Origin of the sequence: Undibacterium pigrum, assembly GCF_003201815.1 — a bacterium.
Taxonomy (GTDB): Bacteria; Pseudomonadota; Gammaproteobacteria; order Burkholderiales; family Burkholderiaceae_D; genus Undibacterium; species Undibacterium pigrum.
Genome location: NZ_QJKB01000008.1, coordinates 57,672 through 115,342, shown reverse-complemented (window position 1 = coordinate 115,342; position 57,671 = coordinate 57,672). Strand labels below are relative to the sequence as shown.

Genomic DNA, 57,671 nt, shown 5'->3' with positions numbered 1-57,671 from the left:
CTATGCCGTGGTATTCAATGCCCAGTTCGGTCATGACCGTGGGCTCAAACAGGTTGCGGCCATCAAACACCACCGGTTGTTTCAGGCGTGCCTTGACCTCATCAAAGTCAGGGCTGCGGAAGGCCTTCCACTCAGTGACAATCGCCAGCGCGTCAGCTTCAAGCAGCGCATCCATGGGGTTGGCGGCATAGCGTATGGATGCCAGCAATTCTGGGGCATCATAGAAATCCAGTTCAAATACGCGCTTGGCTTCCTGCATGGAAACCGGGTCATACACCGCCACCGTCGCACCTGCGCGCAATAATTCGCCCAGCAAAACGCGGGATGACGCTGCACGCATATCATCGGTATTTGGTTTGAATGCCAGGCCCCAGATGGCAAAATGACGGCCACTGAGGTTTTCACCAAAGCGCTGCTGTATCTTCTTGCCGAGTACCTGTTTTTGCCGCGCATTGACCGCTTCCACAGCCTGCAGGATCAGGAGATTCAAACCATAGTCTTGCGCAGTACGCTCCAGCGCCTGTACATCTTTGGGGAAGCACGAGCCACCATAGCCACAACCGGCATACAAAAAGCTGTGGCCTATGCGTGGGTCAGAGCCTATGCCGTGACGCACAGCTTCAATATCCGCACCGACATGATCAGCCAGATTCGCCAGTTCATTCATGAAAGAGATGCGGGTCGCCAGCATGGCATTCGCCGCATATTTGGTGAACTCTGCCGAGCGTACATCCATCCAGTAAGTACGCTCGTGGTTGCGGTTGAAAGGCGCATACAGCTTCTTCATCTGGCTACGCGCTTTTTCTCCTTGCGGTGTCTGGTCGCAACCGATGACGATGCGGTCAGGGCGCATAAAGTCTTCTACCGCTGCGCCTTCTTTCAAGAATTCTGGATTGGAAACCACAGAGAATTCTGCTGTCACCGAACGTGCCGCCAATTCAGCAGCGATGGCCGCGCTGACACGGTCAGCCGTACCAACCGGCACGGTAGACTTATCAACGACGACCTTGAAGTTCGTCATGTACTTGCCTATGTTTTTTGCTGCCGCCACGACATACTGCAAGTCTGCGGAGCCATCTTCATCTGGCGGTGTGCCGACAGCAATGAACTGCACGTCGCCATGCTTGACGCTGGCTTCGACATCGGTAGAAAACTGTATGCGGCCCGCTGCGCGATTGCGCGCGACGATTTCTTCCAGGCCTGGTTCATGGATGGGGATGCCGCCATTATTGAGGATATCAATCTTGCGCTGATCGACGTCGAGGCAAAAAACATCATTACCTAATTCAGCCAGGCAGGCACCTGTAACCAGACCGACATAACCTGTACCAATAATTGTGATTTTCATTTTTTGATCACCATATAAAAATAAGTCATTCTGTGCATCCAAATATCTAGTCATCCACATAGAGTTTCAGATCACAGGCCTTATTCAAGATTCTTTAAAGCTCAATGCATATTCAGTGCATGCACTACCCTTATTGGAATAAGGAATAGGGATCACTAATTCATTACATTGAGTTCTTCTGTACGGCGCGGCGGGTAAGTTTCCCACTTGCTGCAACCAGGGCAATGCCAGTAAAACTGCCTGGCCTTGAAGCCGCAATGCGAGCACTGATAACGTGCCAGTTTTTGTGCATAGCCATGGACCAGGTTCTTGATGATAGCCAGTTCCGGCCTGACCTCAGGTGGCACGACCATGATGCGGCCATCCAGCAATTTATCCAGACCCAGCAGGGTGGGCGTGCGACGCAATTCTTCGCTGACCAGGCTATTGACGGCCTCTATGCCCTCCAGCTCCAGGGTAGCCTTGAAAGCAACTTCCAGCAAATCGATGGAGGGTGCGTCAGCCAGATAATTCTTTAGCAGATTCAAGCCTTCCTGCGGCTTGTCGAGCTTGCGGTAGGCGTCCATGAGGCGTTGTGCTACCAGCGCCACATGAGGCACGCTTTGCTGCTCTACCCTGCGCCATGTGGACAAGGCTATCTCAGTATCGCCATTGGCCATATACATATCACCCATGAGGATGATGGCGCGTACGTTATTACGGTCAGCTGCCAGTGCCTTTTCCAGGTTGGACAAAGCAGCAGCCGTATTGGTATGCACCAGCTCATCCTGGGCAATTTCACAGTAAAACTGGGCGATTTCTTTTTGACGGCCACCAGCACCACATTCCTGCAAGGCATTGGCGGCTTCAATAGCGCGCGCCCATTCTTTTTCACGCTGGTAAATTTCCAGCAAGGCACGTCGGGCCTGGGCTTCAAACGGGCTGTTGACGAGCAGGTTATAGGTTTCTTCGGCGCGGTCAAGCAAACCCGCCTTCAGGTAATCCTGGCCCAGCTCATACATGGCCTGGGTTTTTTGCTCGGTAGGCAGATCTGGCCTGGCCAGCAGGTTTTGATGGACACGAATGGCGCGTTCAGTCTCGCCACGGCGGCGGAACAGATTGCCGAGGGCGAAATGCAAATCGACCGCTTCAGGATCGAGCCTGACGATATCGATGAAGGCATCAATCGCCTTGTCCGGCTCGTCATTGAGCAGGAAGTTCAGGCCCTTGAAATAACCCCGCGGCAGGCTGCGGGATTCCGAGATCAACTGGCGTATATCTATGCGCGCAGCAGCCCAACCCAGGGTAAAGAATAAGGGGATACCGAGTAACCACCAGATTTCAAATTCCATGTGCGTTTTTTCTTATTGTGTTTTCAGGTATTGCGAATGCTATCAGGCTGAGGGGCTTGTGTGCTTGCCCTTTGCGCTGCTTCACGTTCTTTTTCAATTTCTGCCAGCGTCTTTTTATGCTTGTGCAAGTCGCGTCTGTGGCGAAATACCATAGGCACCATGGCCAGTGCGCCCAGCGTAGCACCACCCGCAAAAAAAGCCAGCAACATGATGACCAGCGGCGCAGACTGTTGATAGCCCCAAAAATATTGCAAGGTGACTATCTGATCGTTTTTCAAGGCAAAGCCAAAGAACAAGATAAACAGCACAATGGCGAACAATCTTGAAATATATTTCATGTATGCATCCTTGATGGATAAGCGGAAAAATCGTCAATGAAGCAATTTTCCCCGAAAAGAGCATTGTACTGAAAAAAAACGGCATATCGGAAAACCGATATGCCGTTTTTATCTTTGCGTCATCTAATAAGCTTACTAATCCGAGCGCAATGACCAGTCAGCCTGACTTAGTCATCGTGTATCGGTTGCCCCACCATGGCATCTACACGTTCGCGCAACTCCTTGCCTGGTTTGAAGTGAGGCACCCGTTTTTCAGGGACCATCACCTTGTCACCGGACTTAGGGTTACGACCTATCCGTGGTGGACGACTGTTCAGTGCAAAGCTGCCAAAACCGCGGATTTCTATGCGTTGCCCTGTTGCCAGGGCATCCGACATTGCATCCAGTATGGTTTTAACAGCGATATCCACATCCTTAGCTACCAGTTGCGGATATCGCTCTGCCAGACGAGCTATCAGCTCCGACTTAGTCATAGTAAAAACCTTATGACTTAAGCTTAGTTTTTATTGTCGAGCTTGGCTTTCAACAAAGCGCCCAGGCTGGTTGTGCCGGATGCTGCGTTGGAATCAGTAGTGGACATTTTTTGCATAGCTTCTTGTGTTTCAACGCTATCTTTAGCTTTGATAGACAATTGGATACCACGAGCTTTGCGGTCGATGTTCAATACCAGGGCTTCAACTGTGTCGCCGACTTTCAGGTGTGTACCAGCATCTTCCACGCGGTCGCGGGAGATTTCGGATGCACGCAGGTAGCCTTCAACGTCGTCTGCCAACTGGATTACTGCGCCTTTGGCTTCAACGGATTTAACTGTACCAGTAACAACTGCACCTTTGTCGTTCATTGCGCAGTAGTTATTGAATGGGTCGCCTTCCAGTTGCTTAACGCCCAGGGAAACGCGCTCACGCTCAACGTCGATTGCCAGAACGATGGCTTCCAGTTCGTCACCTTTCTTGAAGCGACGTACTGCTTCTTCGCCTGTTTCATTCCAGGACAGATCAGACAAATGTACCAGACCGTCGATGTTGCCAGACAAACCGATAAATACGCCGAAATCAGTGATGGACTTGATCGCGCCGCGAACTTTGTCACCTTTCTTGTGGTTGATCGCGAAATCATCCCAAGGATTGGCTTTGCACTGTTTCATGCCCAGGCTGATACGACGACGTTCTTCGTCGATTTCCAGAACCATGACTTCAACTTCGTCGCCCAATTGAACAACTTTATTTGGAGCAACGTTTTTGTTAGTCCAGTCCATTTCGGAAACGTGAACCAGACCTTCGATACCTTGCTCGACTTCAACGAACGCGCCGTAGTCGGTCAGGTTCGTTACTTTACCGAACAGACGTGTGTTCGCTGGGTAACGACGGGACAAACCTGTCCATGGGTCGTCGCCCAATTGTTTTACGCCCAGGGAAACACGGTTTTTCTCTTGGTCGAATTTCAATACTTTTGCAGTGATTTCCTGACCAACTGTCAACACCTCGGAAGGGTGACGTACACGACGCCATGCCAGGTCGGTGATGTGCAACAAGCCATCGATGCCACCCAGATCAACGAACGCGCCGTAGTCAGTGATGTTTTTAACAACACCAGTAACCACTGTGCCTTCTTTCAGGGTTTCCATCAGTTTTTGACGCTCTTCGCCCATGGACGCTTCAACAACAGCGCGACGGGACAGCACAACGTTGTTACGCTTGCGGTCGAGCTTGATCACTTTGAATTCCATGGTTTTGCCTTCGTAAGGAGTTGTATCCTTAACTGGGCGTGTATCAACCAAAGAACCTGGCAAGAAAGCGCGGATGCCGTTCGTCAGAACAGTCAGACCACCTTTGACTTTGCCATTTACTGTACCAGTAACGATCTCGCCAGACTCCAGCGCTTTTTCCAGCGCGAGCCAGGAGGCCAGACGTTTAGCTTTGTCACGGGACAAAATTGTGTCGCCGAAACCATTTTCCAGCGAATCAATCGCTACGGAAACGAAATCGCCGATATTAACTTCCAGGTCGCCCTGGTCGTTTTTGAATTCTTCAACAGGGATAAAGGCTTCAGACTTCAAGCCAGCGTTAACGATCACGAAGTTGTGGTCGATACGGACGACTTCAGCAGAAATCACTTCACCGGAACGCATATCCTGACGTGACAGGGATTCTTCGAACAAAGCTGCGAAGCTATCTGCACCGGTTGCGAAATCTTGGGACATGAAAACAGTAGACATAGTATTTACAAGTTAGCCGGAACGGTGCAAAAGACACTATTTACCGGGTTAGGTTGAACATCCCTTTATTAACCTTGCGTCAATAAAGGCACTTGAAACGACACCTGCAAACTTCACCAGATATTTACTACCTATATAGTGTTGTTTGCCTGTGTTTGCGCATACCAGACCAGGACTTTATTGACTGCTTCTTCAGCAGTTAATTCAGATGTATCCAGGATGATCGCGTCTGGCGCGGGCTTGAGTGGCGCTGTGCTGCGGGCACTATCTCTCGCATCACGTTCCATCAAATCTTTTACCAAGTTTTCCATATTAGCAGAAATTCCCTTTTCAATCAATTGCTTATATCGACGGCTTGCGCGCGCCTCAGCACTTGCTGTTAAGAAAACTTTTAAGCTGGCATCGGGAAAGATGACCGTTCCCATGTCACGCCCGTCAGCCACGAGGCCAGGCGTATAGCGAAAAGCCACCTGCAAATCCACCAGGGCCTGGCGTACTGCTGGTAAAACAGCAATACGTGAAGCGGCCACGCCGACTTCTTCTGCCCTTACAGCGTCGGTGACATCGGCATCTTCAAGAAACACATGGCCGTGAACAAAACGGCAAGGCAGAGTTCTTGCCATGCTGGCAATGGCAGTTTCATCTTCAAGCGCGATGCCATGGAGGGTAGCCATCAGGGCAGTCAGGCGGTACAGGGCACCAGAATCCAGGTAGTGAAAACCCAGATGTTTGGCCACCCTGTGTGCCACCGTACCCTTACCGGATGCGGTAGGGCCGTCTATCGTGATAACAGGACTAGGTACAGTCATAGATAACTATAGAAACCTTTAAAACAAATCTTGGTGATTAATCTTGGCAAAGACTTCAAAATAATCAGGGAAAGTCTTGGCCACGCATTTTGGATCATTGATGCGCATAGTAGCACCTCTGCGGGCACGACCATCGAGACTGGCCAAAGAGAAGCACATGGCCATGCGGTGATCGTCGTAGGTATCGATGGTCGCTGGCAGGATATGCTCAGGCGGCGTCACCGTCATATAGTCTGCGCCCTCTTCCACTATCGCACCCAGCTTGCGCAATTCTGTTGCCATGGCAGACAAACGGTCAGTTTCCTTGACGCGCCAGCTGGCAATATTGCGCAGCGTCGTAGTGCCATTCGCATACAACGCAGCTACCGCGATTGTCATGGCAGCATCGGGGATATGGTTGAAGTCCATATCTATGGCCTGCAAGACGCCATTCGACGTGGCTTCTATCCAGTTATCGCCACGGGTAATGGTTGCGCCCATTTTTTCCAGCGCCTCGGCAAAGCGCACATCGCCCTGTATACTGGACTTGCCTACACCTTCTACACGGATAGGGCCGCCAGCAATGGCACCCGCTGCCAGGAAATAGGATGCAGAAGAAGCATCGCCTTCGACGTGAATGACACCTGGCGACACATAATGCTGTCCCTTGGTGACTGTGAATGCCTGCCAGCCATCACGCTCTACCGTCACGCCAAATTTTTGCATGAGGTTCAGGGTGATTTCTATATAAGGCTTGGAGATCAGCTCACCTACTACCTCTATCGTCACATCATGCTCACGCGCCATCAAAGGTGCCGCCATCAGCAAGGCGGTCAGAAACTGGCTGGAGACATTACCCTTCACTTGCAAACGCTGGGCATGAATATGGCCACGGCGTATATGTAAAGGCGGGTAGCCGGGGTTGCCGGTATATTCTATCTGCGCACCGGCTTCATTCAGTGCATCAACTAGGTCGCCGATAGGACGTTCATGCATGCGGTGCACGCCGTGGATGGTATAGTCACCACCCAATACTGCCAAGGCACCGACCAGCGGGCGTATCGCAGTACCGGCATTGCCCATGAACAGATCAGCCTGGTGTTTGGGGAAATGACCCTTGACACCCTCTACCGTGTAATTCTGGCTATCGCCATCTTGCTCCCAGTGCACGCCCAACTGCGTCAGGGCGTTCAGCATGACCAGGGTGTCATCAGATGCCAGCAAATCCATGATCTGGGTCTTGCCTTCCGCCAGAGCCGCCAGCAAAAGAGTACGGTTGGAAATGCTTTTGGAGCCAGGCAATTTGACCGTGCCCTGCACCTGCGTCACAGGTTGCAGATCAAGGTAATGCGGATAATGTTTGCTTGCTTGTGTCATGGTCTTATTCAATCTTGAGTTTGTCGATGTAGAGAAGAGCAACAAGCCCTGTCAATCCCCACCTTCACGCTGCTGTTTCTCGGCTGCCTCAATCGCGCTGATCCAGTTATGGCGCGCACGCTGTGCATTGGCGTAAATACCTTCTATGCCTTCACTATCTGCATCCACCAGATGCTGCCGCAGGATGGACAGGCGGGCAGTATACGAATCCAGTTCCTGCAACATCGCAGCCCGGTTCGCCAGGCTGATGTCGCGCCACATTTCGGGTGACGAACCGGCAATACGGGTAAAGTCGCGGAAGCCGCTGGCAGCATATTGGAACAAGGTATCCGCATGAGGCTTGCGGGCGATATCATCGACCAGGGCATAGGCCAGCAAATGCGGCAAATGGCTGACTGCGGCAAATACAGCATCATGCGCAGCAGGTTCCAGATGATGAATGATGGCACCGCATTGCTGCCAGGCCCATGCCACCCTGGTCACGTCAGCATCGCTATTTTCTGGCAGGCGGGTGATGACGGCTTTTTTGCCGACATACAAATCCACCAGTGCTGCCTCAGGCCCGTTCAATTCGCGCCCGGCGATAGGATGTGCCGGTACAAATTGCGCGATCTTTTCGCCCAGGCTCTCGCGTGCAGCGGCAACCACATCGGCTTTGGTACTGCCTGCATCGGTGACTATGGTGCCCGGCTGCAAATGAGGATAAATCGCCTTCAATATCGCGCCGGTTTGTGCCACTGGCGCGGCTATCAGAACCAAATCACAGTTGCACAATGCCTGTTCGGCATTCAGGGCTATTTCATCAATGATGCCAAGTTGCTGCGCTTTTTCCAGCGAAGCCTGACTGCGCCCTACCCCGACTATCTGCTCAACTGCCCCTGCTTTTTTCAAAGCCAGGGCAAATGAACCACCTATCAGACCTACGCCAAAAATCGCTATGCGTTGAAAAGCTTTTTGCATCAGGCACTCACACTGTACAAGGGTAAGAACCCAGCACCTTGAAGAAGGCTGCCTTGTCATTGAGCTCGGCCATGGCAGCTGCCACCTTGGCATCCATGACATGGCCTTCTACGTCTACATAGAAATAATATTCCCAATTGCCGGTACGTGCAGGACGCGACTCAAAGCGAGTCATCGAGACGCCATGCTTTTCCAGCGGAGCCAGCAGGTTATAAACTGCACCCGCCTTGTTCGGCGTCGCCAGCACGATGGAAGTTTGGTCCTTGCCACTAGGCGTGGTATGCAGGCGGCCAATGACGGCAAAACGGGTGCGGTTATGCGGGTCATCCTGGATATGGGCAGAGACGATGCCCAGATTGTACTGGTGACCGGCAATTTCACTGGCTATCGCCGCCACGGTGTAATCACCACTGGCCATGCGTGCTGCTTCGGCATTCGATGCCACGGCATGTCTTTCCACATGCGGGAAATGCTGGTTCAACCAGGCCTGGCATTGCGCCAAAGCTTGCGAATGGGCACAGATGCGGCTGACGCCTTCCATATTGCCAGACTTGCTCATCAGGCTATGCTGTACAGGTATCGCCAGCTCACCACTGATGGCCAGGCTGGTTTGCAAGAGCAAATCAAGGGTACGGTTGATCGCACCTTCTGATGAGTTCTCGATAGGCACAACACCAAAATCTGCCGTACCTGCTTCAGTCGCACGAAAAACTTCATCAATAGATACGCAGGGCAAAGGCTGGATGGCATGGCCAAACTGCTTGTAGACTGCCTGCTCACTGAAGGTGCCGACAGGGCCCAGGAAAGCCACCACCACGCGGCGCTCCAGCGCACGGCAGGCCGACATGATTTCGCGGAAGATCAGTTGTATATCATCGCTCAGCAAGGGGCCAGGATTGCGCTCAGCCACGCCGCGCAAGACTTGGGCTTCGCGCTCTGGGCGAAACACTGGAGCATTGGTCTCTGCCTTGACATGACCAACTTCTTCAGCCACGCGGGCGCGCTGGTTCAGCAAATCCAGGATTTGTGCATCGATGGCATCAATCTTGATGCGAAGGGGGAGTAATTTATTGTCGCTCATAATGACCTAAAAACCGTGTTTGATAGGGTGTGGGCAGGCAGCAATACTGTAGCGCATGACTGCAATGCCGGATATGCTTTTTTCGCCGGGCTTTTGACCTGGTTCATCAGCGCCACGGTTTCCAGGTGATGGTGAGTACCATGCTCAGAAAGGGCTGATGATGAAAATAATGCTAACGGCGTCTGTCTATAGAGTAAGCAAAACAGACGCCAAATGTATTTAAGCCCAGGGCTTACGAATTTCTTTTGGCGAAATCCTGCATAAAACTGACCAAAGCCTGCACGCCTTCTATAGGCATGGCGTTATAAATCGAGGCACGCATGCCGCCTACTGATTTATGGCCTTTCAATTGCAACAGGCCATTTGCCTTGGCTTCTGCCAGGAATGCCGCATTCAGGTTTTCATCTTTCAGGTAAAAAGGCACATTCATGCGTGAACGGCTGCCTTTTTCCACCCGGTTTTCATAAAAATCTGTGGAATCCAGGTAGTCATACAGCAGGCTGGATTTGGCAATATTCTTTTGCTCCATCGCCGCCACACCGCCCTGCTGCTTGAGCCACTGGAACACCAGGCCCGCGATATAAATCGCATAGGTTGGCGGGGTGTTGTACATGGAATCATTGTCGGCAACGATTTTCCAGTCAAAGGCTGACGGGCAGATGGGCAAGGCATGGCCGAGCAAATCTTCACGCACGATGACAATGGTCAGACCTGCCGGGCCAATATTCTTTTGCGCACCGCCAAAGATAACGCCGTATCTGGAGACATCAATCACGCGCGACAAAATGTGCGAAGACATGTCAGCAACGATGGGCGCACCGCCTGTTTCTGACGCCACGTCGGGCGCGAACTGGTATTCAACACCATCGATGGTTTCATTGGTACACAGATGCACATAGGCGGCATCTGGTGTCAGCTTCCAGCTATCACGTGCAGGCACGCAGGTATAGCCACCAGCCTCGCCACTTGCTGCGATATTCACCTTACCGTATTTTTTTGCTTCCTTGATGGACTTGCCCGTCCAGGAACCGGTATGCACAAAATCTGCCGTTGCGGGCTGCGGCTTGCGCCCCATTAGATTCATGGGGACGATGGCGTTTTCGCCCAGGCCACCGCCTTGCAGGAACAGAATTTTATAATTGTCCGGCACCGCCAGCAGCTCGCGCAAATCGCTTTGCGCAGCAGCGAGGATGGACATGAACTCTGGCCCACGGTGGCTCATTTCCATGACGGACATGCCACTGCCATGCCAGTCCAGCATTTCGGCAGCGGCTTGCTGCAATACCTCTTTCGGCAATACTGCCGGGCCTGCAGAGAAATTGTAGATCGTCGTCATGTTGGCTTACTCCGCTGCGTCGGCTTCTGGTGCGCTGCCTTCTGCTTCATTTGCGCCAGTATCAGCATCAGCACCGCCAGCGTCCAGAGCTGCATCTACGTCCGCATCTGTCTCAACAATACGTTGCAGGCCAGACAGCTTGGTGCCGTCTTCCACCGCAATCAGGGTCACACCCTGGGTTGCGCGGCCCATTTCACGGATTTCAGAAACGCGGGTACGTATCAGGATGCCGCCGGTAGTGATCAACATGATTTCATCCGTTGTCTCAACCAGTGTTGCAGCCACCACCTTGCCATTACGCTCGGAAGTCTGGATCGCGATCATGCCCTTGGTGCCACGGCCATGACGGGTGTACTCAGTGATAGGGGTACGTTTGCCGTAGCCGTTTTCAGTCGCTGTCAGAACAGATTGCTGTTCATTTTCAGCCACCAGCAAGGCAATAACCTGCTGACCTTCATCGAGGTTCATACCACGTACGCCACGGGCTGTACGGCCCATAGGACGTACATCATTTTCATCAAAGCGCACTGCCTTGCCAGAATCAGAGAACAGCATGACATCATGCTTGCCATCAGTCAGTGCCGCGCCGATGAGGAAATCGCCTTCATCCAGGTCGACCGCGATAATGCCGGCTTTACGTGGGTTGCTGAAGTCAGTCAAAGGTGTTTTCTTGACCGTGCCCAGGCTGGTGGACATGAAGACATAATGGTCTTCAGGGAAAGTACGGTTATCACCAGACAAAGGCAGGATGACAGTGATTTTTTCACCGTCCTGCAATGGGAACATGTTCACGATAGGCTTGCCGCGTGAAGTACGCGAACCTTGTGGCACTTCCCATACTTTCAGCCAGTACATGCGGCCACGGTTACTGAAGCACAGGATGTAATCATGGGTATTGGCCACGAAGAGTTGCTCGATCCAGTCATCATCCTTGGTCGCTGTCGCCTGCTTGCCACGGCCACCGCGTTTTTGCGCACGGTATTCAGACAAAGGTTGCGACTTCATATAGCCAGTGTGCGACAGTGTCACGACCATGTCTTGCGGCGTGATCAGGTCTTCTGTGCCCAGGTCAGTGGCGTTATGGGTGATTTCTGAACGGCGTACGTCTTTATTGCCTTCGCCGTATTCATTGCGGGCCAGGGTCAGTTCATCTGTGATGATGACGGTGACGCGTTCTGGCTTGGACAGGATGTCCAGCAAATCGGCGATTTCTGCCATGACGTCTTTGTATTCATTGACGATCTTGTCTTGTTCCAGACCGGTCAGGCGTTGCAAACGCATTTGCAGGATTTCTTGTGCCTGGTCGTCAGACAATTTATACAGGCCATCAGGCTGTATGCCGTAGTGTTTAGGCAAATTCTCCGGGCGGAAAGAATCAATACCACCAGAATTGTCAGCCGCAGTACGTACCAGCATCTCGCGCACCATGGAACTATCCCAGGCACGTGTCATCAATTCCTGTTTCGCAATCGGTGGCGTAGGCGCAGCGCGGATGATGGCGATAAAGTCATCAATATTTGCCAGCGCAACAGCCAGACCTTCCAGCACATGACCGCGTTCACGCGCCTTGCGCAGTTCAAACAGGGTACGGCGTGTCACTACCTCACGGCGGTGTGACAGGAAGCAGGACAGCATTTCCTTCAGGTTCAGCAGTTTTGGCTGGCCATTCACCAGCGCCACCATGTTCATGCCGAAGGTATCTTGCAACTGTGTTTGCTTGTACAGATTATTCAGTACTACGTCAGGCACTTCGCCTCGCTTGAGCTCAATAACCACGCGCATACCCGATTTATCGGATTCATCGCGGATATCAGAAATACCATCGAGCTTTTTGTCACGTACCAGTTCAGCGATACGTTCCAGCAGGGATTTTTTATTGACCTGGTATGGCAGCTCATCAACGATAAGTGCAGTACGGCTGTCTTTGCCAAACTCTTCAAAGTGGGTCTTGGCACGCATGACCACACGGCCACGGCCAGTGCGATAGCCATCGCGTACACCAGACACGCCATAGATAATGCCGCCGGTAGGAAAGTCAGGCGCGGGGATGATCTCGATCAGTTCATCGATCGTGCAATCACTATTGCGCAAGACATGCAGGGCACCGTTGATGATCTCGGTAATATTGTGTGGCGGGATATTCGTCGCCATACCCACCGCAATACCGGATGCGCCATTGATCAGCAGATTCGGGATACGGGTAGGCAGAACCGAAGGCTCTTTCTCTTTACCATCATAGTTGGGGACGAAATCGACAGTTTCTTTTTCGATATCGGCCAGAATTTCATTGGCGATCTTGTCCAGACGGCACTCGGTGTAACGCATCGCCGCAGCATTGTCGCCGTCGATGGAACCGAAGTTACCCTGGCCATCAACCAGGGTATAACGCAGGGAAAAGTCTTGTGCCATACGCACCAGCGTGTCGTAAATGGAGGCATCGCCATGGGGATGGTACTTACCCATGACTTCACCCACCACACGCGCACATTTGACGAAGGGGCGGTTATAGACATTGTTCATTTCGTGCATCGCGAACAGTACGCGACGATGCACAGGCTTTAAGCCATCACGCACATCCGGCAAAGCGCGACCTACGATAACGCTCATCGCGTAATCGAGATAGCTTTTGCGCATTTCTTCTTCAAGGGAAATCGGGAGTGTTTCTTTTGCGAATTGATCCATTGGCGGCCGGCGAATTAGAGCTTGGTTAATTAATAACGTCTTTACTGTCGTCCTTAATGACATCTTATTAAGACTATTAAAGACTGACGTTTAACTCTTGATTCTAACATGCCTGTTATGCTGAATTCCATTTATAGCAATTAAGTCAGCCAAACTCGGCAAATAGTGGCAAAACAGGGCCGGAACACAGGCCAGGTGGACTGCAACACTGTCATTCAAATGACAGCCTGCTGGCAAATTTTTATGATTTAATCAAAAACATAATAAAAAATACCCCCTAGAATAATTAACCCGGAGACAACCATGTTAAAGAAAATTTGCGTGCTCGCAGCATTTGCCCTGCCTGCTACTATCGCCCTCGCTCAGGCCAGTGCACCCGCATCGTCTGCACAAAGCGCAGAAGCGTCTGCCCCAGTTGCTGCGCCAATGTCACCGCCAGCGCCAGCAGTGGCGCCTGTTCCACCAACGCCTCCAGCGCCACCCAAGCGCTGTGACTTTGCCCTTACCTTGCAAAGCGATGAAATTTTTGAACACAAGAAATCCGCGCAGTTATCTGTACTGAATAACAAGGGCAAAGAGCGCATAGACAATGAAGTCATCCCCAAGCTGGCCGCTTGCGCCAAAGTTGACCTGATTGTCGTCAGTGGTCATACCGACCTGATCGGCAACCATGCGCAAACCCAGAAATTATCTGAAAAGAATGCAGATGCCGTCGTCGCCTATCTGACCAGCAAGGGCCTGAATGCCCCTATGGATACCATGGGCATGGGTAAAACCCAGCAAATCAAGGCTTGCGATGACAAACTGCCAAAGGCAAAACTGGCAGAATGCCTGGCCCCTAACCGTCGCATCGTCATAGAAGGACGTGGCCTGGCAAAATAAGATTCAACATATATCCATAGAGAAACAACAGCATGCGGAAAGGACGGAAATAAACATTTCCCTCCTTGAAACTGGTATTAACTTGCCAAAGTGCATATTTCGTTGCCAAAATGCGACATATTTAACTAACTGTAACTTTGCCGATTTAACAATTTTCGTCGTAAACTTGCTAAATATGGCAAAATAGAACGAATGTTGATAAATGGCAGTGATGGTGTTTGACGAAATAGTAATGTCATCATCGCCGTGTTAATATCTGGTTTTATGCAGTAATTTCGCGCAGTTCATCTGCGGTAATAATCTCACCCGAGAGGAGAAATATGAAAAATTTAGTCAAGCTCGTTATCGCAGCGTCCGCAGTAGCATCCTTTTCTGCTTCCGCACAACAAATCACCGATATCATGGCTAACAAGCCACACAGCGCCTATGTACAAGATGGTCGCGGTGTAATTGCACGTGACCCATTTGGTCTGTGCTGGCGTACAGGCTACTGGACTCCTGCTGACGCAGTTCCAGGTTGCGACGCACCATTGGTACAACCACCAGCACCAGTTGTAGCAACACCTGCTCCAGCTGTAGCACCAGTTACACCACCAGCACCAGTTGCACCACCTGCACCTACTTCTGAAAAAGTAACGTTCGCAGCTGATGCATTCTTTGATTTTGACAAAGCAGTTCTGAAACCAGAAGCTAAAGTCAAACTCGACGACATGGCATCCAAATTGAAATCCATCAATCTGGAAGTTGTGATCGCTGTTGGTCACACTGACTCTGTAGGCTCCGAAGAATACAACCAAAAATTGTCTATCCGTCGCGCTGAAGCAGTCAAAGCTTACCTGGTAAGCAAAGGTATCGAAGCCAACCGTGTTTACACTGAAGGCAAAGGCAAAAAACAACCAGTAGCTGACAACAAAACAGCTGATGGTCGCGCTAAAAACCGTCGCGTTGAGATCGAAGTTGTTGGTACACGCAACGTTAAGTAATAGCAGCAATAGAAGCCTGACTTCTGAGAAACCCGCTTCGGCGGGTTTTTTTATTTGCGTCAGCGCTGACTTATTTCATCCACCTCATTTCACCCGGACTTAATCCCCACCTCTTCCTCTCGCCATCCTCTTCACAGCATCACACCAAAACCATTTCCATCCCGTGTTTGTTTTTCGCCAATGCGATATCAGCCTTAATCGCCTACAATAGCGGTTTCGCAGCTCATGCCCTGACCCGGCACTTCAAACCACATCATGTCGACCTTGAACGCTGATCCCGCAGAAATCCAGAAATTTAGTGAACTTGCCCATCGCTGGTGGGACCCCAGCTCCGAATTCAAACCACTGCATGAAATCAACCCCCTGCGCCTGGAATGGATCAACCAGCGCGCACCGCTGGCGGGCAAACAAGTCATAGACGTAGGTTGTGGCGGCGGCATCCTGGCAGAATCCATGGCGAAAAAAGGCGCAACTGTTACTGGCATAGACCTGTCGGACAAGGCACTCAAGGTGGCTGACCTGCACGGCCTCGAATCCGGCGTGAGTGTACGCTATAAAAAAATCGCGGCAGAAGACATGGCAGAGGCAGAAGCTGGCCAGTTTGATGTCGTCACCTGCATGGAAATGCTGGAACACGTGCCTGACCCGGCATCCATCATCAAAGCCTGTGCCAAGATGGTGAAACCCGGTGGCCATGTATTTTTTTCGACACTGAACCGCAATGCCAAGGCCTATTTGTTCGCCGTCATCGGTGCAGAATATCTGCTGCAAATGCTGCCCAAAGGCACGCATGACTATGCCAAGTTCATCACGCCTGCAGAATTGTCACAAGACATACGCAATGCAGGCCTAGAATTACATGCCATGAAGGGCTTGAGTTACAACCCCCTCACCCAAATCTATTCACTCAATGCCGATACCAGTGTCAACTACATGGTTGCCTGTACACGCCCGCTGTGAAACTAACAAATCGTCTTCATGCATCATGAAGGCGCGCTTTTGATTTTTTATTATGCAAACTCCACAAGCAATCCTGTTTGACCTCGACGGTACGCTGGCAGACACTGCCCCTGACCTGGCTGCTGCAGTCAATGTCATGCGTGAAAACCGCCAACTGGCACCAGTTCATTACCAAAGCCTGCGCCCCCACGCATCGGCCGGTGCACGTGGTTTGCTGGGCGCGGGTTTTGGCATCAAGCCAGAACACCCCGACTACGAAGCCATGCGTATTGAATTTTTGAATCAGTATGAATCTGCCATCGCCGTCCACAGCAAGCTGTTCAAGCAAGTGCCTGATCTGCTGCGCGGCCTGGATGTGATGGGCGTATCATGGGGCATAGTCACCAACAAGGCCATGCGCTTTACCCGCCCGCTGATACCGCTGCTGGATTTGCAAGAGGCACGCTGCGTCATCTCCGGCGACACCACCCCCCACTCAAAACCCCACCCTGCCCCCTTGCTGGAAGCGGCAAGGCAGTTGGGCATACGCTCAGAAAACTGCTGGTACGTAGGTGACGACCTGCGCGACATCCAGGCTGCCGAAGCCGCAGGCATGACCAGCGTCGCTGCCGCCTGGGGTTATTGTGGCGCCACTGAGCCCAAACACTGGAAAGCCGACGCCATCATCGACAGCCCGCTGGAACTACTGGAACTGGTACGCGCCAAACATTTACAGGTAGCAGGCTCTTGAATCTTCCGTAAGGGGCCACATATGGGATATACTAGCAATGCTTAGGGGTCGACCAGGTTTCGACAGGGGTTGCAAAGCAGCGCAGGGCATACCGAGGCCAGACTACCTCGTAAATACAATCTGAACTATATAACTGCAAACGATAACTCGTACGCATTAGCCGCTTAATACCGGCTAACCTTACACCACTTCGTCCATAGGGTGGGCTGGCAACAGCAGTAAGGACATTCATATGGAATCGTCTTGAGCCGGGTTACTTGACTCTCGATTAAATAATAGGTAACTCGTCCTGCCGCAGCGTGTGCGTCCGCGTCGTCAGGATTAAATCAAATGGCAGCACTAAGTATGTAGAACTGTCTGTAGAGTGCTTCTGGACGCGGGTTCGATTCCCGCCGACTCCACCAAAAATGTAAAACCACCCAGCTTCATCGGGTGGTTTTTTATTTTTGTTGATTTGATGGGAAACGAACCTGCGGGACGCGGGGATGAGTGCGGACAGATAACAGCACCTGCGTGCTGTTATCTGCCTCACGAATCTGAACAGCTTGCAAGCTGCGAAGTGGAGATCAGGGGTTTCGAGCCGCATGCGGCGAGCCCACGAGCGACATGGCGCATGCAAGCGCCATGGCTGGCCAGGATGGCCGATTCCCGCCGACTCCACCAGAATATCAAAAGCCATCCAATTTATTGGGTGGCTTTTTTTGTTTTGTGAAGCCACAGTCCTCATGGCCAAATTCACGCGTCACGTGTTGGCATTGGCTGCCACGCTAACTACACACTACTAAGCAAATTGAAGTCCTTTATCAAGTTTTTGAAGTTTGATAAAGTCGGCCTCGCTCATTGCTATCATTACTCCGCAGCTGATAGTTTCAGTCTCAAATGCTACGATATAATTGCATCCGAAAAAAATGCCTTGTGTTAGTCCAATTCGACAAAATTTATTCGCAGCAAAATGCTTGCGGATCATATTTTTCGTTTCTGCTAAATAGATGAACGCTTATCGAAAAATGAAGCGTAAAAATAAAGAAGAGAAAATTTAGATGAAAATGCCGCCAGTTTTATTTGGAATATTAGCATTCATAGTTTTAATCATGAAAGACACGATAGTAGCCATGGCACAACCCGTCGGCATTTTAATCGCTGTGATTTTTGGAGTACTCGTGCTTTATCAGGTCTATAGTTTTTCCTATTTTTCAGGTGAAAAATTTAAAAAACTTAAGAAGAGCATAGAAGAATATACAAAAAATTGTAATGAGCTAAACCATCACATACAAGAATTAAAAAATGCATATGTAGATGTAACCTCTCAGGACTACGGACATAGCACTCTGCAAGATGGCAGTAACTATAATTTTAAAAGAACAGAATGGAATAAAAGCATTAAAAACAATTATGTTCACAACTGCTCGTTAAGCGTTTGTAAGAACGCAAACGACCAACCATTTAAATATCTTTGCAAATACTTTGATATCAAGGCAAACGAAGAAGCATTATCAAATTTTGAAGCTGTATTAAATGATTTTGCAGCTGCTGAACAAGGTAAGTTGTTAGTGAAAGCGGAAAGAGATCTGATAATAACAAACCTCAAAACATCAATTCCTTCTTTAATATTCTCCTTTAGTAAAAAAAGATTGATTAAAGAGTTAGGTTTTGAAGAAATTGATTTAAGTGACTTGTATTTCCCCATCTATACTTTTCAATATGTTTCTGCAGGTGGAAATAGCTCTTCAAAATGCGACATAAAAATGGACGTCAATAATTTAGACCGATTTATTGACTATTTAAGCTCATTAATAAAATTCAGAAACAGCGTAGCGGGCCAAAGAGCTTTAATGACTTCTCGTTTAAGGGAAAGCATTAAAGAAAGAGACAATCATACGTGTCGGACTTGTGGAATTTCGGCTCACAATGAAAAACATCTCTTATTAGAAATAGACCACATAATACCTTTATCAAAAGGTGGTATAACATCTGAAAACAACCTGCAAACTTTGTGCTGGAAATGCAACCGCTCCAAAGGTTCTAAATTAGTGTGATTTGGAAAGGCATTAGAAGGAACACATCAAGTTCCCCTCAATCATTGATGCGCGGAGAACTATAATCAAACGTACAAGGATTACAAAAAACTTTGGCGTCACCTCAATTGAGAATCACACTATAGTCAGAGGCTAGAGAAAAATGAAGAGGATGCTTTTTCTTGTAATGCTCAAGTGCAATATTGCGCTCGCGCAGAATTTCTCAGCATCATTCAAATATCTGAAAAGCAACATTTTAACACTAGCAATGATTGTCTTTATGCTGCCTTTAGCTGGTTGCTATTCTGAAAAGCAAAACTCACCTTTCATTGTTCGAGTAAAGCAGACTCGTTGCCTCGATGGTTTTGAACCCAAAGTAATTGGAAAATGTAAAGGAGCGACCGCTGAGGCAGGTATTTATGAATTTCGCCTTTCACCCATGGAGAAGCGGGCGTTAATTCGAGTTGTTGAACAAGATCCACGCAGCCAATCTGTGCCATTGTTTGAATTAGACGGATGTAATGTTTGGGATAGTAAAAATTGGGAATGCTCGATTGGAGAAGCTAAAACTATAGTGATTTATTCCATGCACAATGGAATTTACAGCCATCAATTTATCTCAGGTATTGGCTTAAACGATTACTTCGTTGGATATATTCAGAATCCTGGATTCTTTAATTTTTGAAGTTAGAAGCCTCTTGCATAGGGCTCGACCATTCATTTGAAAATATTAAGATGCAGTAACTATCAATGGATTCTGCAAAATGAACAGCACTCAACTTGATATCTTGCGCCTCTAAGCCTACTGCCAGGTGCTATGGAACACAAGCTATTCTACATAACTCTGAACAGACTGAGTATCAAAAAGAATGTGTGGATCTGTGGCGTACTTTGCTACTTCCCTTGTTTCAGGCAGATGAAAGAAATGCTGCATAATTGCAGGAGCAATGTGTCTGTGACTCTTTTTGTATATCCCATACCTAATGCAAACAATTGATGAAGGCAACATCTGCCACGACTGTGGCGGCAGCCTCACTACGTTCGGCCTGGATTCAACAGCAGGTTTGCAATGCACGCGATGTGCCTGGTGTGTTGTGACTACAAACCACAATACTGCGTTACACGATAACAATCAGTACACTGTATGGATATACTCAGGCTCACTTGACCGGCTGCCGCTTATCTCAAGACTCGCAATAGCCTTATCAATAGGCACGCTAAAAGCCAGGGAGATTGTAGACTTCGGCATACCTGTTGCTGTATCGATTCGAGCTCAAGAAGTGCTGGCACTTCGCAGCACGCTGGAATCAAAGGATATTTCAATCAGAACAGAGCCCATATTTCTTTGGTGATCCTCACCCCGTCACAGAGTCCTGGTGAATAAATCCCGCATAAAAATCCATGTCGACAGAACTTGAATTTTATCTCTACACCTGGATCAGTTACTGCATCCTTTGCGTCTGGCTATACGCGTCTGACCGCAAGTCCTTTCCATTGCACGCCTATAAATCATTTCTGCTCGTGCCCTGGAAGCTGATCACTTTCAGCGTAGCGGCTATCGGCATTACAGTCGTTGCACCTTACACGGCTGATCCGACCTGGGATTATATTGATGCCGCGATGATGTCCGTGCTTACATTTCTGACTGCACCATGGGCCGTTGGAACGATCTATTTGGGGATACGGGGCAAATCCAGAGTCAGGCACGTGCTGGTAGCGATTGGTCTATGGATGCTTTCTGCGAGCTGGTGTTATGACTTGTATCTGCTAATCAGGGATGGCCAGTACCCTATGACCTGGGATGTCAATATTTATGCATCCTCAGTGCTTTATCTGAGCGCGGGTTTATTGTGGAATCTAGAGTACAGGACTGGCCGGGGCGTGACATTTTCTTTTCTTGAGCTCGGGTTTCCAGTCCGGCCACAGCAAACCGGTTTTGCAAAGTTAGCCTTGTTTGGCTTGCCGTTTATGCTGCTCGCTTTTTGCTGCATTGCTTACTTTCTTATCTAAAAGCTGTACGCAGTACATTTTTCTGGAAATTCCTCGTATCGCAATATAAGCATGCTGCTGAGAAACAGCATGCTTCCTTCCCGCACTGCGCCCTCATTTTCCGTTGCTAAAAATATACATCCAATACAAATGCACTGCAATTTATCAAAAAACACTTAAAATATAAGCATGCAAAAAATACAATCATAAATCTCCAATTCACCGGATTTCCCGCGACTTTCCATTCAGGGAGCTGTCATGAAACTTCCAAAAATAAAATTCAAGATATGGCATGGCTTCTTGCTGCTGGCTTTGCTGTTTATCATCCCGCCTCTGATCATCACTTTGGCCCAAAGATGGGAAGTGTCTGATAGCGATCCTGATCGCGGTGCGATGACAGTCAAGCAGGATGTGTTTGGTGACAGTGCGGGCAAGATTGTTTATCTGGAGCAGAACTGGAAGCCTGAGCAGAGTCTGTGGTTTTATACGACGACGCAGGGTTCGAATTTGCTGCCTTATGATTTTTTCCTGGTGCTGGAACAGGCTGACAAGCCGGTGTTGTTTCGCAGTGATGAGAACATCAATTCTTATCGTTATCTGCCGCAGAAAAAGACTTCCAGCAATCCTGATGCCCTGCCTGTGGGCTTTGTCAAAGACAATTATCTGGGCAAGGATTACATGGGCTTTACCTGTGCGGCTTGCCATACTGCGCAAGTCAATTTCAAGGGTACGGGCATGCGCATCGATGGTGGCCCGGCCAGTGCTGACATGCAGGGCTTTCTCAATGGCCTGACCGCAGCGATGACTGCCGTCAGGGACAAACCCGATGTGCAACAACGCTTTGTCAACGCCGTCATGAAGCTTGGTGCATATAGCAGTGAAGCAGATGTGATTGCCGATATTAAAACCTATACCCTGCGCCTGACCAGCTACAACATTATCAACCGTAGCGCTGTCGATTATGGCTATGCGCGGCTGGATGCTTTTGGCCGCATCTACAACCGCACGCTGGAACATTTGCTGAACCGCCAGCAGCTTAAAGAAGTACTGGAAAATGTCTTGAGCGAAGAAGAAGTAAAAGCAGCACTGGAGGGTATAGGCCAGGACATCAGTTCTGCTGACCGCGACAAGATCATAGAAAGAGTCGCGACTACGGAAAAGAATATCGCCAAACTCAGGCGCGAGTTATTCATCAAGGGGGATGCACCTGTCAGCTATCCTTTCTTATGGGATATTGCCCAGCATGATTATGTACAATGGAATGGACTGGGTGGCAATGGTGGGCTTGGGCCGCTGGGTCGGAATACTGGTGAAGTGATAGGTGTATTTGGCTCTCTGGACTGGCATGAGGGCAAGCGTTTTTCTCTTACCTCTTTACTCGCTGGACAAGGCTGGACCAAGAAGGTGGTTGAGTATGACAGCTCAGTCAACACCCAGAACTTGCGTCGCATAGAAAACCAGCTGACGGAACTGCAGTCACCCAAATGGCCGGAAGAGATCCTGGGCAAGCTGGACCAGACCCGCATTAAAAGTGGCAAGGTCTTGTTTGCCAAGTATTGCGTCAGCTGTCATGCTGAGATAGATAGCAGATCACCACAACGTCGCGTAGTGGCCAATATGATGCAACTGGAAAAAATCGGCACTGACCCAACCATGGCGAACAACAGTGTCGATTACCTGGGGTATTCGGGCATCTTGCGCAATCAGTATGTGGGCGCTGGCGTAGGCGATGTCTTGCTGGATAAAAAAGCGCCTATTGCTGCCTTGCTGACCAAAGCAACGCTGGGCGTCGTAACCACGCCAGATGCAGACAAGGGTTTTATACGTCGCTGGTCTGAGTGGCTGCACAATATTATCCAGGCCTTGTTCGGCAATGAAATCCATGATTCGAACAAGCATGGCGACTACAAGCCTGACACGACAATGACGCCCTACTCTTCACTGCAAGCCTATAAGGGGCGTTCATTAAATGGCATATGGGCAACCGGTCCTTATCTGCATAATGGTTCTGTGCCTACGCTGTATGATTTGCTGTTGCCATCAATTTGCCCCACTGATCCACAAGATGCTGAGTGCCGTCCCACAATATTCAAAGTGGGTTCACGTGAACTTGACGCAGAAAAAGTTGGCATGAAGAGTAGCGGTTATGAAGGCTATAACTTCGATACCAGGTTACATGGTAACAGTAACTGTGGGCATGACTATGGCACTCTGACGCCCAGAGGCCCCGGCGAGTTACCCAAGCCAACTTGTGTGCATGAAGCTGACACAAAACTACCCAAGGAATCCAGTGATTTGCCCAAGCTGACGAAACAGCAAAGACTGGACTTGCTGGAATACCTGAAGAGTTTATAAGTATCTGACTATCTGACTACCTGACTACTGAAGGCCAGTTGCCAGCAGATGAAGAGCTTTACATGGCATGTCGGAAATAATGCATGGTTTTCCGACATGCTGGTTTTGGAGCAGGGTATTTCCCTGCGCCGGTGCATCATTTATTTTTGCAGGCTTTTGAGTTTCAGCGTGGCTTCAGCCTCATATGCCTTGCGACCTTTATCGACTGCTTCTATCCAGGCGCTATCAGTGGCAACTTGTCTGGAGTCTTCGGTATGTACGCTCACTGTCGTTGAGCTGAAACCGGAAACATCGATCACCGTCTCTATATTGGCATTGAGTTTGATCGCCCAGAAACCTGGTTGAAACCATGCCCAGAATTGTTTGATATGCACATCCAGGACTAGCATGTCGGGACGGCTTGCATCTATTTCTTCGACACGATAGCCCGCTTTTACCAGTGCATTCCTCAGGTCACTTTTGACTACGCTGGTTACCGTCTGGCCTTCTCCCAGCAATACATCGCCCATGGCCTTGCCAAAGGTATTGCGTTTGCGCGCAATCGCTTTTGCCTTGATCAACTCTGGCGATCCTTTGCCGCCTTCATAACCCAATGAAGGTGTGCTTGGTTCTTTAGGTGCTTCTTCAAAAACACGTTCATCTCTGACGGAGCGAATGTAAACCGTACGCCCATTGCTGGCACTGATTGCTTCAGCCGACTGCGTTGTTGCGGTAGTTGTCGACAACTTGACTTCACTGCGACTGGTAGCACAGCCAGTCAGTATGGCAGATACCAACAATAAGGGGATGGCAAGATATTTTGTATTTAACATGGATGGCAGTAAAAAGTATTGAGGAAATATGAACATAGCGGCAGGCAAGGCTGACCTTATCTTCAATCACGTTCAAATTGATTAACTTGATCTCTCACAAATTGCATTCAATTATTGATAAAAATCGCCAGTATTATGACGATTTTCTTTGCTTTTGCGGCAAATAATTGATCATCCGGGGACGGTTGGGCAGCATCTGTATGCTGGCGCTTGATACAGAAATGCGGGCAATCGAGGGTTCATGATGCAGACCAAAGGTTTAGACACATGGTCCGGTCGTTGCGCCTTTCAGCAAGACAGGTTGCCACAAGACCTGCAAGTCTGCTGCGGGGGTGCCATTCATCAAGGCCAGCAGCATTTCACTCATTTTGGTGCCAGCGGCTCTTGGGTCGGGCTGATCTATGGTGGTGACCTGGTCACCGACCAGGGTGTCTTCCATATTGCCCCAGACGATGACGGAGATGTCGCGGCCTATGATAATGCCAGCATCCATCAGGGCGCGCATGGCACCGACGCCGGAGAGATGGTTATCGACGATGATGGCGCTGGGTCTGGGTGAACAATTCAATAGCTGCTGCACTGCCAGGTAACCGCTACGCCTGTCGAGGGCATCCTGTATCAGGTAGCGGGTATCAATATCGAGGCCTGCACTGCTCATGGCTTCGACAAAACTGGTGCGACGCTGGCGCGCAAAATTCAATTCCAGCGGTGCGCTGATAAGGCTGATGCGCTGGTGGCCAAGTTCCAGCAAATGCTGCACAGCCAGCCGTATGCCATTGGCATTGTCATAGTCAAACCAGGCATAGGGCTTATCGGTCTGGGTGCGGCCGTGGGCAATGAAGGGAAAGCCCTGCCTGGACAAATAAGCGATGCGTGGGTCTTGCACCATTGTGCGGCTGACGATGAGGCCATCGACACGGCGGCCTTTGACCATTTGCTCATACGAAGGCAATTCATTGCCGGGCGAGACAGGCGCGATCATCAGGTTCATCTTGCGCGCTTCCAGCGCTTCGGCCATGCCGCCGACAACACCCAGGAACATGGGGTCGCCCAGATCAGATGGCAGCAAGGGGTAGATCAGGCCAAACACATTGGTGCGGCCTACGGCCAGGCTGCGCGCCATGGGGTTGGCTTCATAACCGTGCTGCTCTGCTGCTGCCAATACTTTTTTGCGCGTCTGCTCACCGACCTCAGGGTAGCCGTTCAAGGCACGGCTGACCGTGGTCTTGGACATACCCAGGCTGGCAGCAAGCTCCTTTAAAGTAATCGACATAGGGCAAATGGTAAAGATGGATTAAGTTGGAAATAAGCTGGGATTATATACTTGTGCACGCGCACTCGGTTCGCCCATGATCAGTCCACCCGCTCTATGGCTCGCTTAAAGAAAAACAGGGTCAGCAAGATGATACTCAAGGGCAGCAAGGACAGGTAAAACGCCGTTTGCCCATTCATCGCACCAAACACATAACCAGTAATCATGGACCCGCTAGTGCCACCCAAAGCAGAAAACAAGACCAGCAAACCCGTCATGGCAGCATGCTGGTTAGTTGGCAAAGAGCTCAGCATGACAGAATTAATGCCAGGATAAATCGGCGCCATGAACAAGCCTATCAAGGGGAAGATGAAGGCCGCCAGCGGCGCATTGCTCCAGCGCAGATCAGGGTTGGCGACGATATTATGCGTCAAGGGCAGCGTCAGCAAGACCAGCGCCGCCATGCTGATCAGGCAGATGTTCAATACCAGATACCAGTTCAGCTTGCGCATGACAGCACCTGCCCCCAGCCTGCCTATCGCCAGGCAAGCCGCAAAGATACTGGTGGCTTGCACGCTCATGTCCACAGGCATTTTGAGGATTTCATTATTGAAGGTGGGCAGCCAGGTGCCTATGCCTTGCTCCAGTAGTACGTATAAAAACGCCGAGATTATATAAACACAGACGAGGGGACGCGCCATCAGTTTAAGCATATCGGCAAAATCGGTAAGCAGGCTGCTGTGACTGACAGACAGCTTTGCTTCAAATTCGGTGAAGCTGGTTGTGGCTACCAGCAGGAAGGTCACAGCACACAAGCCCGCCAGCAACCAGTAGACCTGCAACCAGACGGGTGAGGCGGGATCGTTGGCATCGATAAAATTGCCAAATATCCAGTAACCACTGAGCACGCCTACCATGAAAAATCCTTCCAGCGTATTCATCAGACTAGCATGCTGCTTGCGGTCCGCACTGATCAAACCTATGGTCGCATAGACAGATACCTTGATGAGCGCAAAAGCAACACCCACGCTGAGAAACAGCAGCTTGGTCATCAAAAAGCCTGGCAGCAAGGGCATGGCTGCCGTGCTGACTGTGACTATCGCCATGCCAGTCAGCATCGCATATTTATAACCCAGGCGTGGCAGGAAAGATGCGACGCAAAACGAGACTATGCTGATGGGAATATCCTTGAAAGCCTCCAGCACGCTGGCAGCAGATTTGCTGACGCCATAAGTCTTGATGACTTGCAGTATCACCGTGCCCACGCTGTTGAGCAGGATGGCGAATACAAAATACAGCAGGAATAGCGCAAAAATAATGCGCCGCCTGCTGGCTGCGTGTTGAGCCTGATTGATCATGTTGTCTCCTGCCTTTTTTATTTTTACTGCTTATTTTTTATGTTTTGTTTTTACTGCTACTGCTTTTACTGCTCCTACCTCAGATAATCCTGCAAACTGAACTGATGCAAGCCTGCGATGACGACATCTGCCCCGGTCAGTACAACCGGGCTGCCTATGCCTAGCGCAAACATGTTCGCAGATTTGATGGCGCGTATGCCTGCTATGGAATCTTCGATTCCAAAACACTCGTCGGCAGTCAAGCCCAGCCCTGCTGCTGCGGTTAGAAAAATTTCTGGGTCTGGTTTGCTATTCTTTATTTTTGCGGCATCGACGACGACATCAAACTCGCCTGCAATGCCCAGTCGCTCAATGACTGCCCGGGCATTTTTGCTGACCGATGCCAAGGCAGTTTTTAAACCAGCAGCCCGTATCTGTTGTAAGGACTCTGCCGCACCGGGCAATAAATCAGCCGGGCTCAATTGCGCGATCAGGCTTTGATAATGCAGGTTTTTTTGATCTGCCAGTGCCAGTTTATCTGCATCGCTAAAGTCTTTGCCGGATGCTGCCAGGATCAGGTTCAGCGACCCCATTCTATCGACACCTTTTAATTGTTCATTGAAAGCCTCGTCAAAACTTGCACCGACACTTTCAGCCAGTTTTTTCCAGGCCAGGTAGTGGTAGTGTGCGGTGTCTGTCAGCACGCCATCCAGATCAAAAATCACAGCGCGATAATCGTATTTACGCATGGATCAACTCCGCTTGATGCAGTGATATTTTGCATATCGCTTGCTGCTCAGTCACTTGCAGGCTTTGCCCTCTATGCTGGAATTGCAATGCAGTGCCGCGCAAAAGGCGATATTCGACATGGGTTTGGTTCACGGTGATTTCCAACAGTTGCCCCTGGAAGTGCACACGGAACTGGTAGTCTTGCCATTGCACGGGCAAAACGGGAGCAAAGCTCAGTTGTCCCTTCTTGATGCGCATACCGGCAAAGCCATAGGCAATACCCAGCCAGGTGCCACCCATGGCAGCAGTATGCACACCATAATGGGTATTGCCATGGGTATTATCCAGATCCAGCCTGGCGGTTTGCATGAAGTAGTCATAGGCCTTGTCCTGATAACCGACTTCTGCGGCGATGATGCTGAAGATGCAGGTGGACAGGGATGAATCATGCGTCGTGACCTTCTCATAAAAATCAAAGTCACGGCGCTTGTCATCAAGGCTGAACTGGTCACTGAGCAAGAGCAAGGCCAGCACTACATCTGCCTGTTTGCAAACCTGATGGCGATAGATAACCAGCGGATGGTAATTCAACAGCAGGGGATAATTTTCTTTGGGTGTATTGGCGAAATCCCATACCTTTTTATTGAGAAAGCTGTCGTCCTGCTCATGGATGCCGCGCTCTTTGTTGTAAGGCAAAGCCATCAGATCGGCGGCACGTTGCCATGCATTTGCTTCATCCGCTTGCAGATGGATTTTTGCTGCGAGCTCAGCGAATTGTTCCGTGTGCTCAGCCTGCAGTTGTCTGACGATATCAGCGGCAAAACGCAAGTGCATTTGCGCCATGGCATTGGTGTAATAGTTGTTGTTGACTTGCGCCGTGTATTCGTCAGGGCCGGTCACTTCGTTAATGCAAAATGAATCCGTGTCATGACCAGGCAAGCGGGTGTAATGGCCCAGGCCCATCCACAGGCGTGCAGTTTCCAGTACGATTTCTGCTCCTTGTGTCAGCAAGAAATCCATGTCTGCCGTCGCATCCATATACAGCTTGATGGAATAGGCAATGTCAGCATTGATATGGTATTGCGCGGTGCCTGCCGGGAAGTAGGCTGAACATTCTTCACCATCGATAGTGCGCCACGGGTAGAGTGCACCGCTGGCATGCGACATCTGACGCGCACGCTCTCTTGCTTGCGGCAGGTATTGATAGCGGTATTCAAGTAGCTTCCTGGCGATCTCTGGTTTGTTGTAGAGGAAGAAGGGGAAGATATAAATTTCTGTATCCCAGAAATAATGGCCTTCATAGCCTTCGCCTGTCAGGCCCTTGGCAGCAATATTGGTCTTGCCATCGCGCCCTACTGATTGCAGCAGGTGAAACATATTGAAGCGTATGCCTTGCTGCAAGGCAGCGTCACCGCTGATGTGCACATCGGCTTGCGCCCAGAAGTCAGCCAGATATGCTTGCTGGCTTGCGGCCAATTGTGCGAAGCCTTGCTCACGCACTTTGCCTAGTGCCTGCTGGCTGAGTGAGAGCAAAGACGCCGCCGGATAATCGCGGGATGAGAAATAGCTGCAAAATTTATCCAGCTTTATTATCTGCCCTTGTACTGCCCGGATGGTGAATTGCTGCTCCAGTTTGTCATCACCCTGCTGCAAGCTGCTGGTGTAGGAACTCTCAGTCTGCAAATGATTTTGCATCGCAGTTGCCAGGCTAAGGCCACTATTGTGGGTGCGGTGCAAGAAGGCAGAGATATCATTTTCCTGCTTCACTTCGAGTTTGTGCAGCACAGGACCACTGATGGCTGAACCTACACGCGGGTCATCACCAGCCGTAATATTTTTTACTGCGGCATCAATGGCAGAAAGCAGTTTGATCTCGCCAGAAAAATTCAAAGGCGTGACTTCATACGACATCGCATACACATGCTTGTTTTCAAAGCTGACCAGACGCTGGCTATGCAGGCGTAAGCTGCGTCCCTGGTCAGATGTCCATTGCAGGGTGCGCGTCAGCAATCCGGTACGAAAATCCAGATGGCGCTGGTAGCTATCGACCCTGCCTTGCTGCAAATCAAAAGTCTCATCTTCCAGCATCAAGGTCAGGCATTTGGCATTCGGCACATTCAGCATGAATTGATTGGTACGCGCCAGGCCGTAGGCGTTTTCTGGATACTGTATGGATTCGGATTCATAAAAGCCGTTGAGGTAACTGCCGTTCAGAGAGTCTGCCGCAGTTCTTTGATTGCCTTCTTCTGCCGTGCCGCGCAAGCCTATGTAGCCATTTCCCAGCGCGAACAGGGTTTCGCTGAGCAGGTGATGCCAGTCATCGAGCTGGTTTTCAGTAATCCCCCAGCCTTCCAGTGGAAATTGATGTTGCAAGGCATCGCTTGTTTGCACAGTGTCGTCCTTCATTTTTATTCTTGATCTTGAATATTGCGATTAATTTTGATGGATTTGATATTGAGAAATTTATTCAAACCGGTTTGAAATTCAAATTAATTCTATTTAAACCGGTTTTAAAAGTCAACAAACTAAATTTTTATTTTTAAAGCAAAGTCAGCCAGGGTTTAAGCAGTATTTAAAAATGGCCCTGGAGATCGCCATCTGGAGGCCTGCACGGCATGGAGCCAAAATAGGACCGTTTAAAGCATCTGTCCTCTGCTGCGATGGGCAAAACCTGGACCGCTCCCAGCAAATTGCCCCTAAGTTTTCCAGGTAATTAATTAAATAATCCACAAATGATAACCATTCTCATTTATAATAATTTCACTTTTGCAATTTCACCCCCTCTGAAGCGCCAGCCCCCCAGCTATACACGTACGCCAGCATCCCTACGTGGGCAAGTGAAAAAACCATGCGTTATACCCGCAGGAAAATCATGTCCATCGTCATTTCACATTCGTATCCATTACCGCATTCATCCGTCGTCGCTTCTGCCCTGAAAAATATTCTCATGGCGCAGCACTACGACAGCCGCGGCTAAGCGTCGCCCCATAAGCGCTTTTCATTTCACATCGTGCAGCAAGCTGTGATTGCCCGGTCAATAGCAAGGGATTTGCTCACCCTCATTTTTTTGAAAAACAATATGGACAGCAGTAATCAAATTCCGGCGACTGGTAATAAGTCATTTTATGCAGCAGCGGCTGAACGCACTCTGTGTCAGTTCATCGACGCGTTCTGGTTTGCAGGAGCCCTTGATGGACATCTGTGGCGACAGGCTGATGGCAAGGCTGATTTGTGTTCACGGGGTATCAATGAGCAAGGCCAGGCGATTGAATACCGGAGAGCTGCACATCCGGCAAACAGCTTTGGGCGCAGCCGTTTGCACGGCCCTATATGTGAAGTCTGCAGTGGTTTGGGCACTGATGATATTGCTGTCGTCACAGCTAATTTACTGAGGTCACACGCAACCCAGAATGGCCTGCGTTTCATCAATGAATTAACTCATACCGCAACCATACAGGCCTGCTCATATCCATGGCCTGCCCGGTGTTGACTACTTCCAGTTTTTACAAACGCCTTGGCGATTCGTGACGTGGCCGCCGCTCTGTATCCGTTTTTTTAACTCCAAAATGATGCACTAATTATGTACGTAAAATCTTTTTCACTGATACTCCCAGCCTTGCTCAGTCAGGCCTATAGCCATGCAGTGATGGCGCAAAGCACGACACAAAATGATTTGCCATTAATTGAAGTCAAGGCCCAGTCCAGGCCAGCAGCTACCCGGGTAAGCGGTGCCAGTAAAACCAATGGCAGCTTGCTGGAAGCCCCACAATCGATATCTGTCGTCAACAATGAAGACTTGCGCGACCGTGCCGCCAACAGCAGCAAGGACGCACTGGCCTATACGCCCGGCATTATCGCCGGGCAAGGCGAAGGCCGCCGTGATGAATTTTATATACGTGGCTTTTACTCCCCAAGGGAAACCCTGCTCGATGGCATGCGTGACGACAGCCTGTATTTCCGCGATCTTGCCACCACCGACACACTCGAAGTCATCAAGGGTGCGACAGCCGCCTTGTATGGCCGTGGCGCAGCCGGTGGCCTGATCAACCGCATTACCAAAAAACCGCAGGCCAGACAGGACAATGAAATCTCACTGGCCCTGGGTTCGAACAACCAGCGCAGAGTCAGTGTCGATGCAGGTGGTGCCCTGAGCAATGAGCTCAATGCGCGCCTGATTGCAGCCTATGATGCGGGTGACAGTTACAGGAATATTGTTGATCATAAGCGCACGCTGCTGGCACCATCGCTGTCATGGAATATCAGCCCACAAACCAGATTGCTGCTGCAGACTGAAATACAGCGCGAAGACCACACACCTGACCGTGGCATACCATCACTGAATGGACGCGCCGTAGCAGTTGATGCCAGCACTTTTTATGGTGAAAAATTTGACTTCACAAAAACCAATAGTGATCTGTTTAAAGCCCGGCTGGAACACAAGTTCAATCAGCAACTTAGCCTTGTCAATAACCTGCAATACAGTCAGACTAATCTTGATGGCGTGAACACGCGCAACCGGCGTGTAAATGCCGACAATACTGTGTCACGCCAGATTACCTATTTCCCGATACAGCAAAAGAACCTGGTCAACCAGACTGAACTGACTTACGCCATCGGTAACCACCTGTTGCTGGCTGGTCTGGAATTATCCCAGCAAAAGCGCGATTCACTGGTCAGGCAAACTGGCACGGCTTACCCTGTGGATTTATACCGCCCCCAGCAATTGCTGACAGCACCTGACTTCAGGGCTTTGCCTGTGGCCATAGACAGCCGCTTCAATGCCGATACCACGGCCCTGTACCTGCAGGATCAGATTGCCTTGACGAATGAATGGGACATACTGCTCGGTGGCCGTTTTGACCAGTTCAAACAAAAGCAAACTAACCGCTTGCTCAAGAATGCCGTCAGTGAACGTACCGATAATCTGTTCTCGCCGCGCATGGGACTGGTATATAAAATTACGCCGCAACAATCTGCCTATTTCACGATCAGTCGCTCACATCAACCTGCAGGTGGTGATTTGCTGTACACAGGCAGCAATCCTTTAAACCAGGTCAAGCCTCTGAAAACGGACTTGCAGGAAATCGGCTTGAAGCAAGAGTGGCTGGATAAACGTCTGTATACCAGCATCGCCTTGTTCAGGGTGGAGCAAAGCAATCAATTGACTGCTGATCCAACTGACCTGACAGGTTTGCGCCAGTTGCAAATTGGCCGCCAGCGCAACCAGGGGCTGGAGCTTGAACTGCAGGGACAACTTTTCAGCGCTACCCAGGTCAATGCCAGCTACACCTATAACGATGCAAAAATCGTCGCATCCAACGATATACGCATAGGCAACCGCGCAGAAATGACACCATCCCACAATGCCAGCCTGTGGTTAAAACAAAGTTTCAGCAAAAACTGGAGCGCTGGTGCAGGCATCATTGCCCATAGCGAGCAGTATGCCCTGACTGACAATACAGTACGCCTGCCAGGTTACGCTCGCGTCGATCTGGCACTGACCTATATGCAGGCCCGTTATGACATTACCCTGAAGCTCAATAACCTCGGCAATACCCGCTATATGGAGTCAGCCAACAATAATGTGCAGATACAACCTGGCGCACCTTTCAATGCCTATCTGGTGTTGAATACACGCTTCTAGTGGACTGTAGCAGTGAAATCGAGAGTGAAGGACATGTGCCCGGCGCATCAGGGCAAGGCGCAAAACACAGCGATAGCGGGGCTATCGCGAGTATTTGCAACGCAGCCATGATCGTCGCGCACATGGCAGGCACTCCGATTTTAACTGTTACAGTTCACTAGGCAAGAGAGGCTTGAACACAGTTCCATAGCAAGGCCAGCCGGATGCATCGCGCATCCGGTTTTTTTATTTGTTCTTGCGCTTGCGCCACATGCGCCAGCCCGTCAGCATCAACACCAGCGGAACCAGGCCAAAGCATGAAATGAATATCCGGCCCGGCATGCCAAAGGCGATGCCGCTATGCAGCGGGAACAGCGATGCCAGAAAGCGGTCACCAGCCTGCCCCTGTAGCGGATCGACTACCCTGATGATGTGGCCGCTACCAGCATCTACACTAACCCTGCTGGCACCGTCGCCGCTATGCATTTCCTGGGGCTGGCGCAAACGGATTTCATACGCGGCAGCAGAAGCCGATGGCAAACCCAGGCGCGAGATTCTGGCATGCGGGAAAACGCCCTGTGCGATCAGCATGGCTTGTACAGCAGTGATGTGCTGACCGGGAAGCAAATGTGCATCCCCCGGCTTGCGTGCCTGTGTCACCGGCAATACTTTGCCTATGACGGGCAATATCCATTGTGGCTGATTGAAGTAGGCACCAGAAAATCCCAGTAGCAAGAGCACAGGCAAGGCAAAAAATCCCAGCATGCGGTGCAGGCGAAAATTGATGGCAGCCGGAGTTGCCGCCAGATTGACTGTCAGTGCCTGTCGCAAGGCTTTCCAGTTGGGTTTGGGCAGCCATAAAAACAGGCCAATAAGCGACATCAGCACGAGCATGATGCCGCTGACTGCGATCACTATCTTGCCAGTCTCACCCAGTAAAACATAGCGGTGCAAGTGATACAGGCTTGGTATCAGCAAGCTTGCTGAGATGCCGTATTGCCCCCAGTTGCGTTCACCTTTCACTTCCAGCGTGACTGGATCAAGCATGACCTGGCGTGACCAGTCCTGGCTAAACGCAGACTTGCCCGTAGCTGCTCTGGCGGGATACCAGACAGTAATGACATCTGCCGTAGTGGCAGGCAGCATCAATTGCCTGGGACGGCCATAAGCAGGATCGGCCGTCAGGCTATCCAGCGCTGCCTGTACCATTTCTGGCCTGATGGGTTCCGCAGTGTAAGTTTGCCGTCCAGTACTGAACAGCCCAGGATTGAGTGCATGATCAAGCTCATGCATCCAGCAGATGATGCTGCCCGTGAGACCCAATAACACGAATACACTGCCAAACGTGAGTGCCAGCCACAAATGCAAACGCAGCAATACCATGCGCACTGACTTAGGCAACATAAGCAGTCCTGAAATAGCGACGATTTGAAATAGTGTGAAACTGGGAATTGCAGATAAACATCGTGAATATCCAGACTGAGAAAAAATGGCTGGCTATTCTTGGGGAAACAGGAAAATGCTGGCTGTAGTGGAGTGCGGCCAATATCTTATCTAAAACAGCCACTCAGATCAATGACAGTGACGGGCTAACAGCTATGAGGTTGCTAAACGCCATCACATTCAAGTCTGCCTGACCACCAGCATGGTCTGCAAGACCTCGGACTCGACCGGCTCTTCGTTGATGAGACCAAGGATTTTCTTGGCGAGCAGGATGCCACCGTCGCGCAGGTATTGGTGCACGCTGGTCAGTGCCGGGATGAAGCTGGCGGCACCTGGGGTGTCGTCATAACCGATGACTGATACCTGGCCGGGTACAGCCAGATTGTTTTCAGTGATTGCCCGTATCGCGCCCATGGCCAGCAAGTCACTGGCGGCGAAGACGGCATCGAAGCTTTTATCTTTTTTATCCAGGTAGGCAGACATGCAGTCAAACCCGGCTTCAAAAGTAAACGCTTTGGGACGCAGAATGGTGACGGCGTGTTGCTGCTCACCCAGCGCCTCCATGAAACCGGCACAACGTTCCTGCACTTCGGCATGGTCAATGTCGCCGATGAACAAGAGCTTGCGCCGCCCTTGCTGAATAAAGCGCTCAGCCACGCTGGCACCGCCCTTGCGGTTATCGCTGCCAACGACGATGCCTGGTTGATTGGCGTCCGGTGCTCCCCAGATCACCAGCGGCAGGCCGGAACGTTGCAAGCGGTGCACGGCCTCCCCATGTGAGCCTTGTCCCAGCAAGATCATGCCGTCAGCCCCTTGCACAGGTGGCGTATCGATGAGCTGCATGGAAGTCAGCACCACGCTATAACCTGCCGTCGTCAGCTCCTGAGTGATGCCACCCAATAATTCCAGCGGATAAGGATCAGACATGGGCCTGTCATTGGCAGGCGTCATTTCTACCACCACGGCGACGGAGTGGCTGCGGCCAAGGCGCAAATTGCGGGCGCTGACGTTGAAGCGGTAGCCCTGCTCTTCTGCAATCTTGCGGATTTTTTCACGGGTATCCACCGTCACCAGCGGGCTATTGCGCAAGGCACGCGACACCGTAATGGTGGATACCCCGGCAATGGCTGCCAGGTGTTCCATCGTTACCCCGGATTCAGGGCTGGGTGTACTACGCTTTTTTGCTGTCATGCAAAGGCCTTGTTGTCGGTTGCTTATCGCTTACTTATTGGCTGGTTTTTATATCCTGCAATTTCAGAGACTGGCGAGGCTGCTCTGTCAATTACCACAAAGTCCTTGAAACTGATTTCGCTTTATTTCCCGCGCATTATGACAGAGCTTGTTTGCGTGCGATATATCCGAGGCACCACGCCAGGACACTACGCCATGCAAAGTGCATGCCATGCCGAAGCCGACGCCTGCGAATACCTTCAAATATCGGGGAGAAATCCGCTCAATATTTTGCCAGACTCATGCAAACATGTACCTGTGCAAGCCCGCATCACATCCATTTCCACAAAGAAAACATGCATTTTTTAACATACAAATAATTTGTGTCGAATAAATGACATCGATAACATTTCAATTGACATCGATAACATTAATTGTTTCAATGAGCTTGTTTTTACATCTCGTCACTTGAGTACCAGGGAAACAGGCCGCATAAAAAACCAGGCCGGACTCATTTAGGAAGTGGCAAGAGGCAACAATGCGTATGATGAAAATTCTGTGCATTGGCCTTGAACGGATGTTAGGGACGACAAACTTTAATAATATTCAGGAGCACAACATGAACTGCAACAAGCCTTTCCGCTTGTCGGCGATTACTATCGCCATGATGACATTATTGAGCCAGGCGCAAGCCCAGGTCGCCAGCAATCCAGATACCAATGCCGCCACTACTGCTACCGCTGCGCCAGGCAAGGCAGATGAAGTCCAGCAAGTCGTCGTGACCGGTAATGCCCGCAACGGCGGCCAGCGCAAGATTGATGCGTCTTATTCCATCACTACCGCGAATGAAGAACAACTGAAACAGGCTGCCCCGAGCAGCACCGCCGATCTGTTGAAAATAGTGCCCGGCATTTATGCCGAATCCAGTGGCGGCAATGCTGGTGCCAATATCGGTGTGCGTGGTTTCCCAATCGATGGTGATGCGCCGTTTGTGACCATACAAATGAATGGCTCGCCTTTGTTCCCGCCACCTACCCTGTCTTTCCTCGAAGGTTCATCCTTGTTCCGCATTGATGACACCATAGAACGGGTAGAAGTCTTGCGCGGTGGCCCCAGCCCTATCTTCTCGAATGGCCAGCCTGGTGCAACCATGAACTTCCTGCTCAAGAAAGGGCGCGATGTGGCAGAAGGTAGTTTGCGTGCTACCGTGGGCACGGGCAATCTGCGCCGTATTGATGGCTATTATAGCGGCAAGATTGCCGATGGCTGGTATGGCAGCATAGGTGGCTTTTACCGCGTAGCACAAGGCGTGCGTGACGGGCAATATCCGGCAGACCAAGGCGGGCAAATCACTACCAGCGTCACCAGAAAGCTGGACCAGGGCGAGCTGACTTTTTATGCGCGTACCGTCAATGACAAAAATACTTTCTATACTGGGGTACCGCTGATCTCTGCCAGCTCTGCAGGTGGCAAGCCAACTGCTTTTCCTGGTTTTGATCCTTTGACTGGTTCGCTGTACAGCAATGAATTACGCAATGTCGCACTGGAAGTCGGCCCTGGCCAGGTATTGAATAAAGACCTGGCAAATGGCCGCGGCTTGCAAGCCAATCTGTTTGGTGTGGATTTTTCGCAAAGCATCAATGGCTGGAATATCAGTAACAAGCTCAATCATTTTTCTGGCGATGCCCCTACCCTGGCAATCTTCACCGGCAATAGCCCTGTGAGTATGTCCAGTTATATCAATAGCGCCATCTCGTCTGCCAATGGCCAGGCCAATGTAGTAGCTGCGGCAGGTGGCAAGCAGGCTGTCTCGGGTACGGCAACTTATCTGAATGGTGGCGCTGCGGTGGCGGGCGACCAGCAAGTAATGTCAGCCGGTATCTGGTCGGTAGAAAAGAAACTGAGTTCTTTCACTGATGAATTGCGCATCAGCAAAGAGATCGTCAAAGACCATACCTTTACCGCTGGTCTGTATTACGCTGACTACTCATCCAAGGACATGTGGTATCTGGGCAATAGCGTGTTGATGACAGCAACAGCAAATGCCCGCCCTATCAATGTACAGTTGAATAATGGCGTAATAGTCAGCGGTAATGGCCATGATGGCGCATCCTTTTATACCTTGAATGAAAATTTCTCGGCACAGAACACGGCGTTTTACCTGGCGGATGAGTGGAAGATCAATGACCGTATCCGCGTTGATGCAGGTGTACGCACCGAGAACCGTCGCTTGAATGGCGTTATCTCAAATCCAAAGTCAGTGGATCTGGACAATAATCCGCTAACACTGTACAACAACAGCGCCTCGGTACTGAGCGGCAGCAATACCCCAGTCGACCGGTCTGACAATGAAGTGTCTTATACACTCGGTGGCAATTACAAGGTGTCAGAAAATTTCAGCTTGTTTGCACGCCTTAATTCCGGCTTTGCCCTGCCACAGTTCGACACCATACGCGACAATGGCGTGAATGCACCTGTGACCAAGGTCAAGCAATATGAGATAGGTTTGAAGAGCGTGTCAGAATACTTCAGCGCTTATCTGACTTTCTTCCACAATACTTTCACTGGCCTGCCCTTCCAGCAGTTTTTGGCAGATGGTCGCAATGTGAATGCGATAGGTGGCTCCAGTGGTTCTGGTCTGGAATTTGAAGTGGCAGCACGTCCTGTCAAGAATTTCCAGATTTCACTCAGCGGCGCTTACCAGAAATCCAAGTATGAAAACTATGGTACCAATACTGGCAATGAAGTGAAGCGCCAGCCTAAATTGCAGTTCCGTCTGTCACCCAGCTACCGCATCCCCTTCGACAATGGCGACATTAAATTGTATGGTACTTACACGCATGTTGATGCACGCTTTGCTGATGCAGAAAACCAGCAATCATTGCCCAAGTATTACACGCTTGATGCCGGCATTTTGGTAGGCCTGGGTGACAATCTGGAATTCCGTCTGGTTGGCACCAATCTGACCAATCAACTGGGTCTGACTGAAGGAAATTCTCGTGTCATAGGCAGTGGCAGCAGCGTAGTTTTTGCCCGCCCTATTTTTGGCCGCGCGATTGAGGCGTCTGTACTGTATCGCTTTTAATTTCTTTCCAAAAATTGTTATGCGTGGTCCCGAGTAATCAGGACCACGTTTTTAATATAGAAAAATCATCTTGGACTAAGGTCAAAGCTTCATTTCTTCAGTGATTTTATCGTAGGCATCTAAAAGACGACGTTCAACTCCACAGTTATCCAGCAGTTTGATGAACTCAATCAAATGCACAAAAAAAAGTTTCAGCCGAACTTCTCGAAAATCTTTGCCATTGTTTTCCAACTCCATCAAGAAGTTAAGTATTACTGGCATCCACCTTTTTATGGCATTACGATTTGATGACTCTATATTCTCGCAGTAAGTTCCGTACCCCATTACCGTCCTGGACGTACCATGCACCACTATGAGTACCTCACCAATAGCTCTTAACTCTTCACGAAAAATTAATGTATCTCTCCATTTTTCCCAATCTTTCGCCTGATTGAGTTGCCCATCAGCTAAATCACCACGCAATAATTCCACAACCGATTCTAATTTTTCTGCTTTTTCATTGCGCTCTGGATGCATGAAAGTCAACTCTTGACGATAGAGTTCAAGCCATGCAAGGAATGCAGCAAAACGATAGACAGTGCTCATTAATTTATATCGTTGAAAGTAAGCATCATTAATACTATTTACCAATTGTTTTTCTGGCCTTGAAGTTAACACTTTCTCTTTCAGATATACGGTCGGGTAATGCTTTAATACTTCACTGACCCTGGAGGCTAATTCTTTAGCAGACAAAAGCAAGGGGTCACGAAATTTTTGATAAAGCTGCTCAAGGGCTTTTTTTTGTTTCCACTGCTCGAATGAGCGTTGAAGAAAATATTCTTTTATGAATATTCCTAATAGCGCACCTAAAGTAGCAATCACTGTCCCAACGACCGAAAGCTGTAGCCAAAATTTAAGATCAATATCAAAGGTCATTTTGATTTTCCGATTTCCAGATTACGGCAAAACCCAGGCACGCACAGTGAGATTATCGATAACATTCATTACCTTATCCACTGTTTTCAATTCAGGATATCGACCGTAGAAAACGGTCGATATCCTTATGTGACCTCACTCCTTGCCAGGATTTCGCAAGGAACGGCTTAATTGCGTAAAGTGCGGCAAACTTTCCGATTGTGGTAGAGATTTTTTTTCTGTCATTACGGCAGCCATGACAGGCATCGTTTCCAGTATCTCTGGAGTTTCTGCCGCCAAAGGTGCGTGCCCTTCCAGGAAGCGGTACAACAGGCTACGCTGCCCTTTTGTCAGGTCCCGGGTCACCGGCATGAACAAATAACTTTCAAACGCCGCAGGATCGGTCAGGCGATGCAAGATGGAGGCGTAGCTGCGTATCTGTGCCGGATTGGCGAGATCAAGCCAGTTATCCATGCAGGGTGCCATGGCATTCCAGTTGATGAGTACATGTTTGTAGACATTGTCCCAGGTCGCTGGCAAGGCAGCGATAGCAGCATCGGCAGGACGCACACGTATATAGGCATAGGTGTAGATCTGGGTACTCAGGCCGTCTGCGGGTGCAGGCATGTTTTTTCCGGCAACGGGCACATAGGCATATACCTGGCCTTTGCTGGCATCGGCCTTGAGGCGCAAGCCACCCTCACCATCAGTCTGCAGGTTTTGCGTCGCGGTTACCGTGCCACCATCTGCCGACATCTGGAATAGCGTTACATCGCTGGTCTGGAACAGTGGTTTGCCATGCTTATACATCTGGAATTTAACCGAGCTTGCCGGGCCCTGGTCCAGATACAGATTGGGTGTGCGCGGTATCAGACGCAAAGGCGCTTCAGCCAGCAATACTTTGCCGTCTGCAGTGCGCAACTCCCAGTCCGCCTGCTCAGCCTCGCTGGCGTGATTGATATTGAAGCTGACGATGCCTGAGCCAGCCTCATAGGCAGCACGATCGTATTGATTGTAGTTGAGACTGCCCAGCAAATATTCTTTCTTGTTTTTCTTGTCGACAGCATACAGTTGCAACGTACCCCAGTCATATTTTTTAAGATCAGCGCCAGTTTCGCTGACGCTATTGGATAAATCCAGGCTGACCTGGGTTTTATTCAAGCGGGCGTGTGCAGTTGCAAACAATGGCTTTGCCGCAGGTTGCGGCGGCAACAGGGCACGGTCGCCAGGTTCATGCATGGGCTCACCTTTGCGCCAGACACCGATAGTGCCGACTATCATGCTGCGCGCAGGATTAGGCTGGAAGCCCCCTGCCATCAGTTTGTCATATAGTAATTTCGACTGTGCGGCAGCAGGACCAGGGACCTTGTTACTTAATGTAGGATCATCAAAATAAACCGTACGATAAGCATTGAAACTGATGACTAGGCCCTGCGCATCGGGCTCTTGCAAGGCAAGCTGCAAAGCCGCCAGGGCGACGCTTTTGTGGCCGTCGATTTTCAGGCCAGCGGTGGCGAAAGAGGTTTGCCAGTTCACTGAAGCGCCACCGGCAGTAAAACCAAAAGAGTTACGTGAGAAATTGATGTAACGCGCGGTAAATCGTTCATTGCGCGGTGCCACGATGCGGCAGCCACCATCAATGCCAAAGTTGATGGCATCAAAAAACAACTGCGAGGTGCAGGCACCATATGGTTCCAGATCAATCAACATGGCGTTCAGGTTACAGGGTGCGCCACAGAGCTTGTCTGTCGTCACCAGACCATGACCCAGATCAACGGATGAGACGAAAGCATCAAAGAACTTGACCCTGTGCGTGCCATGCGGATTCCAGTTGCCATCTGTTTTTACTGCCTCTATCGCACTCTGGCGAAACTGCTTCATCGTCTCTGGCGGTGTCAATACAGTTTGCGATTTATCTTCGTTATAAAATTCAGGGTAATTATTGGTAACGATGGGGTCCCAGGAAATTTGTCCCTTGAAATGAATGCGCGGTATTTGCAGGATACTCATGCTGTTTTCTCCCGTTTCAGATTTTCTTGTAGATGAAGGCTGGCCCGGCAACTTTGTGCTTGTCTGCCAGCGGCGTTTGCAGGGCGTGGATGGCAGCCATGCGCAAATCAAACATCTTGCGCACTGCTATCCCCAATTGCGCCGCATTGCCATTCAATGCCAGATTGAGTGAATCAACCATGGCGCTATAGGCGATGGTGCAGGCAGCCTGTGCCTCTCTGGCTGCGGCCGGTTCTTTTGAAAAATCATGCAATTGCGGATCTGCGATAGCTGGATAGACCTTGCCCCAGTCCACACCCAAAGGCCCGCCCCAGGAAAACCCTTGTTTGGAATCACTGCTGGTCAAGACCTGGTTACGGAAAATTTCTTCAAAGCGGTAGTAATGCGAGAGCTCCTTGCTGAAGTCCAGCGGGTCGTCGCGGGTTCCCTCACCTTCTGAGACGATCACCTGTATGGCCTTGTGCGCATCGGCATAATTATTGACGGCGAATAACTGGCCGGGGAAGAATTGCTTGTCTTCAATCTGGTTGCGGCCCGCCTGCCAGGCCGTAGCGGGCAAAGTTTTCAGGTAAGCATCCAGGGCTTCATAAAACTGGCCTATGGTGACTGCCTTGACTGTGGCCGCTTCCAGCATTTTGAGTTGCGGGAAGACGATGGGTTCTACCGGCATTTCTATATTCATGCCCTGCTGCATGGCTGGCTTGCCGAAGGGAAGTATATGCAGGGTCAGGACCTTGCCGTCATGCCCTATGTCACCGGGCAAGGGGCCGGGGTAAACAGGTGGGTTGAGCCTGGGACTGCCACCGAGAGCATTGAGGATATTCGCTGCCAGGCACAGATGTATCATTTCCTGATGGGTGATGGATTGCAGGCGCGCCATCGCAGGCAGATTGCTATTTGGCAGTATCGTCAACTGCGCATACAAATACGGCGGCAAGGTGCCAAATTCTACATTCATGGCGGTTTCCAGCATGGCCCGCGCCTGGGCCACGCTGGTGAGAGGAGGTAGTTTTAAAAGTATCATGCCTGCTCCTTGCTGACACTGCAAAGAGCGACAGGAATATGCTTGTTCATATGAGTTTTCTCCTGTTGACTGAAGAAGCTATGATGAAAATGAAATGCCGGATGGCAGTCCACGGGCTTGCCCTGCGCAGCATATGGACGCTGCAGGCAATACTAAAATTTGTTTTATTGAAAGATTTTATCTACTTGCAGGTGGCAAGGATTTCAGAAATGATTAACAATTTTACTTTACTATATGCTAATTTATTTGAAAGGATTATTTTGCCAAATTTGCATTAAAGAGACATTTATCTGGCTTTGCAGGAGTGAGTAAAGACAAGCTGCATACAGCTATATTTAAAGATAAATACTGAATGGGAAAAGTATGCAGGCAGAGCTATCATGCCGCTCATTGCAGGACGACATGATTTCCCTTTGGGAGTGCGTATTTCTGCTGAAGTCAGCAATGAGACAATCAGGCAGTCAGGCTATCAGGGCCTGCACTTTTTCGATCTCGTCAAACAGGAAGAAATGGCCACCTGAGAAAACATGCACTTCAGGTTCGTGTACGAAACAATCACGCCAGGCCTGGCAGTTGGCCAGGGCTATCCTGTCGTCCTTGCCCAGCAAGATGCGCACTGGTACATCGTGCTCACGCAGGCTACCATCGACATAGGCTTCTGCCGCGCCCACGTCGGCACGCAAAATGGGTTCAAACAATTCCATCAATTGTGGTTCGGCCAGCACTTCTGCAGATATGCCGCCCATATCTGCGACCCAAGCCATGAATTCCTTATGGGGCAATTCTGCATGATGCTGTAAAACCCGGCTATGTGGTGCAGCAGCACCTGAGAGCACCAGCCTCTGCGGCAAGCTGGCACCGAGTTCATGCAGCCTGTCGAGCATGGACAGTGCAATGTAAGCTCCCATGCTATGTCCAAACAAGACATAAGGGCTGCCGGCAGTAGCACGCAAAGTTGGCTCCAGCAAGGCTGTTACCATCCCGGGTATGCTGTGCATCAGAGGATAGCGCATATTGCTGCCATGCCCAGGGGGATCAAAAGTCAGCCACTCATGCGCATGCTCACGCGATAGCCTGGCATAACTATAAGTGCTGCCACCGGCAAATGGATAAGCGATAATCTTCAATATGGTTTTCCTTTGACACAAATTAATTTTAAAACGACTATAACCCAAGCATGCCCGAACAAAGTAAAAAACTGGCTTGTATCATGCAGCCTCAAATCTGGACAGCCAGGCTGAGCGATCTGCGTGAATACAGACAGGAATTATTGACGCTGCTAAACAGTGCCGAACATACACGCTGCGCCCGTTATCTGCAACAGGATGACAGGGACAGATATCTGGGCGGACGTGCCCTGACAAAGCTTGCAACAGCAAAATTGACAGGCTTGCAGCCAGCAGATGTCAGCATCGTCGTGGCGGCCTCTGGCAAGCCAGCTATCGGCCTCGCCAGGGCAGACATCAAGCTGCCAGCCATCAGCATTTCACATGCCGGAGAACTGGTCGTGGTGGCGTTGGCGCACGACGCTGATATTGGTGTCGACGTGGAATTATTACACCATGATGTCAATCTCGATGAGTTGATGGGTGTCGTATGCAGCGCCAGGGAAATTGCAGAAATCAATAAGCCGGGACAGAAACAGAACCAAAAAAGCCGGACGCAGAAATTCTATGAATTCTGGGTATTGAAAGAAGCCTACCTGAAAGCTACCGGAGACGGCTTGTCAGCCGATGCACGTCGCCTTGTGTTCAGCGTTGATAATGTATCGACAGTGAGCTTGTTGCAGAGTCTGGATAAGCAGCCTGCTCATGCATGGGATTTTTTTCTCAAGCTGTATGACCAGCAACATGTGCTTGCACTGGCGAGCAGGAGAATAGCGTATGAACAGTCAGATCAAAGTAGACACGAACCAGCACACTGCATACCTGTTTTTATGGATGCCTTGTCTTTGTTCAGGGAATATTGTTCAGGGAGAGCGAGCGGATAACAACTGATACTGATACCCACATCAGGCACATAGCTCAAATGAGCCATGTGCTCTTGGAGGCTGCTGCAAAATTAACCTGGCGTTGTTGCTCCGCCTTGTCGTACTAAAGTACTGTCTGCGGCGGGGGCGCCTAGCCGGGGGCGCCTAGCCATCTTAATTTTGCAACAGCCTCTTTTAAAATTTACTTCTTGATGCTCAGGACGATGGAACCAGTCCAATTAGCTCCGCCGTTTTCAACGAGGATGCTCAGTACATTAGTAATCTCTGTCCATTCCATAGAGATTTTTGCGCCGCCGATGTCAACGCCGTCAGATTTCAGAGTGCCGTTTGGGTCAGACAGCAGTTTGGTACGGTATGCAGGATCTTGTGCCGATTTTGCGATTGCAGATGCTAATTGGTCGTATAAATGTGCCATTTTTCTTACCCCTAGTTTACGTGGTTCAACGAAGATGATATCGGAATGAAACGAAACTCTCAGCTACCAAAAATTCAAATTTTTATCTCAAACTTCAAGCTCAAATTTTAAGCAGCGAGGGCTATACTACACTTGCGAATAAATGATGTCTAGCACTTAACAAATTCAAAAAAATATTATCGTTTTTGCGTTGTTAAAAGTACGACCTGAAGCAAATTTACGTCTAGAATATGCTGCATAGCACCCACAAACTTTCCTGTCAGGAACATTATGCCGAACATAAAAACCTTTACTCCTGCTGGCCGTCTCGACAGCAATAATTCTGCTGCATTTGAGAAAGAAATTCTCGCGGCTATCGATGCTGGCGAAGTACACATACTTATCGATTTTTCTGAGCTAGCCTATATCAGCAGTGCAGGTCTGCGCGTCATCTTATTGACCGCCAAGAAAACCAAGGCAGCCAGCGGCAAGCTGGTACTCTGCAGCCTGAATGATTCTATCAATGAAGTATTTTTGGTCAGCGGCTTCAATGCCATACTGGACATACAGGCAAACAAGGATGCAGCACTGGCACGCTTCTGAATTCATCAAACTGTCATCAAAAGCCCTCGCACTTGCGAGGGCTTTTTTACTTACAGGCACACAGACTGATTATGCATCTGCGGCTTCCATGATGGCCTGCGTCCACTCGGCTGCGCGCTCATAGGCGGTTGTCGTCACTGCTTCCTTGAGTTTGGGATCAGCATCCATCAGCTCCATAAATTGCTGTCTATCAAGGCTGATGCAGGTACTGTCCACCACCGCACGTACAGACCAGGTACGCGGTACTGGGCGTATCAGTGCCATCTCACCGAAATAGTCACCATCATCCAGCATACCCAGCGGTGTTTCTTTATCGCCTTCCAGCTTCACATAATTTTCCAGCTTGCCACGGGCGACGATGTAGAATTTGCTGCCTGGCTCACCCTCTTCAAACACAGGCTTGCCAGCAGCAAAAGATTCTGACACCAGCGACTTCGAGAGTTTTTGCAAGACTTCATCCGAGCATTCAGACAGGAAAGGGATGCCGCGCAGGCGTTCGACAGAAACACTGGCCTTGCCATCGTCGGTAATCGTGAAGCCGCTTTGCTTGCGCCACAGCATGGCATAGCGGCCATCTTTGGCCAGCAGTTCTTCATGCGTACCCGACTCCATCACCAGACCTTTTTCCATGACGATGATGAGGTCGTAATTGGTGATATGGGTAAAGCGGTGCGTGACAGATACTACGGTCCAGTCAGCAGAGATGGCATCCAGCGTCGCGCCTATCTCGGCTTCAGTATGAGCATCAAGTGCTGAAGTAGCTTCATCCAGGAAAAGTATGCGTGGATTGCGCAATAGCGCACGGGCTATGGCGATACGCTGGCGCTGCCCGCCAGACAGGCTGCCGCCCTGGCTGCCGACTACGCTTTGGTAGCCATTGGGGAAAGTCTCTATCAAATCATGGATGCCAGCATCCTTGGCGGCGGCGACAATTTCTTCATCTGTTGCATCCAGCCTGCCCATGCGTATGTTTTCTGCGATGCTGGTATCGAACAAGGCAGTGTTTTGCAAGACTACACTGGTCTGAGCACGCAGAGATGCCTCGGTGCCATCGCGCAAATCCACATTGTCGAGCAGGATCTTGCCCTTATTGGGATCGTACAATCGCATCAGCAAAGACAATACTGTCGATTTGCCTGAACCTGAGCCACCGACGATGGCAACCGTCTTGCCCGCCGGGATTTCTATATCAACGCCACGCAGGATGGGATGATCAGCCTGATAGGCAAATTCCACACCTTGCAGTTTCAGGTTTTCCTGTATCGCTGGCAGTGCTGTGGCTGTGGGGCTATCGGGCAATGCTGGCTGCGCGCCCAGCAGTTTTTGTATGCGCGAATAACTGTTCATGCCCTGTACCAGCAGCGGAATGGCCTGGGTCAGGTTATCGGTTGCACCACCGATATTGAGCAACAAGCCTATGAAGGCTATCAGCAAACCGGTGGTCAGAAAACCCATGACAGCCAGGATGGCACCGACACCCAGCACACCTATCTGCAAGAAACCGGCAGCCACGTTGGTAGAGCGGCCTATCATGGACGTGAAAAAATTCGCCCTGAAATCATCTTCCTGCAAACGCGTCAACCTGTCACCGAATTGTTGCTCACGGTATTTGCTGAGATTAAAGGTGCGTATGGTCAAATGATTCAGCAAATTCTCTTGCACCAGGCCAGCATTGCCGGATTGCAGATCGTCACGCGAGCGGCCAAACTTGCGCGCACGCGGGCCAAATGGCTTGGGGGCAAAGGCGATCATGGGCATGAGTACCAGCGCCACCATGGCCAGCCGCCATTCGATGACGAATAACAGAACCAGGCTGGTGACGATAGTGACCAGGCGCATGCAAAAGCTGGGCAAGCCGCGCACCAGGGCAGTTTCTATCGCCATCACATCAGGGCCAAAGCAGGCAACGATGTCGCCTTGCGGTGTCTTGCTGAAAAAATCGGTGGATTGCTTTTGAAGGTTGGCGAACATCCTTTCCTGCAAACTCTTGGAAATGCGGGAACCTATTGTGGCCGTACCAAAGTCCTGCATCAGGCCAGCACCAGCATTGAGCAGAAAACCCACAGCCAGTATACCCAGCAGCATTGCCAGCAGAGGCATATCCTTGTTGACAATGGCCTTATCGAAGATATAGCGGTAGCTTAAGGGCATGAGCAGATTAAAGCCTATCTGCACCAGCAAGGCCAGCGCCACCAGGCTGGCCAGCAGGCGGTAAGTAAAGGCAAGTCCCAGTGCCTGGCCGATGAAGCCCCAGAAACTGGTTTTATGCTCGCCGTCTGCGGATTTGCTGTTTTCTTTTTTGGGTGCTGCCGTTTGATCGCTCATGCTTGCTCCGGTTTAATATACCCATGCCGACTGGCGTGCTGCCTTGAAGTTTTTGTCAATGCGCTATCAATGTCGCTATGTATGCACTTAATAGATGTATCGTCGGATAATCCCAGACGATGGTTGATTCAATTTCTATACCGAGCAAATCATCAAGTTCAACAATCAGGTCCATAACATTGACTGAATCCAGGCCCAGGCTGTTGAAGGGCATGTCGGGGTCTATGTCATTTTCGGCCTGTCCCATCAACTGAGCTACCCGCCTGATGAGCCAGTCTTCCAGCTGTTCTGCATTCCATGATTTTGCTGCCAGTTTTTCTGTCATTGTTATTCCTGAATAAAAGGCTTAATCCTTGCTGCGGAATTCTGCTGATGCTGTGCGTGATCTGATGCTTTCAGGCAATTCAGAAAATGCCCTGCGATTCTGGCCATAGCTGGTCTTGCCACTGGTAGTCTTGCTGATACCCATGGGGCCTACAAAACGCAGATGCGTAATCGCAATTTCTGCCGGTGCTACCGACAGCCTGATCTGGCTGGCGAGTTTTTCGAGTTCTGCACTCAGCGTCTGCTCAGCCGCGTCTGCAAACCAGCTACGTGCGGTGCGTGCCAACTCACAGATGACGATAATGCTTTCATTTTTTGCGCTCGCATCATCATAAGAAAAAACAGCGACATCCTCAATCCCAGTGACTGCATTCTGTATCAATGCTTCCACATCATGAGGATATATATTGCGGCCATTCACAATCATTAACTCTTTGCTGCGCCCGGTCACATACAGTTGCCCATCGACAATGGCACCGATATCACCCGTCACCAGATAACGCGACAGAGGCTGGTCAGCAAGTTGCGCATGAAAAGTCAGCTGGCTTTGCTCAGGATTATTGAAGTAAGTCTCAGGCACGCTGGGGCCGGTGATCCAGATTTCACCTATCTTGCCATCGGCCAGCCTGAGTTTGCTGAGCGGGTCGGCAATGGCTATGCGTTCAGGGTCGGCATGACCGCTGGCGACCAGTTGACGGCTGTCTTCTTCGTTCAGCGGCGCGCCTAGATTGCCCTGCTCCAGACCCAGTACTGAAACAGGACGTATGACCGGATCATGGTTGCCGGTGGCAAACAGTGTGGTTTCAGCCAGACCATAGCAGGTCAGCATATTGGTATTGGAATAGCCTGCCTGGGCAAAACGTTGCTCGAATTTTTGCAGGGTGATGGCGCGTATGGGTTCAGCACCATTGTAAGCAGTCTTCCAGGCATGCAAGCCCAGGCCTGCGATATCTGCATCTGTCACCCGATCAGTGCATAACTGATAGGCAAAATTGGGGCCACCAGACATGACTTTGTGGTTTGAATCTTGTGCCGATATCAATTGCAACCAGCGCACCGGGCGTTTGATAAAGGCTGACGGTGCCATGCTGACACCGGGTATGCCACCGTATAGCGGCGTCAGTAAACCACCTATCAGGCCCATGTCATGATAATGCGGCAGCCAGTTGACCATGACAAACTCAGGGTCAACTTTAAAATCTTTTTGTATCAGCGTCAGGTTGGCGGCAAGGTTTGCATGGCTGACCAATACACCTTTGGGTAAGCTGCTGGAGCCCGAAGTATATTGGATGAAGGCATAGTCCTGGGCCTTGCGTCCTGCCATGCCCCTGCCCTCGCCCAATACTTTCAACTGTATGGTGCTGAGTATATGTATGCCTTCCAGAGCCGGGCTGGAGGCAAACACATCCTGCAATCGCAACACTTCGCTTTCGCTGCTCAACAACATCGTCGTACCGCAATTGCTGATGATGGCTTCGAGTATATGCGCCTCGCGTCCGCGTCTGGGCATGGCGATGGGGATGGCGATGACGCCTGCAATCTGACAAGCAAGGAAAGCCAGTATGAAATCCAGCCCTGGTGAAAATGCCAGTATCATCATGCGCGGCCTGTCATCAGGCCAGCTCAGTTGCAAGAGGCCGCGGGCGATGTCTTCACTGGCAGCATACAATTCCTGACGACTCAGATGCTCGGCCAAATCTTGCGAACGCTCAGGCACCCAGGACATGGCTGCTGCATGCGCATCACTATCGAGGTCAGCACGGATTTTTTCTAGCAGGCTCAGTGTCATGGCTTCAAATCAGCTTCCAGTTGAAATAATTCAGCCAGTGCGACTATGGCTGCACGCTTGGGTTCTTCGAGATGCCACATGTGATAGATGATGATATTGTCTGTCTCGTAGCGCTCCTGTATCGCGAGTAGCTGGTCGCGGCAGGATGCCGGTGTGCCACAGATATTGACGCGCATGGTGCTGCCTATCCAGCTTTCTAGCTGCTGCTTTTGAGACTGTGCAATCTCTTCGGTGTCAGCACAGACGCAGCTCAGGGCGATGGCGATTTTCGCCTTGTCTGTACTGCCCTGATATTCATCATACTGGCGTTGATAGGCAGCAGTGATGGCAGCATCCTGCGTACTGGCGCGGTGAAATAAGGAGTAGGCATAGCTGGCTGCCGACTTTGCTGCCAGTTCTGCCGTGCCAAAGCCTGAACCCATGATCCACAATGGTGGCCTTTCAGCAAAGCATGGGGTAGCGGCATGGGCAAAGCGATGCCCTTCAGGGAAATCACCATCGAGATAGCGTTTCAGATCTGCCAGTTTGCTGGCAAACTGTTTGGTAATGACAGCAGGAGGCTCATCAGAACCTGCCAATGCTGCCAGGGCGACAGGATCAGCAGGTACGCCACCGCAAACGCCTAGCACGACACGTCCGCCTGACAAGGCAGATAAGCCACGATAATTTTCAGCCACGGCCAGCGGGCTATATAGCGGCAGTAATACTGCAGCAGAGCCCAGCCCTATACGCTGCGTGGCTTGTGCCAGCGCAGCCAGCATCATTTCTGGTGCAGCCCAGGAGAAATGAGATTCGTGGTGTTCGGCCAGCCACAGGCGCTCATAACCTAGCTGGTCGGCCAGCTTCGCCATCCTGAAGGTTTGCGCCAGCACATCTGCACCATTCTGGCCGGGGGCGATGATGCCCAGGTCTAGCAAGGATAAGCTCAAGCTACTCATGCTGCCGCCTTTGCAGTGATTGTAGATGGATCAGGATCGACCGCGCTATAGGTGTTCCAGAACAACACGCGCCGCCCTTGCAGGGTGGACTTGCGGAACATCGCCAGGGTCTTGGAAATATAGGTAGTCTCAGTGCGGAAGTTACTGGCTTCTGCCACTTCTTTCGCTGCTTCGTCGGCATCGGCATTGCTTTGCCCATAACCTGGCGCGGCAAAGTCATCGACCCAGAGTATTTCGCCAAACTGTGGCTCTTTGGTATAACCAGCCTGGCGCAACAGGGCCAGGGTTTTCATCGCCAGCTTTTTCATCTTGCCCGGTCCTGTAATCATCATGGGCACCATGCGCACCGCCACCACACGTATCGGCAAACCTGCCATCGCCAGGCCCAGCCAGACACCAGATGCGGTGGCGCAAGTTCCGGTGGGGACGACGATGTCATCTATCATCGGTAGCTCACCACTTTTGATGGCGGCCGCAATTTCCAGAGCACCTTCGATAACGCCCAGCACGCCTATGGGATGATGCGAGCCTGGCGGTATCCAGTAAGGGCGTTGCCCCTGATGGCGACGATAACGTATGCGCAGGAAAGCCATGGGCACATCAAGGAAGCGTTCACAGCGCAGCAATTCCATACCCAGTGCTGGCAGCAGGCGCTTGTTCAAGCCGGCCTCATGCACATTTGGTTGCGGTGTCAGCAAGGCGCGCGCATGCAGGCCATGGATACGTGCAAAGGTGGCTGTCGCCAATACCTGATGACTGCCCAGTGGCCCCATGGTTGCGACACTGGTCGCGCCTTTGGCTATCGCATCGCCAAAGAAATATTCGAGGTTCCGGACCTTGCTGCCGCCATAGATGGGTGAGCTGAGATCATCGCGTTTTATCCATAGTTCTTGCAGATTCCAGCGTGCTGCCAGGCTGGTTTCATGGCTGATGGGGGTCGGCCTCTCTACCAGGTCTACGGGTTTATACATCGCATCCAGGCCGGGCACCATGGCGGTAAGCAGTCGCGCTGTCATCACGCATGCTCCGCCGGGTTGAGCATGGCCGGGCTCAAATATTGAAACTCTTCCGCCAGTGCGCTGAAACAACTAATCTCGCTGCGATCCAGATAGGCTTGCAGGCGTGGTTCCAGGTCAGGATAGCTGCGCAGTCTTTGCAAGAGCGCAGGCACGACTCTTTGCAGGCAAGCCAGCATCAGTAGAGAAGGATTGCGGTATTCCGCTTCTACATCAGCCACCGGCCCCAGCATGAAGTGGCGCACGGTTTTACTGAGGTCAGCAAAGGCAGCCATGAGCATTTCCATGAAAGCGGCATCGCTCCTGACTTCAGACATGGGGATAATAGAACCCAGATCGACAAAGCCACCATCAATGACGGCGTTTTGCATTTCCAGGCAATGGCCTATGCCTATATGTTCTGTGCGGCCAGGCAAGAAACCCAGTGCCAGCATGCGGGCAACCAGGTCTATCCAGCGATCGACCACCTGTTCTGGTGTCAGGCCATAAGCCGCAGTCAGGCTGGCCAGTCTTTGCAGCCAGGGTGTGGTGCCGAGTTTTTTCAATTCCACAGGCAAGTGGGCAACCCGCAAAGGCAGACTGGGGTAGTGATAGATGATCGCCGCCAGGCCATCTGCGGATGAGGTTTCGACTATGCGCATCGCACGTTCTGACAGCAGGCTACGCATGGCAGTGAGATGACTGTCGCGTGCGGACGTGGGCCACTGTATTACCAGCAAGGGTGTAGGTATGCAGGCAAGATTTCCAAAACGTTTTAAATGCGTTTGCTGCAACATGCAGGCAGCTTTCGCATCTTCCACTGCTTCAAAAGCACTGATGGCCAGCGGGATTTTTTGTTCAACCAGGGCAAAATGCTCAGCCGCAGAAAATAGCGACTTACCGCGCACGGGATAATCAATGCGGAATTGCGCCAATACCGCCAGATGCCGGTCACGGTCATGCGCATATACTTCCGTCCCCTTGTGCGCCAACACACCTGCGCCGGTATCCTGGTAAAAAGCCCGCAAGTGGCGATAAGGTCGCTGGTACTCGCCCGACTGAAAAGGATTGATGCCATGCGCACAGGGCATCTCCTGGCGCAAAGCTGCCAGCCGCGTATCAAGGTCGGGCAAAATGGCTGACAGGGCTGCATGCAGATCAGTTGCTTCTGTCGTCACATCCCACAAAACCCGTTCTACTTTGTGGGCAGTAATGCTTGCTTGCTCCGTCATCACGTCCCTCATCATGTAGTTACTCCAGGCTTGCGCAATTCTTTCAGTCTTTGCAAACCACTCTTGCGCAAATCACGTTTTGCCGCTTCCTGGCGTTCTGCACCATCGAGTGACAGCATGCTGGCCAGGCTGGCATAGCTGATGCTGGCGTCTGCAGCAACCTGGCCCAGCACGGCGATAAATTCACGTTGCATGCTTTGTGCAGTTGCTACGGTAAATAACTCGGTACTGAATTCCAGTGTGGCACGCAATTGTGGCTCATCAATGACAGTCAGCAGCAAATCGTATTTCGCCGTATCGGTATGTAAATCGACTGCCTGTATCTGGAAGTGCTTGTTATCCAACTGCGCCAGCGGTGCATTTTGCAAGACGAACTTGTGCTGAAACAGCGGCATGCCTCCCGCATCGCGTGGCGGGTTCAGCTCTTGCACCAGCAAGTCAAATGGCAGGTGCTGGTTAAAGTATGCCTGCAGGCTGGTTTGCCTGACCTTGCCCAGCATATCGGCAAAGCTGTGGCAATCAGCAAAATTGCTGCGCAAGACCAGTTGATTAACGAAGAAGCCCTGGATTTTTTCAGCCAGCGGATGGTCCCTACCTGCTATATCGCTGCCAACGACGATATCCTCCTGGCCAGATCTATGGCGCAGGACGACATGAAAGGCCGTCAGCAAGAGCATGAACAGGGTAGCTGAATGCTGGCGTGCGACACGGCGCAAATCATCGGATAGCTTGGGATCAAGCCCAAAGCTGATGCGTGCGCCAGCGTGGTTGCTGTTTGCCGGACGAGGGAAATCAGCAGGCAGGTTCAGGCGTGGCAAGGCAGCCAGTTGCTGCTTCCAGTATTGCATTTCCTTATCCAGATATTGTGCCTGCGCTTGCTGTTCCCACCAGTGGCTGAAGTCGGCATATTGCAATGCGGGTTCTGCAAATGCCTGAGAGTTGTTTACTTCAGCGGCATAGGCCTGCAAGAGTTCTTGTGCAAACAGGGCAATCGCCCAGCCATCTGTAGCGATGTGGTGTATCAGTATCAGCACATAGGCTTGCCGGTCGCCATTGAGCAAGAGGCTCAGGCGTACCGGTCTTTCATTTTCCAGATCGAAGGGCTGGCTGGCCAGTTGTTTGAGCCTGGCATTGATCTGTGTTACATCCAGGTTTTCTTTAGCGATATCTTCAACATGAATTGCCAGCTCAGCCTCATCAGCCACAGCCTGCATGACAGCACCCTGCCCTTGCTTTTGTATGCGCAAATTGAGTATCTCATGGCGCGCCACCACTTGCTGTACCGCCCGCTGGAAAGCAGCCTGGTCCAGATTGCCATCCAGCCGTGCAGCCAGTGCGACATTGTAGTTGGCACTGGCTGGCTCCATCTGGTGCAAAAACCACAAGCGCGATTGCGCACGTGACAAAGGCAAACCCTGAGCGCGATTCAATGTGGGTAAAGCCGCAGCCTCTACTTGCGCATGGCCACTCAATAATTCGCGTACCGCTGCAGCCAGGGTTTGCAGCGTAGAGTATTCAAATATCAGGCGCAAAGGCAGGTCCACTGAGAAGGCTGCCCGCAGTCTTGCCATAACGGCGGTTGCCCGCAATGAATGTCCGCCCAGGGCGAAGAAATCATCCGTGCCATGCACGCCTGGCACGGACAATACTTCTGACCATGCTGCTGCAATAATGTCCTGCACCGCATCAGCACCCGACTGCTGTGCCGCATCTTCATTGCCCTTGCGCTCAGGCAATGGCAGGTTTTTCCTGTCGACCTTGCCATTGACTGACACAGGCACACTGTCTAGCTGTAAGAAATGGGCGGGCAGCATACTGGCTGGCAGTTGCGCTTGCAAGTGCAGGCGTAATTCCTCTGCCCCAAGGTTCTGGCCGGGATGCAGGACGTAATAGGCAATCAATTCCTTGTCGGACTTACCCGAGGCCGGGCCGCCATCATTATGGTCATGCACTATACAAATCGCATCGCGTATCGCTGCATGCCTGCCCATGGCGATTTCTATCTCACCCAGCTCTATGCGAAAGCCGCGTATCTTGACCTGGTTGTCAAGACGGCCAAGAAATTCCATCACACCATCAGCATAAAACCGGGCACGGTCACCAGTTTTGTACATGCGTGCATTCTGCGCATCTGGTTTGGCATGGGGATCGTGCAGAAAGCGTTCGGCGGTCAGCTCAGGCTGGCCCACATAGCCGTCTGCCAGGCAGTCACCGCCTATATACAAGTCGCCGGGCAAGCCCACAGGCATAGGCTGCAAGTCCGCATCAAGTATGTAGTAACGGGCATTCTGTATCGGTCTGCCATAAGGAACGCTGACCCAGTCTGGCTGTAGCTCTCCAACGATGTGGTAATTCGACCAGATCGTCGCTTCAGTCGCACCACCAAGGGCAACCACGCAGACGCCGGGGAAAGCTGCTTTCATGCGGTCTGGCAATGCCAGCGGTATCCAGTCACCACTGAGAAAGATCAGGCGCAGCCTGGAAGTGTCTGATCTTTGCGGTAATAATGATTCCAGTTGCCACAAAGCTGCCGGTGCAGAATCCCAGAAGCTGATATTTTCTGATTCTATTATTTTCAGCAAACGCTCAGGGTCTGCAATCTCGGCTTCACTCGCTATCCTGACGATACCGCCTGCGGCCAATATGCCAAAGATGTCATACACCGACAAATCAAATGCTGGTGAAGTGACGAACAGGAGCTTATCCTGCGCGCCTATGTCAAATGTGTGGTTCACCCACTCTACGAGGTTGATGGCTTTTTGATGCAAGACCAGCACACCCTTGGGCTTGCCGGTAGAACCGGATGTAAAGATGACATAAGCCGGGTCTTGCGGACGCGCCTGATTTTGCAAGGCTGCGACTGGCAAGGCTGTGGTCTGATCTACACAGACGAGTTGCAATTGTCGCTCATTTGCCAGCGCCTGCGTGCTCTCCATCAGACTGCTGACCGTCAATATGCAACGCACTGGCAGACTATCAAAAATCGCCATGACTCGGGCGGCAGGCAGTTGCGGTTCTATCGGTACGTAGTGATGGCCGCTGGCGACGACTGCCAGCAAGGCAATCAACATTTCGCGGTCACGCGTGAGCCTGACCGCGACTGGTGAATTCGCATCCAATCCCAGGGCATTGATGGCATGTACCACCTGGCTGACCCTGTCTTGCAAACTCGCATAGCTCATGCTGCCTTGTGCATCGATGAGGGCTGTTGCATCCGGTGTACGAGCTACCTGGTCCACGAAGATGCTCGCCAGCGTGGCCTTGGTGTCATAAGCGCAGGCAGTGTCATTCCATTGCTGTAATTGCTGCTCACGCTGCCCTCTTGTCAGCAAATGCAAATCCCTGACAGCTTGTTCACCACTGGCATGGGCCAGTTGTTGTAACAAGAAGCGGTATTGATACAGCATGGCTTGCGCTGTTGCAGGCTCTATACGCTCAGTGTCTGCCAGCAGGCGCAAATGCAAGCCATCGTCTTTAGGTTCGACGATCAGGGTCAGTGGATAATTCGATTCTTCCTGCAAATGGTAATCGATGATGCTGGCATTACCCAGTTGATTACCCTGCACCGCCAGCGGGTAGTTTTCATAGACGACGATAGTGTCAAACAGCGCCTGACCTGAAGGTAGCTCGCTCCATTCAGCAATGCGACTGAGGCTGCTGTGTTCATGTTCACGCGATGCCACCAGGTGTCTGTGTACATCATTCAGCAGGTTGGCAATGCTATGTTCTACGCCATGCTTGACGCGTAGCGGGATGGTGTTGATGAACAACCCTACCATCTGCTCTACCCCATCCAGTTCAGCAGGACGGCCAGATGTGGTGACACCAAACAACACATCCTTGCTGTCTGCATATCGTGACAAGAGCAAACCCCAGCAAGCCATGATGGCGCTGACGGTGGTGACGCCAGTTTTTTGTGACAGGGTTGATAATGCACTAAAGTCATCAGCAGCCAGCAGGCTTTCAAAAGCCAGGACTTTTGCAACCATTCCAGTACTGCGTTTCAACACCGGCAAACTGGTCGCCTGCTCAAAGCCCCGCAAGGCATGACGCCAATAATCTTGTGCCGCCAGGTTATCGCGCTTGCCCAGCCACTGCAAAAAGTCAGTATAGGGGCGCTCTGCTGGCAGGCTGACTGCCTTGCCCTGCAATAAATCTGCATACTGTTGGGCTACTGCAGCCAGCACCAGGCCAGATGCCCAGCCATCGAGTATCAGGTGATGATGGCTCCAGACCATTTCCCATTCATGTTCAGCCCAGCGTAATATGCTGACGCGCATCAGCGGCGCGTTATCCAGTGCAAAGCCTTGCTGACTGTCAGACTGCAAAAAT

Annotated in this window: 44 protein-coding genes and 1 other RNA gene (2 of these 45 cut by a window edge); 15 read left to right on the top strand and 30 right to left on the bottom strand. The window is 50.8% G+C overall.

Features of this window, described 5'->3' with window-relative positions:
• From DFR42_RS20960 to gyrA, 11 genes are all read right to left on the bottom strand, one after another.
• Nucleotides 1–1,348, bottom strand: partial view of a UDP-glucose dehydrogenase family protein gene (locus DFR42_RS20960; RefSeq protein WP_110257123.1) — the 5' portion only. It extends 26 nt beyond the left edge of the window; only the first 1,348 of its 1,374 coding nucleotides appear in the window; its start codon is at nt 1,346–1,348; the stop codon falls past the left edge of the window.
• Nucleotides 1,349–1,503: 155 nt separating this feature from the next.
• Entirely contained in the window at nt 1,504–2,679 is a 1,176-nt protein-coding gene (gene lapB, locus DFR42_RS20955; protein WP_110256994.1) for a lipopolysaccharide assembly protein LapB, read from the bottom strand.
• Nucleotides 2,680–2,702: 23 nt separating this feature from the next.
• Nucleotides 2,703–3,017 carry a LapA family protein gene (locus DFR42_RS20950; RefSeq protein ID WP_110256993.1) on the bottom strand — a complete coding sequence of 105 codons (315 nt, stop codon included), beginning with the start codon at nt 3,015–3,017 and terminating at the stop codon, nt 2,703–2,705.
• A gap of 167 nt (nt 3,018–3,184) precedes the next feature.
• Nucleotides 3,185–3,490 (bottom strand): integration host factor subunit beta, encoded by a 306-nt coding sequence (locus tag DFR42_RS20945; RefSeq protein ID WP_110256992.1) that lies wholly within the window; start codon nt 3,488–3,490, stop codon nt 3,185–3,187.
• A 23-nt stretch (nt 3,491–3,513) separates the two neighbouring features.
• Nucleotides 3,514–5,217, bottom strand: a complete 1,704-nt coding sequence (gene rpsA / locus DFR42_RS20940; protein ID WP_110257122.1) for a 30S ribosomal protein S1 — start codon at nt 5,215–5,217, stop codon at nt 3,514–3,516.
• Between the two features lie 146 nt (nt 5,218–5,363).
• Nucleotides 5,364–6,041, bottom strand: a complete 678-nt coding sequence (gene cmk, locus DFR42_RS20935) for a (d)CMP kinase (RefSeq protein ID WP_110256991.1) — start codon at nt 6,039–6,041, stop codon at nt 5,364–5,366.
• Nucleotides 6,042–6,059: 18 nt separating this feature from the next.
• Nucleotides 6,060–7,397 (bottom strand): 3-phosphoshikimate 1-carboxyvinyltransferase, encoded by a 1,338-nt coding sequence (gene aroA, locus DFR42_RS20930; protein WP_110256990.1) that lies wholly within the window; start codon nt 7,395–7,397, stop codon nt 6,060–6,062.
• Between the two features lie 51 nt (nt 7,398–7,448).
• A complete protein-coding gene (locus DFR42_RS20925) occupies nt 7,449–8,357 on the bottom strand; it encodes a prephenate dehydrogenase (RefSeq protein ID WP_110256989.1) in 909 nt (302 codons plus the stop codon).
• A gap of 7 nt (nt 8,358–8,364) precedes the next feature.
• Nucleotides 8,365–9,438, bottom strand: coding sequence for a prephenate dehydratase (gene pheA / locus DFR42_RS20920; RefSeq protein WP_110256988.1), 1,074 nt, complete (start codon nt 9,436–9,438; stop codon nt 8,365–8,367).
• 232 nt (nt 9,439–9,670) lie between these two features.
• The gene (serC, locus tag DFR42_RS20915; RefSeq protein ID WP_110256987.1) at nt 9,671–10,774 is read right to left on the bottom strand and encodes a 3-phosphoserine/phosphohydroxythreonine transaminase; all 1,104 of its coding nucleotides are present in this window, start codon (nt 10,772–10,774) and stop codon (nt 9,671–9,673) included.
• Between the two features lie 6 nt (nt 10,775–10,780).
• Nucleotides 10,781–13,456, bottom strand: coding sequence for a DNA gyrase subunit A (gyrA, locus tag DFR42_RS20910; protein ID WP_110256986.1), 2,676 nt, complete (start codon nt 13,454–13,456; stop codon nt 10,781–10,783).
• A gap of 303 nt (nt 13,457–13,759) precedes the next feature.
• On the opposite strand from gyrA, the gene DFR42_RS20905 reads away from it, so the two are divergent.
• From DFR42_RS20905 to DFR42_RS20860, 9 genes are all read left to right on the top strand, one after another.
• Complete coding sequence (locus tag DFR42_RS20905; RefSeq protein WP_110256985.1) at nt 13,760–14,338, top strand: OmpA family protein; 579 nt, start codon at nt 13,760–13,762, stop codon at nt 14,336–14,338.
• 320 nt (nt 14,339–14,658) lie between these two features.
• Complete coding sequence (gene ompA, locus DFR42_RS20900) at nt 14,659–15,321, top strand: outer membrane protein OmpA (protein ID WP_110256984.1); 663 nt, start codon at nt 14,659–14,661, stop codon at nt 15,319–15,321.
• Between the two features lie 255 nt (nt 15,322–15,576).
• The gene (gene ubiG, locus DFR42_RS20895; RefSeq protein ID WP_110256983.1) at nt 15,577–16,281 is read left to right on the top strand and encodes a bifunctional 2-polyprenyl-6-hydroxyphenol methylase/3-demethylubiquinol 3-O-methyltransferase UbiG; all 705 of its coding nucleotides are present in this window, start codon (nt 15,577–15,579) and stop codon (nt 16,279–16,281) included.
• A 52-nt stretch (nt 16,282–16,333) separates the two neighbouring features.
• Complete coding sequence (locus DFR42_RS20890) at nt 16,334–17,011, top strand: HAD family hydrolase (protein ID WP_110256982.1); 678 nt, start codon at nt 16,334–16,336, stop codon at nt 17,009–17,011.
• Between the two features lie 44 nt (nt 17,012–17,055).
• Nucleotides 17,056–17,415: a transfer-messenger RNA gene (ssrA, locus tag DFR42_RS20885) on the top strand.
• A 687-nt stretch (nt 17,416–18,102) separates the two neighbouring features.
• A complete protein-coding gene (locus DFR42_RS20875) occupies nt 18,103–19,047 on the top strand; it encodes an HNH endonuclease (RefSeq protein WP_170133615.1) in 945 nt (314 codons plus the stop codon).
• A gap of 142 nt (nt 19,048–19,189) precedes the next feature.
• Nucleotides 19,190–19,711, top strand: a complete 522-nt coding sequence (locus DFR42_RS20870; protein WP_110256979.1) for a hypothetical protein — start codon at nt 19,190–19,192, stop codon at nt 19,709–19,711.
• Between the two features lie 716 nt (nt 19,712–20,427).
• Nucleotides 20,428–21,036, top strand: coding sequence for a hypothetical protein (locus DFR42_RS20865; protein WP_110256978.1), 609 nt, complete (start codon nt 20,428–20,430; stop codon nt 21,034–21,036).
• A 237-nt stretch (nt 21,037–21,273) separates the two neighbouring features.
• Entirely contained in the window at nt 21,274–23,370 is a 2,097-nt protein-coding gene (locus DFR42_RS20860) for a di-heme-cytochrome C peroxidase (protein ID WP_110256977.1), read from the top strand.
• 140 nt (nt 23,371–23,510) lie between these two features.
• On the opposite strand, the gene DFR42_RS20855 is transcribed toward DFR42_RS20860, so the two are convergent.
• The 5 genes from DFR42_RS20855 to DFR42_RS20835 form a co-directional block, all read right to left on the bottom strand.
• Nucleotides 23,511–24,182 (bottom strand): YajG family lipoprotein, encoded by a 672-nt coding sequence (locus DFR42_RS20855; protein ID WP_146218931.1) that lies wholly within the window; start codon nt 24,180–24,182, stop codon nt 23,511–23,513.
• Nucleotides 24,183–24,441: 259 nt separating this feature from the next.
• Entirely contained in the window at nt 24,442–25,449 is a 1,008-nt protein-coding gene (locus tag DFR42_RS20850; protein ID WP_110257121.1) for a substrate-binding domain-containing protein, read from the bottom strand.
• Between the two features lie 86 nt (nt 25,450–25,535).
• Nucleotides 25,536–26,792, bottom strand: coding sequence for an MFS transporter (locus DFR42_RS20845; RefSeq protein WP_110256975.1), 1,257 nt, complete (start codon nt 26,790–26,792; stop codon nt 25,536–25,538).
• A 74-nt stretch (nt 26,793–26,866) separates the two neighbouring features.
• Entirely contained in the window at nt 26,867–27,520 is a 654-nt protein-coding gene (gene pgmB, locus DFR42_RS20840) for a beta-phosphoglucomutase (protein ID WP_110256974.1), read from the bottom strand.
• Complete coding sequence (locus DFR42_RS20835) at nt 27,513–29,906, bottom strand: glycoside hydrolase family 65 protein (protein WP_110256973.1); 2,394 nt, start codon at nt 29,904–29,906, stop codon at nt 27,513–27,515. Before DFR42_RS20835 ends, pgmB begins: the two co-directional genes overlap by 8 nt.
• Nucleotides 29,907–30,348: 442 nt before the next feature.
• On the opposite strand from DFR42_RS20835, the gene DFR42_RS29930 reads away from it, so the two are divergent.
• The 3 genes from DFR42_RS29930 to DFR42_RS20825 all read left to right on the top strand — a co-directional run bounded on the left by DFR42_RS29930 (nt 30,349) and on the right by DFR42_RS20825 (nt 33,144).
• Nucleotides 30,349–30,477: a hypothetical protein gene (locus DFR42_RS29930; protein ID WP_281275189.1), complete on the top strand. Its 129-nt coding sequence runs from the start codon at nt 30,349–30,351 to the stop codon at nt 30,475–30,477.
• Nucleotides 30,478–30,579: 102 nt separating this feature from the next.
• Nucleotides 30,580–30,990: a hypothetical protein gene (locus tag DFR42_RS20830; protein ID WP_110256972.1), complete on the top strand. Its 411-nt coding sequence runs from the start codon at nt 30,580–30,582 to the stop codon at nt 30,988–30,990.
• Nucleotides 30,991–31,080: 90 nt separating this feature from the next.
• Nucleotides 31,081–33,144, top strand: a complete 2,064-nt coding sequence (locus DFR42_RS20825) for a TonB-dependent receptor (RefSeq protein WP_245937034.1) — start codon at nt 31,081–31,083, stop codon at nt 33,142–33,144.
• 225 nt (nt 33,145–33,369) lie between these two features.
• On the opposite strand, the gene DFR42_RS20820 is transcribed toward DFR42_RS20825, so the two are convergent.
• Entirely contained in the window at nt 33,370–34,527 is a 1,158-nt protein-coding gene (locus DFR42_RS20820) for a PepSY-associated TM helix domain-containing protein (protein ID WP_110256971.1), read from the bottom strand.
• A 219-nt stretch (nt 34,528–34,746) separates the two neighbouring features.
• Nucleotides 34,747–35,757 carry a LacI family DNA-binding transcriptional regulator gene (locus DFR42_RS20815; protein WP_245937033.1) on the bottom strand — a complete coding sequence of 337 codons (1,011 nt, stop codon included), beginning with the start codon at nt 35,755–35,757 and terminating at the stop codon, nt 34,747–34,749.
• 598 nt (nt 35,758–36,355) lie between these two features.
• Between DFR42_RS20815 and DFR42_RS20810 the strand changes: the two genes are divergently transcribed.
• On the top strand, nt 36,356–38,821 hold the full coding sequence (locus tag DFR42_RS20810) for a TonB-dependent receptor (protein ID WP_110256969.1): 2,466 nt from the start codon (nt 36,356–36,358) through the stop codon (nt 38,819–38,821).
• Nucleotides 38,822–38,902: 81 nt separating this feature from the next.
• Here DFR42_RS20810 and DFR42_RS20805 read toward each other — a convergent pair whose 3' ends face one another.
• The 4 genes from DFR42_RS20805 to DFR42_RS20785 form a co-directional block, all read right to left on the bottom strand.
• Nucleotides 38,903–39,736, bottom strand: a complete 834-nt coding sequence (locus tag DFR42_RS20805) for a hypothetical protein (protein WP_110256968.1) — start codon at nt 39,734–39,736, stop codon at nt 38,903–38,905.
• A 135-nt stretch (nt 39,737–39,871) separates the two neighbouring features.
• A complete protein-coding gene (locus DFR42_RS20800; RefSeq protein ID WP_110256967.1) occupies nt 39,872–41,725 on the bottom strand; it encodes a hypothetical protein in 1,854 nt (617 codons plus the stop codon).
• Nucleotides 41,726–41,741: 16 nt separating this feature from the next.
• A complete protein-coding gene (locus DFR42_RS20795) occupies nt 41,742–42,749 on the bottom strand; it encodes a ferritin-like domain-containing protein (protein WP_110256966.1) in 1,008 nt (335 codons plus the stop codon).
• A gap of 461 nt (nt 42,750–43,210) precedes the next feature.
• A complete protein-coding gene (locus tag DFR42_RS20785; protein WP_170133614.1) occupies nt 43,211–43,876 on the bottom strand; it encodes a thioesterase II family protein in 666 nt (221 codons plus the stop codon).
• A 50-nt stretch (nt 43,877–43,926) separates the two neighbouring features.
• Between DFR42_RS20785 and DFR42_RS20780 the strand changes: the two genes are divergently transcribed.
• Complete coding sequence (locus DFR42_RS20780) at nt 43,927–44,739, top strand: 4'-phosphopantetheinyl transferase family protein (protein WP_110256963.1); 813 nt, start codon at nt 43,927–43,929, stop codon at nt 44,737–44,739.
• Between the two features lie 181 nt (nt 44,740–44,920).
• Here DFR42_RS20780 and DFR42_RS20775 read toward each other — a convergent pair whose 3' ends face one another.
• A complete protein-coding gene (locus tag DFR42_RS20775; protein WP_110256962.1) occupies nt 44,921–45,154 on the bottom strand; it encodes a hypothetical protein in 234 nt (77 codons plus the stop codon).
• Between the two features lie 270 nt (nt 45,155–45,424).
• Between DFR42_RS20775 and DFR42_RS20770 the strand changes: the two genes are divergently transcribed.
• Complete coding sequence (locus DFR42_RS20770; protein WP_110256961.1) at nt 45,425–45,736, top strand: STAS domain-containing protein; 312 nt, start codon at nt 45,425–45,427, stop codon at nt 45,734–45,736.
• 69 nt (nt 45,737–45,805) lie between these two features.
• Here DFR42_RS20770 and DFR42_RS20765 read toward each other — a convergent pair whose 3' ends face one another.
• The 7 genes in view from DFR42_RS20765 to DFR42_RS20735 are tightly spaced (at most 55 nt apart) and all read right to left on the bottom strand, a layout consistent with a single transcriptional unit that may run on beyond the window.
• Nucleotides 45,806–48,061, bottom strand: coding sequence for an ABC transporter transmembrane domain-containing protein (locus tag DFR42_RS20765; protein WP_110256960.1), 2,256 nt, complete (start codon nt 48,059–48,061; stop codon nt 45,806–45,808).
• 55 nt (nt 48,062–48,116) lie between these two features.
• Nucleotides 48,117–48,386 carry an acyl carrier protein gene (locus DFR42_RS20760; RefSeq protein WP_110256959.1) on the bottom strand — a complete coding sequence of 90 codons (270 nt, stop codon included), beginning with the start codon at nt 48,384–48,386 and terminating at the stop codon, nt 48,117–48,119.
• A 21-nt stretch (nt 48,387–48,407) separates the two neighbouring features.
• Nucleotides 48,408–50,174, bottom strand: a complete 1,767-nt coding sequence (locus DFR42_RS20755; protein ID WP_110256958.1) for a fatty acyl-AMP ligase — start codon at nt 50,172–50,174, stop codon at nt 48,408–48,410.
• Nucleotides 50,171–51,112 carry an MsnO8 family LLM class oxidoreductase gene (locus DFR42_RS20750; protein ID WP_110256957.1) on the bottom strand — a complete coding sequence of 314 codons (942 nt, stop codon included), beginning with the start codon at nt 51,110–51,112 and terminating at the stop codon, nt 50,171–50,173. Before DFR42_RS20750 ends, DFR42_RS20755 begins: the two co-directional genes overlap by 4 nt.
• Nucleotides 51,109–52,128 carry a 1-aminocyclopropane-1-carboxylate deaminase/D-cysteine desulfhydrase gene (locus DFR42_RS20745; protein WP_110256956.1) on the bottom strand — a complete coding sequence of 340 codons (1,020 nt, stop codon included), beginning with the start codon at nt 52,126–52,128 and terminating at the stop codon, nt 51,109–51,111. The genes DFR42_RS20750 and DFR42_RS20745 overlap by 4 nt, the downstream gene beginning before the upstream one ends.
• Nucleotides 52,128–53,339 carry a hypothetical protein gene (locus tag DFR42_RS20740; protein WP_170133613.1) on the bottom strand — a complete coding sequence of 404 codons (1,212 nt, stop codon included), beginning with the start codon at nt 53,337–53,339 and terminating at the stop codon, nt 52,128–52,130. The genes DFR42_RS20745 and DFR42_RS20740 overlap by 1 nt, the downstream gene beginning before the upstream one ends.
• Before the next feature lie 11 nt (nt 53,340–53,350).
• Nucleotides 53,351–57,671 carry the 3' portion of a non-ribosomal peptide synthetase gene (locus DFR42_RS20735; protein WP_170133612.1) on the bottom strand. It continues 299 nt past the right edge of the window, so the window shows 4,321 of its 4,620 coding nt (coding positions 300–4,620); the start codon falls outside the window, past its right edge; it ends in the stop codon at nt 53,351–53,353.

Bases quoted from the DNA above. Each gene is read 5' to 3' on its own strand.
- lapB (WP_110256994.1), bottom strand. From the start codon at position 2,679: ATGGAATTTGAAATCTGGTGGTTACTCGGTATCCCCTTATTCTTTACC.
- DFR42_RS20950 (WP_110256993.1), bottom strand. From the start codon at position 3,017: ATGAAATATATTTCAAGATTGTTCGCCATTGTGCTGTTTATCTTGTTC.
- DFR42_RS20945 (WP_110256992.1), bottom strand. From the start codon at position 3,490: ATGACTAAGTCGGAGCTGATAGCTCGTCTGGCAGAGCGATATCCGCAA.
- rpsA (WP_110257122.1), bottom strand. From the start codon at position 5,217: ATGTCCCAAGATTTCGCAACCGGTGCAGATAGCTTCGCAGCTTTGTTC.
- cmk (WP_110256991.1), bottom strand. From the start codon at position 6,041: ATGACTGTACCTAGTCCTGTTATCACGATAGACGGCCCTACCGCATCC.
- aroA (WP_110256990.1), bottom strand. From the start codon at position 7,397: ATGACACAAGCAAGCAAACATTATCCGCATTACCTTGATCTGCAACCT.
- DFR42_RS20925 (WP_110256989.1), bottom strand. From the start codon at position 8,357: ATGCAAAAAGCTTTTCAACGCATAGCGATTTTTGGCGTAGGTCTGATA.
- pheA (WP_110256988.1), bottom strand. From the start codon at position 9,438: ATGAGCGACAATAAATTACTCCCCCTTCGCATCAAGATTGATGCCATC.
- serC (WP_110256987.1), bottom strand. From the start codon at position 10,774: ATGACGACGATCTACAATTTCTCTGCAGGCCCGGCAGTATTGCCGAAA.
- gyrA (WP_110256986.1), bottom strand. From the start codon at position 13,456: ATGGATCAATTCGCAAAAGAAACACTCCCGATTTCCCTTGAAGAAGAA.
- DFR42_RS20905 (WP_110256985.1), top strand. From the start codon at position 13,760: ATGTTAAAGAAAATTTGCGTGCTCGCAGCATTTGCCCTGCCTGCTACT.
- ompA (WP_110256984.1), top strand. From the start codon at position 14,659: ATGAAAAATTTAGTCAAGCTCGTTATCGCAGCGTCCGCAGTAGCATCC.
- ubiG (WP_110256983.1), top strand. From the start codon at position 15,577: ATGTCGACCTTGAACGCTGATCCCGCAGAAATCCAGAAATTTAGTGAA.
- DFR42_RS20890 (WP_110256982.1), top strand. From the start codon at position 16,334: ATGCAAACTCCACAAGCAATCCTGTTTGACCTCGACGGTACGCTGGCA.
- DFR42_RS20875 (WP_170133615.1), top strand. From the start codon at position 18,103: ATGAAAGACACGATAGTAGCCATGGCACAACCCGTCGGCATTTTAATC.
- DFR42_RS20870 (WP_110256979.1), top strand. From the start codon at position 19,190: ATGAAGAGGATGCTTTTTCTTGTAATGCTCAAGTGCAATATTGCGCTC.
- DFR42_RS20865 (WP_110256978.1), top strand. From the start codon at position 20,428: ATGTCGACAGAACTTGAATTTTATCTCTACACCTGGATCAGTTACTGC.
- DFR42_RS20860 (WP_110256977.1), top strand. From the start codon at position 21,274: ATGAAACTTCCAAAAATAAAATTCAAGATATGGCATGGCTTCTTGCTG.
- DFR42_RS20855 (WP_146218931.1), bottom strand. From the start codon at position 24,182: ATGTTAAATACAAAATATCTTGCCATCCCCTTATTGTTGGTATCTGCC.
- DFR42_RS20845 (WP_110256975.1), bottom strand. From the start codon at position 26,792: ATGATCAATCAGGCTCAACACGCAGCCAGCAGGCGGCGCATTATTTTT.
- pgmB (WP_110256974.1), bottom strand. From the start codon at position 27,520: ATGCGTAAATACGATTATCGCGCTGTGATTTTTGATCTGGATGGCGTG.
- DFR42_RS20835 (WP_110256973.1), bottom strand. From the start codon at position 29,906: ATGAAGGACGACACTGTGCAAACAAGCGATGCCTTGCAACATCAATTT.
- DFR42_RS29930 (WP_281275189.1), top strand. From the start codon at position 30,349: ATGCGTTATACCCGCAGGAAAATCATGTCCATCGTCATTTCACATTCG.
- DFR42_RS20830 (WP_110256972.1), top strand. From the start codon at position 30,580: ATGGACAGCAGTAATCAAATTCCGGCGACTGGTAATAAGTCATTTTAT.
- DFR42_RS20825 (WP_245937034.1), top strand. From the start codon at position 31,081: ATGTACGTAAAATCTTTTTCACTGATACTCCCAGCCTTGCTCAGTCAG.
- DFR42_RS20820 (WP_110256971.1), bottom strand. From the start codon at position 34,527: ATGTTGCCTAAGTCAGTGCGCATGGTATTGCTGCGTTTGCATTTGTGG.
- DFR42_RS20815 (WP_245937033.1), bottom strand. From the start codon at position 35,757: ATGACAGCAAAAAAGCGTAGTACACCCAGCCCTGAATCCGGGGTAACG.
- DFR42_RS20810 (WP_110256969.1), top strand. From the start codon at position 36,356: ATGAACTGCAACAAGCCTTTCCGCTTGTCGGCGATTACTATCGCCATG.
- DFR42_RS20805 (WP_110256968.1), bottom strand. From the start codon at position 39,736: ATGACCTTTGATATTGATCTTAAATTTTGGCTACAGCTTTCGGTCGTT.
- DFR42_RS20800 (WP_110256967.1), bottom strand. From the start codon at position 41,725: ATGAGTATCCTGCAAATACCGCGCATTCATTTCAAGGGACAAATTTCC.
- DFR42_RS20795 (WP_110256966.1), bottom strand. From the start codon at position 42,749: ATGATACTTTTAAAACTACCTCCTCTCACCAGCGTGGCCCAGGCGCGG.
- DFR42_RS20780 (WP_110256963.1), top strand. From the start codon at position 43,927: ATGCCCGAACAAAGTAAAAAACTGGCTTGTATCATGCAGCCTCAAATC.
- DFR42_RS20775 (WP_110256962.1), bottom strand. From the start codon at position 45,154: ATGGCACATTTATACGACCAATTAGCATCTGCAATCGCAAAATCGGCA.
- DFR42_RS20770 (WP_110256961.1), top strand. From the start codon at position 45,425: ATGCCGAACATAAAAACCTTTACTCCTGCTGGCCGTCTCGACAGCAAT.
- DFR42_RS20765 (WP_110256960.1), bottom strand. From the start codon at position 48,061: ATGAGCGATCAAACGGCAGCACCCAAAAAAGAAAACAGCAAATCCGCA.
- DFR42_RS20760 (WP_110256959.1), bottom strand. From the start codon at position 48,386: ATGACAGAAAAACTGGCAGCAAAATCATGGAATGCAGAACAGCTGGAA.
- DFR42_RS20755 (WP_110256958.1), bottom strand. From the start codon at position 50,174: ATGACACTGAGCCTGCTAGAAAAAATCCGTGCTGACCTCGATAGTGAT.
- DFR42_RS20750 (WP_110256957.1), bottom strand. From the start codon at position 51,112: ATGAGTAGCTTGAGCTTATCCTTGCTAGACCTGGGCATCATCGCCCCC.
- DFR42_RS20745 (WP_110256956.1), bottom strand. From the start codon at position 52,128: ATGACAGCGCGACTGCTTACCGCCATGGTGCCCGGCCTGGATGCGATG.
- DFR42_RS20740 (WP_170133613.1), bottom strand. From the start codon at position 53,339: ATGACGGAGCAAGCAAGCATTACTGCCCACAAAGTAGAACGGGTTTTG.